General features: G+C 36.9%; 47 protein-coding genes (2 of these 47 running past the window's edge). 10 read left to right on the forward strand and 37 right to left on the reverse strand.

Annotated elements, in window-relative coordinates; translation table 11 throughout:
* Positions 1-637, forward strand: partial view of an MFS transporter gene (locus B0A64_RS03525; protein WP_089478163.1) — the 3' portion only. The gene continues 539 nt to the left of window position 1, outside the view; the window shows 637 of its 1,176 coding nt (coding positions 540-1,176); its start codon lies beyond the left edge, outside the window; it ends in the stop codon at positions 635-637.
* A 73-nt stretch (positions 638-710) separates the two neighbouring features.
* Complete coding sequence (locus tag B0A64_RS03530) at positions 711-1,682, forward strand: hydrogen peroxide-inducible genes activator (protein WP_089478164.1); 972 nt, start codon at positions 711-713, stop codon at positions 1,680-1,682.
* 53 nt (positions 1,683-1,735) lie between these two features.
* Here the strand turns inward: B0A64_RS03530 and B0A64_RS03535 are convergent, their stop codons facing one another.
* From B0A64_RS03535 to B0A64_RS03580, 11 genes are all read right to left on the reverse strand, one after another.
* Complete coding sequence (locus B0A64_RS03535; protein WP_244285340.1) at positions 1,736-2,524, reverse strand: alpha/beta hydrolase; 789 nt, start codon at positions 2,522-2,524, stop codon at positions 1,736-1,738.
* 40 nt (positions 2,525-2,564) lie between these two features.
* The gene (locus B0A64_RS03540) at positions 2,565-2,984 is read right to left on the reverse strand and encodes an OsmC family protein (RefSeq protein WP_089478166.1); all 420 of its coding nucleotides are present in this window, start codon (positions 2,982-2,984) and stop codon (positions 2,565-2,567) included.
* Positions 2,985-3,433: 449 nt separating this feature from the next.
* Positions 3,434-4,006 carry a GNAT family N-acetyltransferase gene (locus tag B0A64_RS03545; RefSeq protein WP_089478167.1) on the reverse strand — a complete coding sequence of 191 codons (573 nt, stop codon included), beginning with the start codon at positions 4,004-4,006 and terminating at the stop codon, positions 3,434-3,436.
* Positions 4,006-4,167, reverse strand: coding sequence for a hypothetical protein (locus tag B0A64_RS25075; protein WP_165769750.1), 162 nt, complete (start codon positions 4,165-4,167; stop codon positions 4,006-4,008). Before B0A64_RS25075 ends, B0A64_RS03545 begins: the two co-directional genes overlap by 1 nt.
* Positions 4,168-4,435: 268 nt before the next feature.
* Entirely contained in the window at positions 4,436-4,957 is a 522-nt protein-coding gene (locus B0A64_RS03550; protein ID WP_089478168.1) for a 4'-phosphopantetheinyl transferase family protein, read from the reverse strand.
* Complete coding sequence (locus B0A64_RS03555) at positions 4,954-5,208, reverse strand: acyl carrier protein (RefSeq protein WP_089478169.1); 255 nt, start codon at positions 5,206-5,208, stop codon at positions 4,954-4,956. The genes B0A64_RS03550 and B0A64_RS03555 overlap by 4 nt, the downstream gene beginning before the upstream one ends.
* Before the next feature lies 1 nt (position 5,209).
* Positions 5,210-6,484 carry a beta-ketoacyl-[acyl-carrier-protein] synthase family protein gene (locus B0A64_RS03560; protein WP_089478170.1) on the reverse strand — a complete coding sequence of 425 codons (1,275 nt, stop codon included), beginning with the start codon at positions 6,482-6,484 and terminating at the stop codon, positions 5,210-5,212.
* Positions 6,481-6,918 (reverse strand): 3-hydroxyacyl-ACP dehydratase FabZ family protein, encoded by a 438-nt coding sequence (locus B0A64_RS03565; protein WP_089478171.1) that lies wholly within the window; start codon positions 6,916-6,918, stop codon positions 6,481-6,483. Before B0A64_RS03565 ends, B0A64_RS03560 begins: the two co-directional genes overlap by 4 nt.
* An 18-nt stretch (positions 6,919-6,936) precedes the next feature.
* Positions 6,937-7,989 carry a type III polyketide synthase gene (locus tag B0A64_RS03570; RefSeq protein WP_089478172.1) on the reverse strand — a complete coding sequence of 351 codons (1,053 nt, stop codon included), beginning with the start codon at positions 7,987-7,989 and terminating at the stop codon, positions 6,937-6,939.
* Positions 7,986-8,699, reverse strand: a complete 714-nt coding sequence (locus B0A64_RS03575; protein WP_089478173.1) for a methyltransferase domain-containing protein — start codon at positions 8,697-8,699, stop codon at positions 7,986-7,988. Before B0A64_RS03575 ends, B0A64_RS03570 begins: the two co-directional genes overlap by 4 nt.
* On the reverse strand, positions 8,700-9,827 hold the full coding sequence (locus tag B0A64_RS03580; protein WP_089478174.1) for an NAD(P)/FAD-dependent oxidoreductase: 1,128 nt from the start codon (positions 9,825-9,827) through the stop codon (positions 8,700-8,702).
* A gap of 424 nt (positions 9,828-10,251) precedes the next feature.
* Here B0A64_RS03580 and B0A64_RS03585 point away from each other — a divergent pair, with 424 nt between their 5' ends.
* The 4 genes from B0A64_RS03585 to B0A64_RS03600 all read left to right on the forward strand — a co-directional run bounded on the left by B0A64_RS03585 (position 10,252) and on the right by B0A64_RS03600 (position 15,166).
* A complete protein-coding gene (locus B0A64_RS03585) occupies positions 10,252-10,656 on the forward strand; it encodes a hypothetical protein (RefSeq protein WP_089478175.1) in 405 nt (134 codons plus the stop codon).
* A gap of 100 nt (positions 10,657-10,756) precedes the next feature.
* Complete coding sequence (locus tag B0A64_RS03590; RefSeq protein ID WP_089478176.1) at positions 10,757-12,412, forward strand: peptidase domain-containing ABC transporter; 1,656 nt, start codon at positions 10,757-10,759, stop codon at positions 12,410-12,412.
* A gap of 2 nt (positions 12,413-12,414) precedes the next feature.
* Entirely contained in the window at positions 12,415-13,767 is a 1,353-nt protein-coding gene (locus B0A64_RS03595) for an HlyD family secretion protein (protein ID WP_089478177.1), read from the forward strand.
* Between the two features lies 1 nt (position 13,768).
* Positions 13,769-15,166, forward strand: a complete 1,398-nt coding sequence (locus tag B0A64_RS03600; RefSeq protein ID WP_089478272.1) for a TolC family protein — start codon at positions 13,769-13,771, stop codon at positions 15,164-15,166.
* A 179-nt stretch (positions 15,167-15,345) separates the two neighbouring features.
* Here the strand turns inward: B0A64_RS03600 and B0A64_RS03605 are convergent, their stop codons facing one another.
* Entirely contained in the window at positions 15,346-16,269 is a 924-nt protein-coding gene (locus B0A64_RS03605; protein ID WP_089478178.1) for a phytanoyl-CoA dioxygenase family protein, read from the reverse strand.
* 220 nt (positions 16,270-16,489) lie between these two features.
* Between B0A64_RS03605 and B0A64_RS03610 the strand changes: the two genes are divergently transcribed.
* Complete coding sequence (locus B0A64_RS03610; protein ID WP_089478179.1) at positions 16,490-17,245, forward strand: class I SAM-dependent methyltransferase; 756 nt, start codon at positions 16,490-16,492, stop codon at positions 17,243-17,245.
* Here B0A64_RS03610 and B0A64_RS03615 read toward each other — a convergent pair.
* The 17 genes from B0A64_RS03615 to B0A64_RS03695 all read right to left on the reverse strand — a co-directional run bounded on the left by B0A64_RS03615 (position 17,230) and on the right by B0A64_RS03695 (position 40,446).
* Positions 17,230-17,988 carry a 4'-phosphopantetheinyl transferase family protein gene (locus B0A64_RS03615; RefSeq protein ID WP_089478180.1) on the reverse strand — a complete coding sequence of 253 codons (759 nt, stop codon included), beginning with the start codon at positions 17,986-17,988 and terminating at the stop codon, positions 17,230-17,232. The genes B0A64_RS03610 and B0A64_RS03615 overlap by 16 nt on opposite strands.
* Positions 17,988-19,163, reverse strand: a complete 1,176-nt coding sequence (locus B0A64_RS03620) for a glycosyltransferase family protein (protein ID WP_089478181.1) — start codon at positions 19,161-19,163, stop codon at positions 17,988-17,990. The genes B0A64_RS03615 and B0A64_RS03620 overlap by 1 nt, the downstream gene beginning before the upstream one ends.
* Positions 19,153-20,226 (reverse strand): glycosyltransferase family 4 protein, encoded by a 1,074-nt coding sequence (locus tag B0A64_RS03625; protein ID WP_089478182.1) that lies wholly within the window; start codon positions 20,224-20,226, stop codon positions 19,153-19,155. Before B0A64_RS03625 ends, B0A64_RS03620 begins: the two co-directional genes overlap by 11 nt.
* Positions 20,227-20,244: 18 nt before the next feature.
* Complete coding sequence (locus B0A64_RS03630; protein WP_089478183.1) at positions 20,245-20,865, reverse strand: MBL fold metallo-hydrolase; 621 nt, start codon at positions 20,863-20,865, stop codon at positions 20,245-20,247.
* A gap of 7 nt (positions 20,866-20,872) precedes the next feature.
* Positions 20,873-27,841, reverse strand: coding sequence for a type I polyketide synthase (locus B0A64_RS03635; protein ID WP_089478184.1), 6,969 nt, complete (start codon positions 27,839-27,841; stop codon positions 20,873-20,875).
* The gene (locus B0A64_RS03640; RefSeq protein ID WP_089478185.1) at positions 27,828-28,979 is read right to left on the reverse strand and encodes a glycosyltransferase family 4 protein; all 1,152 of its coding nucleotides are present in this window, start codon (positions 28,977-28,979) and stop codon (positions 27,828-27,830) included. The genes B0A64_RS03635 and B0A64_RS03640 overlap by 14 nt, the downstream gene beginning before the upstream one ends.
* Positions 28,967-29,878 carry a glucosamine inositolphosphorylceramide transferase family protein gene (locus tag B0A64_RS03645; RefSeq protein WP_089478186.1) on the reverse strand — a complete coding sequence of 304 codons (912 nt, stop codon included), beginning with the start codon at positions 29,876-29,878 and terminating at the stop codon, positions 28,967-28,969. Before B0A64_RS03645 ends, B0A64_RS03640 begins: the two co-directional genes overlap by 13 nt.
* A gap of 11 nt (positions 29,879-29,889) precedes the next feature.
* Positions 29,890-30,603 carry a glycosyltransferase domain-containing protein gene (locus B0A64_RS03650; protein ID WP_089478187.1) on the reverse strand — a complete coding sequence of 238 codons (714 nt, stop codon included), beginning with the start codon at positions 30,601-30,603 and terminating at the stop codon, positions 29,890-29,892.
* Positions 30,581-31,372 (reverse strand): ChbG/HpnK family deacetylase, encoded by a 792-nt coding sequence (locus B0A64_RS03655; RefSeq protein WP_089478188.1) that lies wholly within the window; start codon positions 31,370-31,372, stop codon positions 30,581-30,583. The genes B0A64_RS03650 and B0A64_RS03655 overlap by 23 nt, the downstream gene beginning before the upstream one ends.
* Entirely contained in the window at positions 31,369-31,686 is a 318-nt protein-coding gene (locus B0A64_RS03660; RefSeq protein WP_089478189.1) for a hypothetical protein, read from the reverse strand. The genes B0A64_RS03655 and B0A64_RS03660 overlap by 4 nt, the downstream gene beginning before the upstream one ends.
* An 11-nt stretch (positions 31,687-31,697) precedes the next feature.
* On the reverse strand, positions 31,698-34,307 hold the full coding sequence (locus B0A64_RS03665) for an acyltransferase domain-containing protein (protein WP_089478190.1): 2,610 nt from the start codon (positions 34,305-34,307) through the stop codon (positions 31,698-31,700).
* Between the two features lie 22 nt (positions 34,308-34,329).
* Positions 34,330-34,635: a hypothetical protein gene (locus B0A64_RS03670; RefSeq protein WP_123875872.1), complete on the reverse strand. Its 306-nt coding sequence runs from the start codon at positions 34,633-34,635 to the stop codon at positions 34,330-34,332.
* A 23-nt stretch (positions 34,636-34,658) separates the two neighbouring features.
* On the reverse strand, positions 34,659-35,327 hold the full coding sequence (locus B0A64_RS03675; protein WP_089478192.1) for a class I SAM-dependent methyltransferase: 669 nt from the start codon (positions 35,325-35,327) through the stop codon (positions 34,659-34,661).
* Positions 35,328-35,338: 11 nt separating this feature from the next.
* Positions 35,339-36,481: a citrate/2-methylcitrate synthase gene (locus B0A64_RS03680; protein ID WP_089478193.1), complete on the reverse strand. Its 1,143-nt coding sequence runs from the start codon at positions 36,479-36,481 to the stop codon at positions 35,339-35,341.
* A 67-nt stretch (positions 36,482-36,548) separates the two neighbouring features.
* Positions 36,549-37,517, reverse strand: a complete 969-nt coding sequence (locus B0A64_RS03685; RefSeq protein ID WP_165769751.1) for a TauD/TfdA family dioxygenase — start codon at positions 37,515-37,517, stop codon at positions 36,549-36,551.
* A gap of 73 nt (positions 37,518-37,590) precedes the next feature.
* On the reverse strand, positions 37,591-37,875 hold the full coding sequence (locus B0A64_RS03690; RefSeq protein ID WP_089478195.1) for a hypothetical protein: 285 nt from the start codon (positions 37,873-37,875) through the stop codon (positions 37,591-37,593).
* A 1,455-nt stretch (positions 37,876-39,330) separates the two neighbouring features.
* Positions 39,331-40,446, reverse strand: a complete 1,116-nt coding sequence (locus B0A64_RS03695; protein ID WP_089478196.1) for a PepSY-associated TM helix domain-containing protein — start codon at positions 40,444-40,446, stop codon at positions 39,331-39,333.
* Positions 40,447-40,901: 455 nt separating this feature from the next.
* Between B0A64_RS03695 and B0A64_RS03700 the strand changes: the two genes are divergently transcribed.
* Positions 40,902-43,301, forward strand: coding sequence for a TonB-dependent receptor (locus tag B0A64_RS03700; protein WP_089478197.1), 2,400 nt, complete (start codon positions 40,902-40,904; stop codon positions 43,299-43,301).
* A 444-nt stretch (positions 43,302-43,745) separates the two neighbouring features.
* Here B0A64_RS03700 and B0A64_RS03705 read toward each other — a convergent pair whose 3' ends face one another.
* The 8 genes from B0A64_RS03705 to B0A64_RS03740 form a co-directional block, all read right to left on the reverse strand.
* Positions 43,746-45,134 (reverse strand): AMP-binding protein, encoded by a 1,389-nt coding sequence (locus tag B0A64_RS03705; protein WP_089478198.1) that lies wholly within the window; start codon positions 45,132-45,134, stop codon positions 43,746-43,748.
* A 194-nt stretch (positions 45,135-45,328) separates the two neighbouring features.
* Positions 45,329-45,571, reverse strand: a complete 243-nt coding sequence (locus B0A64_RS03710; protein WP_089478199.1) for an acyl carrier protein — start codon at positions 45,569-45,571, stop codon at positions 45,329-45,331.
* Between the two features lie 151 nt (positions 45,572-45,722).
* Positions 45,723-47,129 carry an MATE family efflux transporter gene (locus B0A64_RS03715; RefSeq protein ID WP_089478200.1) on the reverse strand — a complete coding sequence of 469 codons (1,407 nt, stop codon included), beginning with the start codon at positions 47,127-47,129 and terminating at the stop codon, positions 45,723-45,725.
* Complete coding sequence (locus B0A64_RS03720; RefSeq protein ID WP_089478201.1) at positions 47,126-48,961, reverse strand: IucA/IucC family protein; 1,836 nt, start codon at positions 48,959-48,961, stop codon at positions 47,126-47,128. The genes B0A64_RS03715 and B0A64_RS03720 overlap by 4 nt, the downstream gene beginning before the upstream one ends.
* A 237-nt stretch (positions 48,962-49,198) precedes the next feature.
* Positions 49,199-50,539 (reverse strand): lysine N(6)-hydroxylase/L-ornithine N(5)-oxygenase family protein, encoded by a 1,341-nt coding sequence (locus B0A64_RS03725; protein ID WP_089478202.1) that lies wholly within the window; start codon positions 50,537-50,539, stop codon positions 49,199-49,201.
* 17 nt (positions 50,540-50,556) lie between these two features.
* Complete coding sequence (locus B0A64_RS03730) at positions 50,557-52,998, reverse strand: GNAT family N-acetyltransferase (protein ID WP_089478273.1); 2,442 nt, start codon at positions 52,996-52,998, stop codon at positions 50,557-50,559.
* Positions 52,976-54,496, reverse strand: coding sequence for a pyridoxal phosphate-dependent decarboxylase family protein (locus B0A64_RS03735; protein ID WP_089478203.1), 1,521 nt, complete (start codon positions 54,494-54,496; stop codon positions 52,976-52,978). Before B0A64_RS03735 ends, B0A64_RS03730 begins: the two co-directional genes overlap by 23 nt.
* 30 nt (positions 54,497-54,526) lie before the next feature.
* The gene (locus tag B0A64_RS03740; protein ID WP_089478204.1) at positions 54,527-55,159 is read right to left on the reverse strand and encodes a nitroreductase family protein; all 633 of its coding nucleotides are present in this window, start codon (positions 55,157-55,159) and stop codon (positions 54,527-54,529) included.
* Between the two features lie 269 nt (positions 55,160-55,428).
* On the opposite strand from B0A64_RS03740, the gene B0A64_RS03745 reads away from it, so the two are divergent.
* Together B0A64_RS03745 and tssD are read left to right on the forward strand one after the other, a co-directional pair.
* On the forward strand, positions 55,429-56,544 hold the full coding sequence (locus B0A64_RS03745) for a Fe(II)-2OG oxygenase family protein (RefSeq protein WP_089478274.1): 1,116 nt from the start codon (positions 55,429-55,431) through the stop codon (positions 56,542-56,544).
* 238 nt (positions 56,545-56,782) lie between these two features.
* On the forward strand, positions 56,783-57,671 hold the 5' portion of the coding sequence (tssD, locus tag B0A64_RS03750) for a type VI secretion system tube protein TssD (protein WP_123875873.1). 683 nt of this gene lie beyond the right edge of the window; the window shows 889 of its 1,572 coding nt (coding positions 1-889); its start codon is at positions 56,783-56,785; the stop codon falls past the right edge of the window.

Raw genomic sequence — 57,671 nt, forward strand, 5'->3', positions numbered from 1 at the left:
TTTGGCAATGATCGTAATATTACCAGTTGCAAGCTGGATTTCGACTATCAAACTACCAGCAATTCCGGTTGACCCGGCACATATACGAACACCGTTTTATAAAGTACTGGGAACAATTGCGAAACAAGGGCTAACATTAGCTTTTTCTTCTATAGCATTTGGATGTATTGCTTCGTTTATCGCTTTGTTTTTTACAGAGAAAAACTGGGGAGATGCGTCTTTGGCATTTATGATTTTTGGAATATCTTATATCCTTACAAGGGTGTTTTTTGCTTCTTTTCCCGATAAATATGGTGGTTATAAAATCGCTGTGATTTCATTACTAATAGAGATAGCAGGACAGTTTCTTATTTATACTTCCTTTAGTAAGGAAATGGCTTTATTAGGTTGTGGGTTAACCGGCATAGGTTTTTCACTTATTTTTCCGTCATTGGGAGTCTTGGCAATCAAAAAAGTGACGCCTCAAATGCGAGGAACTGCTTTGGGAGCTTATGCCGCTTTTTTTGATCTTTCGCTTGGTTTAGCAGGACCTTTGGCTGGATTAATTGCGGGTTGGTTTAGTTATCAGGACATTTATTTATTTGGGAGCATTAGCTGTTTATTGGCTTTATTGACCCTGCTATTTAAACGAGATTAAGCCGTAAAATAATTTGATTATGTTATAACTAAAATAAGTTTCTTGTCTATCTTTATAAAATAATTTTATAATTATGACAATACAACAATTAAAATATATTGTAGCATTAGACGAAGAACGCCATTTTGCCAGAGCCGCAGACGTTTGCATGGTTACACAACCCGGACTTACGATCCAGCTAAAAAATCTGGAAGAAGAGATAGGAATCAAAATTTTTGATCGAAATAAAGTTCCGTTAACACCCACAAAATTGGGTATCGAGATTATAAACAAAGCCAGGAAAATCTTGCGTGAAGCCGATGAAATTCGGGATTTTGTAGTCAACGAAAAAAACCTGTTAGAAGGAGAATTAAAACTGGGAATTATCTCAACGTTATCGCCTTATCTTATTCCGTTGTTTATTAAAGCAATGAAAGAAGTGGCCCCAAAAGTTCATTTTATTATCCGGGAAGCCAATACCGGACAATTGATGAATGATGTAGAAACCGGAGCACTGGATGTTGCTATTATGGCAACGCCTACAGGCAACGCAAATCTAATAGAACATCCTATTTTTAAAGAGCCTTTTGTGGCGTATCTGAATCAATTGCATCCAATGGCAAATGATGCGTTTTATGAACTGCAACCCGGAGATAAAACGGAGTTATTGTTGCTGCATCACGAATTTTGTTATAATGCTCAGCTTTTGGATATTTGCGGTTTAAAGTCGGCGGATAAAATCAAAGAACAATTTACGTATGATATCAGTTCGATCGAAACCCTCAAGAATTTGGTTCGCGCACAATTAGGCTTTGCCATTATACCGGAACTTTCTATAATGAACGAAAAAGATTTAGGACTTTTTAAACCGTTTAAAGAGCCAAAACCCGTTAGAGAAATCAGCCTTGTGGTTTCTGATTCATTTTCAAAAAAATTATTACTGGAAAAAATGAACGAAGCCATCTGGAACTGCCTTCCTGAGTCGCTCAAAAAAGACTTTGCATACCGCAAAATCCGATGGAACGATTCGCCTTATTTTTTCAAATCAGTAAGTAAGTTTATGTAATACAAAAAAGCCTGACGGTTAAGTCAGGCTTTTTTATGATCTATGTTTTGTAATTATTTAGATGCTTCAATAATCACTTTTGAAACTGCTTCAGGCTGTGACATAAATACAACATGACTTCCTTTTATTTCTGTAATTTTTGCTTTAGAACGTTTGTACATGGCGCGTTCAATTTCAGGTGCTATACTTTTGTCTTCTGTAGCAACGATTCCGTATGATGGTTTGTCTCTCCATGCTGCTTTTGTAACCGGTGTTCCAAATCCTTTTGCATAAAATGCACCTTGAGAAGCATACATAAAATCAGCTTGTTCTTTGCTTAAATCTGCGGCAAAGCCAGCATGAAATTTTGCTTTGTCATAATAAACAATTCCTTTATCATCTGGTGCTGTTACACCATTTTCAGGAGCTGGTGGAGCAGTTTGTAACCATTGTACAGTTGTTTCGCCATTATCAGGCTGAAAAGCAGCGATATAAACTAATGCCGCAACTTTATGATGATTTCCGGCTTCTGTAATTACAGTTCCACCCCAGGAGTGTCCTACCAAAATCGTTGGACCGTCTTGTTTGTCTAATGCCAGATTTGTTGCTCTGACATCGTCTTCAAGAGAGCTCAAAGGATTTTGAACGACCGTAACATTGTATCCTTTTTTGCTCAAAATATCATAAAGAGCTCTGTATCCTGAACCGTCTGCAAAGGCACCGTGTACCAATACGACATTTTTAATTTTTGGTGCAGTAGCTTTTTGGGCGTTTGCAGTAGTAGTTGCGAATAAGAAACTAAAAATTAGTGCTGCGAACATGAAATAACGATTCAATTGTTCTTTTAAAAATGTTGTTTTCATTTGATTAATTTTTTAATAGTGGTGATGTTATAAGGTTTAATTATGCGATTAATGTTACTGATAATGTAATTTCGGTATTCAATAATTTTGAAATTGGACAGATCTCTTTTGCTTTTTGTGCTGCTTTCTGAAAATCTTCTTCTGAAATTCCGGGAACTTTTCCGTTAAGGATTAATTGAATTAAAGTAATTGTTCCGTCTTCAAAAGAAACTTTAGCTTCTGTATTTAAATCTTCCGGAACGAATCCCGCTTCAGAAAGTAAAAAACTTAGCTGCATTGTAAAACAGCCTGAATGTGCTGCTGCGATTAATTCTTCAGGATTTGTTCCTACACCTTCCTCAAAACGGGTTTTAAAAGATAGTTGGGCATTGTCTAGTGTAGTACTTTGTGTACTGATAGTTCCTTTTCCTTCCATTCCTGTACCTTTCCAATTTGCGTTTGCTCTTCTTGTAAATTTCATGATCTTAATTTTTTAATAGTTATTTATTTTAGGACTCAAATTATTTGTTCTTATTTGATGAGACAAATTTATGGCAACACTTCTTATTAATCAAATTAATAATTTTTAGTGCTTATAAAAATAATTTATAACTATGTAATGATTAAGTTTATTATGAAATCAAATTGTTGAGACAAAGCCTGATCGCATTGCTTTTTTTGGAGAAAGATTATAGTGCAGATTATAAGCTGTAATTGTAAAATTATTTTTGCAAACCACTAGGTGATCTGGAAAATTCAGCAATATATATTTTCCAGATTGATATATTGTACCAGAAAGTTAGGTTAGATAGTACTTTAAAACCGTTTAATTAGGTTTTTTATTTCAATCTGGTTTATTAGGTATACTTAATTGTTATTTGAAGTTTTTAGTTTAATTATAAAAACTACAAGATTCAATAAAAAAAGCTCTTAATTGTTAACTTCATTTAAAGTATTCATTAGAGGTCTAAGATCATAATACATTTGTCTGGTATCTTTTCCTTTATCAGTTTCAGACAGAAACTCAAAACCTATTTTTTTATAAAAGCCAAGCGATTCATCATAGGCATCTACCGTCAATAATTGACATGCACATTTGCTATTTTGCTCTAGTGCTAAATCAATAACGAAGTTTACAAGAGCTTTACCAATCCCTTTTCTTTCTTTTTTTGTAGTCTCACAAACTGCTAGTCGGCCTATTTTTATAGCTGGAAATTGTCTCAAGTGTCGTTTAGGATGACTAATAATTTCTTTTATCCATCTCTTAAATGCTGTTTTAGACGCAAAATTATTTTCTTGAACAGCTAATGCATCATTATAAATACTTAAATAGGCAATAGTTTTATTATTGCTTTCAAGTATATAAGTAGTAGCTAATAAATCTTTTTTATATGGAATTGCTTTATCATTTAAGAAACTATTCAAATCACTGTCTCCACATTCAAAAGGTTTAATATTTGTTGTAGAATGCAATTCGAAAAACGAAAATCCTGTAAAAGGCATTAATTAACTTTTAGTAGTTCCTTTAATTTGTCCGCATCAGATCGAATTGCGGTCAAAGAATCTACACTAACTTTTTTATCTCTATTTAAATCAATCGTTTTATAAAAGCTAATTGCTTCTTTACCTTTTAAAACTGGAGTATTTTTAATTGGCTTTGCCATGATTCGTCTGTTATATGTAAAAATTATCTAGTAAGATTTAAAACTTAAAAGTCTAGATATTGTTAGTTTGTTTTGTATTAAAGCAATTTTTTTTAAGAAGATTGTTTTTAATTTGTTTCAAAAATACGAACAAAACACATTAAATCAATGCTTTAAATTCAAAAAAAATAAAAATGTTTACATCTATTAATGAAAGTCAAGAATTAAAAAGTAAATAATTTAGATAAAAAATCTATCTATTGTATTTAATTTGACTCTTCATGACAAATTAGAATTCGGTTTCAGATAGTACCTTAATAGTAACTACTTTTTCAAAACGTCCGTGGTGACTAACAGAAACATCTTTTGCTATTTTTAAGGTAGAATTAGACAAGTAGGGAATACCATTTGGATCTTTAAAAATATCTTTTTTTTCAATTTCAATCACATCATCGAGCTGATTAAAACACACAACAGCGATGGTATGAATATGTTCCGGAGTAATAACGCTTTTTGTATGATAAACATTCTCACCACAAATAACGTGACCTGTACTCCAAGTATCCTTTTTTGAGATTATGGTACACGTTAGTTTTTTAGGGATATATTCCCTTATTTTAGTTTGTCGGTTATGGATTTTATAGGCGGCTTCTTTCATACTCCAAAGCAGCCACACCATAGTTTCGGTATCTGATGTTTCCGATATTAATAATTGTTCAGAAAGCGTAAAGAGCTTTTGGAGAAAACCTTTACGCCGCCAGTTGCTTTCGTTGCGGGATTGCAGGATATCGATGACATCATTGCCAATCATTTTGCTGCGAGCTTGGTTTCTATGATTTCTACCGCAGTCTTTACATCCAGCATTCGTTCCATATCTGTATTGTCAATTACAATATCAAATGCCTCTTCTATATCAAGTACAATATCTACCAAATTAGCCGAATTAATACTTAGATCGTTTATAAAATCGGTGTTTTCGGTTAGGTTATCATACGCTTCGGTATTGGTTGTATAAGGCTTTATGATTACTTTTAGCTGGGCAATAAGTTCGTCTTTGTTCATATTAGTTTTCGAATTTTTTAAAAATTATACAGGCATTTACATCACCAAAACCAAAACTTGCTTTGGCAATTATTGTGAGATTTGTATGGATTGTTTTAAGCGGAACTTTTGCGGGATCAATAAGTGCAGTAATTTCCGGATGCAGATCTTCGCAATTGCTATTGCCAAACAAAAAACCTTCATGAAGTTGCAAGACCGCAGCGACACTTTCGATGCTTCCGGCAGCGCTAAGGCAATGTCCGGTCATACTTTTTAGAGAATTAATATACGGGAAATTATTTCCGCTTCTGTTCAGTGCTTTTGTCCAGTTTTCAATTTCCAGGCTGTCTTTTGTAGTTGCGGTAAGATGACCGTTTATGGCATCGATATCAGCTGCTGAAATTCCGGCACTTTTTATTGCAGTAGTAATGCATCGTTGTACAGCATCACTGTTTGGGGCAGTCATGCTTCCGGTTCCGCGTTGTCCGCCAGAATTTACAGCACCGCCCAATATTTCGGCATAAATTGTAGCACCTCGTTCCAGAGCACTCTCAAGTTCTTCGACCACCAAAGCTCCGGCACCGCTACCGGGGACAAAACCTGCTGCGGTTGCACTCATGGGGCGTGAACCTTGCTCTGGAGTATCATTATATTTTGCACTGCAAACACGAAGTGCATCAAAACCCGCCCAGATATAAGGGCCGCTATCTCCGGTACTTCCGGCAAGAATACGTTTTGCCTGTCCGGATTGTATGCGGTCATACGCCATAATAATAGCTTCGGTTCCGGTCGCGCAGGCAGATGAATTTGTCGTAACCTGATTTCCTAAACCCAATTTACCCCCCAGGTAGGCACTAATACCGCTGTTCATGGTTTGTGCCACAACGGTGCTGCCTAATCTTCGCACTTGCAATTCGTCTATTTTATAAATGCTTTCGCGAAATTTATCGATTCCGGAAGTACCGGATCCAAAAATGGTTCCGCTGTCCCAATCCGGTTCGTGGTTTATTTCTATCGCTAATCCGGCATTTTTCCAGGCTTCGATTCCGGCGATTACGCCATACAAAATTCCTGTACTGTTAAACCCGCGAAGCTCAAGCTCAGTGAAATACTGCGATTTTAATTCGTCAGATATTTGTGGCTGACCGGCAATCTGACACGAAAACTGTAACTTTTCCAGCTCAGCATCATGACGAATTCCCGAAATGCCGTTTTTTAGCGAATGCTTAAACGCAGGAATTCCAACCCCATTAGGAGCCGCTACGCCAAGACCTGTTATTACAACTCTCTTTTTCATAATTTTGTTGTGATCATGCCGGCTACAATGCCTTTGCAGACTTCTTTTCCAGCTTCATTTTTCATAACAACATCGCATTTAAGCTTGCCAAACCTGAAAAATATTTTTTGAGAAGTTACTGTAACTTTTTCATTAGGATAAACAGGTTTTAAAAATTGCATATCGGCAGATGTAAAAGCCACGACAGTATCTTTTTTCAAATTATCGTTGAGCAAATAAATACCAAGACAAACCATGCCAATCTGCGCCATAGTTTCGGTCAAAATAACACCCGGGGTAACAGGATTATTCTTAAAATGACCTTTATAAAAAGCAAGATCTTCATTGTAGGTATAAGTTCCGCTAATACCATTTTCATCAGCATGCAACAACTCGTCTACAAATAAAAAAGGCTTGCTGTAGGGTAACTGTGCAATAATGTCGTTTAATTCCATTGTTTTTTTATCTGATAATTACCATTGCAATAAAACCCGTTGTGCCGAAAAGCCCGGACCAAAACTTAGCATTAATCCTTTTTCTCCAGCTGTTGGATTTTGATCCATAATACGTTCTAAAACATATAATACAGTTGCACTCGACATGTTGCCGTATTGTTTAAGTACTGCTTTTGTATCATCTATATTTTTACCTAATCCTGAAAAAAGTGACTCGACTGTAGTAATGATTTTTTTTCCACCGGGATGAAATATCATGTAATCAATTGCTGCGATTTCGAGCTTATTTTTTTGAAGGAACGGATGTATAATATCTCCAAAATGAGAAGCAATCGTATCCGGAACTTCAATGTCTAATACCATTTGCAAACCGCTATTGGTGAGTTTAAACCCCATCATGTGCTCAGCATCATAAAAATGATACATTTCTTCGGCTATGATTTCAGGGCCATAATCTTCATCATAAGAGGATAAAAGACAGCAAGCGGCTCCATCGCCAAAAATTGCTGCACTGACTATATTGGGCATCGAAAAATCATCTAGCTGAAATGTTGCTGTAGGCGATTCTACCGCTATCACAGCAGCACGTTTGCCGGGATTTGCTTTCAGGAAATTTTTGGCATATATAATACCCGATATTCCGGCAGCACAGCCCATTTCGGTTACGGGCAAGCGAACGATATCCTGCCTTAATTTCATTTTATTAATAAGATATGCATCGAGCGACGGAATCATAATACCGGTACAACTTACCGTAATAATGTAATCGAGCGTTTGTGGTTCCCAACCTGCTTTAAGCAATGCTTTTTCTAACACTTGTTCGCCCAGAATAATTACTTCACGGCTGTAGATATCGTTTTTTTCTTCAAAGGATGTAGCTGTAAAAACTTCTGAGGGATCCATTATAGAGTACCGTTTATCAACAGCAGCACCTTCAAAAATCTTTTTTACTTTTTTTATAAAACGCTCGTCCTGTCCCTGTAGCCATCCGTCTAACATTGGGAGAATATCTGCCGTAGTGCGCGAATATTTGGGGAGTTGCTTAGCAACAGTTATTATTTTTACACTCATTTTTTAGCAATTATCCATTGGTAACGAAAAGCCCATTTCCAGTTTATGGTATAGTTTTTTAAATTCAGTTTTTTAGAGAAATCCTCTAATTCTTTTTTCTTAAATCCTCTTAAAATAGATACAAGTCCATCTTCACGCGTCATTTTGCTCAAATTAAAAACAACACAGACCATTTCGAAAAGGCGATAAGCTATTTTATTGCGATGCAAATCATTAATTATAATCCCCGTATGCGCATTGTTATTAAAGATAGTAATTATATTTAATACTTGTTCGTTGGTAAAATGATGTAATGTAAGCGTACACAAAACAATATCGTATGGCATGGCAGCGAAATCAGGACTAAAAATATCGATACATTGATAGTCAATATTCGAAAAGTCTTTCGATAATGTTTTGGCATAATTGATCGTAAAAGCATTTGCATCTATACCAATAAGTTTAAAATTCAGTTTATTTTCCAGACCGTATTTTGCCAGCATACGCAACATATCGCCGTTGCCACAGCCAATATCTGCAATTACGATTGTTTTTGTAAGATCAGATTTTTTTAATAATATTTTTAACCCGTGCAGCGTAAGTTTGTTACCACCCAGTAGCTTATTGATACTGGCAATTTTGTCCAGAGCATCCTGTAATTCTTTTCCTTCCAGAAAAAAATCATCCATAATCTCCGTTTCCTGTGTTCTGTATTTAGTGGTTATTGCCATTTAGTTGATAACGATTGTTTTACCGTGCGTTTGTTTAATTATTTTAGGGAGCAAAGCAGGTAATGCAACCGTAATGGCAACCAAGCCGGAAGTGATGGTTTTATTTTTTAAGATTTTTGCCAAAATTCTCCCCATACGTAAGCGTTTACCAAAATTCTTTTTCCATTGTTGTGCATAGTTTTTTTCCAGTGCTTCGCGGGATACTATTTTGCCCGAGTAGTAATCGAGTACCAACTCTGAAGCTATTTTTGCACTATGTATCGCCATTGCCATTCCGTTACCACACAAAGGGTGAATAAGTCCTGCTGTGTCACCAATCATTAGAATATGGTTTTCTACGGGCTTTTTTTTATCAAAAGAAACCTGGCTTATCGTGAGCGGATTATCAAAAAGTGGCGTGCTGTTCTCGAAAATAGTTTTGAGATGTTGGTTTTTGTAAAGCACATTACGCTGGTATTCTTCAATGTTTTTATAAGGCTTGAAAGTAGCATAATCTGCCAGATAACAAATGTTTATAATATTGTTTTCGACTTTAGAAATGCCGCAATAACCACCTTTAAAATTATGAAGTGCCACAAGATCATCATCAAATGTGCCATTATAATGCCCTTTGACAGCTAACCACGGTGATTTTTTAGAAAAAAAACTCCGCGATAAAACCTGATCGATATTAGAGCGTTTACCAAAAGCGCCCAACACTATTTTGGCAGATAAAAACTCGTTTGGGGTTGTTATTGTAAAAGTATCATCACTAAAAAAAACATCAGTTACAGTTTCATTAATGACGATACAACCGTTTGTTAATGCTTTTTGGTATAAAAAATGATCCAGTTTGTACCTGCTTATCCCAAAACCCCCTAACGGTAGATTTGCCAGAGCCGTTTTGCCCTTGTTTGTCGAAAATTCAAATTTGGATATATGGGTAGGATGTAAGCCTGAAATATCAATGTCCAGCCATTTAAGATAAGGCAGGATCTCGTTCGAAACATATTCGCCACAGACTTTATGTCGGGGAAAGCTTGATTTTTCGATTAATGTTACCGTTAATCCTTTCTGAGATAAGTGTATAGCACCCGTTAATCCAGCCAGACCACCGCCAATAATAACTACATCTGAGTTTGTTTTCATACTAAGCAATTTAGCTATTATATCTCAAATATTTATTGTGTTTTATATTAAAATTGCTTCAAATTTTTAACAATAAAACTGTTCGGTTTAAGAATGTTCAGCACAAAGATCAAAAACTTATTAAATCTTTAATTACATAATTTTATTTCTTTCTTATACAATTACAGTACAATTTTGTTGCGGTTTTTATAAGAATAAGAATTAAAATTAAAATTCTTTAAAATAACAAGCAAAAAAAAGATTGAATTTTGAGAATTCCAACATTAGAATTTAATTTCAAATTGGGGCAAATTCTAATGTTATTCTAATGTAGCGCTAAAAATTTAGTTTTAAATTGCGCAAATTATAAAACGGTAAAAATAGTTTTGGTCAAAACAGGATTTTTAGTGCTTTTATAGTTACTGTAACCAATTGTTTTTTAGTGATGCTGAACAAAATTAAAAATAGTTTTTTATGCAAATGCCTTCAGGTGTTACTAATTGGCTACTTTTTATTGAGCAGTATTAATATCTCCGGCACGATAGGCCGAATCCTGAATAATCGTACAGAAGTACATTCTGTAAAAGGAATGGCTTGCGATTTCCTGAAAAAAATATTCAAGTGCGACGCAATTCCGGAAGAACTTGATGACTACAAAACAAAAGACAGTAAAACGACAAAACTGGCAAAAGGAACTCCCTTACTGGATTATTTAGTACCACTGGATGCATCAGTTCCGGGATTGTATTTTGAACTCGAAACTAAAAGTAAAAACTACATCAGTAACCCAATCTTCTTTTTTGGGTTTCATGGCAAAATTCATTTGCGACCTCCTCAATTTATAGTATAAATACTTATTTTTTTGTGGATTAGAAGAAATTCTATTCTGCCGGATAGGGCTTTGCCGTATCTAAAATCTATTTATTCATCTTGTATTTATATATAAATTCATGACACCATTAAAACGCTTTTTTAATTTACTTGCGCTGGATAAGCGCGATGTATATCAAATTATATTTTATGCCGCTTTTGCCGGCCTTGTCAATCTTTCTCTCCCATTGGGAATTCAGGCGATTATTAATTTTATCCAGAGCGGGCAGCTTAGTGTTTCCTGGATTGTTCTGGTTTTTCTGGTTACTGTAGGAGTTGGTTTTGGCGGAGTTCTCACTATTTTGCAATTAAGAATTGTAGAAAACCTTCAGCAACGAATTTTTGTTCGTTCCTCATTTGAGTTTGCATACAGAATGCCGCTGATCAAGTTCAAAGAACTATACTCTGAATATGCTCCTGAAAAAGCCAACCGTTTTTTTGATACACTTATGGTTCAAAAAGGGACGGCAAAACTTCTGTTAGACTTTTGCGCTGCTTTTTTGCAGGTTGGTCTCGGGATTATACTATTGGTTTTATACCATTCGTTTTTTACTGTAATTGGTCTTTTGTTTATCGTTATTTTATATGTCATTTTTAAATTTTCGTACAAAGACGGTCTCGAAACAAGCCTTAACGAATCAAAGTTTAAATATAAAGTTGCAGCATGGATTCAGGAAATTGCCCGCAATCGCGAAAGTTTCCGCAAAAAAGGAAGCTTTGAATATGCATTAGACCGAAACGATGGTTATGTAAGCGAATATGTCAATTATCGGGAGAAACATTTTCTGGTAATGAAAAAGCAATACATACAACTTACTATTTTCAAAGTGCTGGTTACAGCTGCCTTATTGTCGATTGGTGGTTTTCTGGTAATTCATCATCAAATGAATATCGGGCAGTTTGTAGCAGCCGAAATCGTGATTGTATTGCTTATAAATTCTGTCGAAAAAATAATCTTCGGGCTTGAATCTTTTTATGATGTTCTTACCTCTGTCGAAAAAATTGGTCAGATTACTGATCTGGAAATTTCATGTGTTCCTAAAACATCTGAGATAACAGAGACAGGTATTAATATCGAAACAGAAAGCATCGCTTACAATTATCCGGGGTATAATAAAAAGTCGCTTAAAAATATCAATCTGAAAATCGCTCAGGGCGAAAAAATATTGGTAAGAGGAACAAATGGTGCCGGAAAAAGTACCCTATTGCGTTTGCTGTCCGGTTTGCTTGAGCCTGAGAGTGGCGCCATGTATGTAACCGACAATTATATGAACCGTCTTGACGAGGATGCCTACAGAGCTCAAGGAGGTACTTTCCTGCAAGGTGATACCCTTTTTGCCGGAACAATTAGAGAAAATGTTCTTTTTGGAAACAGTGCCATAAACAGCGATGATCTCAAATGGGCTCTTGATAATGTTTGTCTAACGCCTTATATCAAAACATTCCCTAACGGACTTGAAAATCAGGTTCATCCCGGTGGCAGTGAACTATCTGCATCCGATGTACAGAAAATTTTGCTTGCCCGAAGCATCGTTCACAAACCTAATATATTGTTTCTTGAAGATCCTGTTGATAAAATGGATGAACTGACTTCTGGTAAAATAGTCGATTTTTTACTCTCTGAACAAAATAACTGGACGGTGGTTGTAACTTCTAAAAGTGACATCTGGAAAAGCAAATGCGACCGTATGATAACGATCGATGACGGAAAAATTATTAACGACATAAAGCTTTAATCATGCTCAATATATCCAAAGATAACAACATACTTATAACTCCGGGAAAATATGCTTCGATAACGAGTGTTGCCCGAAGACCACACTATAAAATTCTAAATAAGATAATTGTTGGTTTTTTAGTGTTTGCTATTGCATGCCTTTTTCTTCCGTGGACTCAAAATATTTCCGGAAGTGGTTCTGTGACTACTTTAAAACCCGACCAAAGACCACAAACGGTTCATAATGCCATTGCAGGAAGGATCGAAAAATGGTTTGTAAAAGAAGGTGATTATGTAAAAAAAGGAGATACGATTCTTTTTATTTCCGAAATAAAAGAAGATTATTTTGATCCCAATCTGGTTAAAAATACCAAAGAGCAGGTCGATGCAAAAAAAATGGCATTAGAATCCTATGGCGATAAAGTGAGTTCTCTTGATACTCAGGCACAATCTCTGGGTACAGAGCGACAATTGAAACTGCAACAGGCTCAAAATAAAATAAGACAGGCCCATCTAAAAATTAAGAGCGACAGCATGGATCTCGTTGCAGTAAGAACGCAGCTTAGAATTGCGCAAACACAATTTGCCCGTTCGACTACGCTCAACAAAGAGGGTTTGAAACCTCTGACAGATGTAGAGCAAAAAAGGCTAAAACTACAAGAATCCGAAGCTTATATTATTACGCAGGAAAACAAACTTTTGAGCAGTAAAAATGAACTCATCAATGCCAAAGTAGAGATAAATCGTATTACAGCAGAGTATGCTGAGAAAATTTCTAAATCCAGAAGCGATAAATTTACTGCCTTAAGCACGCAATATGATACAGAAGCACAGGTCAATAAACTGCAAAATCAGTATGTAAATTACAGCATCAGGAACGGTTTGTATTATATTACAGCTCCTCAAAGCGGTTATGTAAACCGTGCTTTACTGGCAGGTCTTGGCGAAACAATCAAAGAGGGAACTCCGGTAATAAGCATTATGCCATCGAGTTATGATATTGCAGTAGAAACTTATGTAAATCCTATCGATTTGCCTTTGGTACATCGTGGTGCCAAAGTGCGTGTTTGGTTTGACGGATGGCCAAGAATTGTGTTTTCTGGCTGGCCGGGATTATCCTACGGAACTTTTGGCGGAAGGGTAGTAGCAATCGAAAATTTTATAAGTGCCAATGGAAAATACAGAGTGCTTATCGCGCCGGATGGCAAAGATCATAAATGGCCTAAAGAACTTAGTATTGGTGCCGGTGCACAAAGTATTGCCTTGCTGGAAACGGTTTCTGTAGGGTATGAAATATGGCGTAACTTAAACGGTTTTCCTCCCAATTATTATAAATCAGATGAAAAGGAAGCTAAAGGAAAGGAGAAAAAATAAAATGAGAAATAGTATAAAATTATTTTCTTTTTTATTTCTATTCGGCTTTTTTAGTGTTTACAGTCAGGATTTTAATAAAGAAGAACTAAGTTATAGTGAGTTTTTGGGTTATGTAAAAAAATACCATCCGCTGGTTAAACAAGCCAATCTTGAAGTCAGTACGGCACAGGCTAAACTGATGGTGGCACGCGGAGGATTTGATCCAAAAATTGAGGTAGATTACAATAAAAAAGAGTTTAAAGGCACAGAGTATTATTCGCTGCTTAACAGTAGTTTTAAAATTCCGACCTGGTATGGTGTCGAGATAAAAGCGGGTTTTGATGCGACCGAGGGACAATATTATAACCCTCAAAATCGTACGCCGGATGCCGGATTAACGTCTCTTGGTATTAGTGTTGCTTTAGGACAAGGGATGTTTATAAACCAGCGTATGGCTGATGTAAGAGAAGGAAAATTGCAGCTAAAACTAAGTGATGCACAACGTAAACTAAGAGCAATCGAGGTTTTGTATAAAGCAAGCGAAGCTTATTTTGAGTGGAGAAAAAGTTTTAACGAAGCCGAATTGTACAAGCGTTATTTAGGGTTTGCGAGTACCCGTTTTAAAGGAGTTAAAAAACTAATCGAAGTTGGTGACTCTCCCGCTATCGATAGTGTCGAAGCCAGAATAACGGTACGCAACAGGGAATTGAATGTCGAAAACGGAAACCTGAAACTGACAAAGGCAAAACTGAATCTGTCTAATTATTTATGGATCGAAAACGTACCGGTAGAAGTAGATGATACCGTAAAACCGGAGCTAAATTTAATGGATACTCTCGAAGAAACTCTCAAAACATCTGCTATGATGGTCAGTGTCGAAACTCTCGAGGCACATCCTAAAATACAGGCTTTAGAAACAAAACTGTCTATGCTGGAAATCAACAGGCAGCTTAAAGCAAATTTATTGCTGCCAAAGGTAAATGTGGGGTACAATTATATTTCTGAACCTGTTTATTTTGATTCTTTTAATACGGATGATTATAAGTTTAATATCGATTTTAGTATTCCGATTTTTTTGAGAAAAGAACGCGGAAATTTAAAGGTGGCAAAACTTAAAATTCAGGATTTAAAATTTGATATCGATCAGCAAAGACTGGAACTTAAAAACAAAATAAAAGCACAACAAACAGAAATTGCCTCATTGAAAAGGCAAAAAAATGTAATAGACAATCTGGTCAAGGATTATCTTACCATGTTGAGTTCTGAAGAGAAGTTGTTTTCGTTTGGCGAAAGCTCTATATTTTTAATGAACTCGAGAGAGAATAATCTGGTGAGTGCCAAACTATCTCAAATTAGTATCGAGAATCAGTTTTATGTTTCAAACGCCGAATTGTATAAAATACTGGCAAATCCGGATTGATTGTAGTACTCAAAAACGGCATAATTTTTTTATTTAGACATAGAAACATAGATTTTTTTAGCTAAAAGGAATGCCAAAAGAAATACATTTCTTTCACATAACCAGGCTATGTGCATTTTAAACAAGTGAAACGCCTTTTTTAAAGATCCAAAAGCTATGTTTCTATGTGTTAAAATTAATTACACCCATTCTCCTGATGATTCATAATCATCGGGCAAATAGGTAAGATATTGTACCATTCTGGGGTTTGTACCTTTGTTGGGTGTTGCACAATGTGGTAATTTATTATTCCAGATGATAAAATCGCCTGCATTACCTGTTATTGCTTCTCCTTTTAGTGTTTCAATAACTTTATCTCTTGGGTTTTCGTGAGGTTCAAGGTTATCAAGCCATTGTTCTATGGTATTATGAAATCCCGGAACACAATGAAAAGCACCATCAGCAGCACCACAATCGGTTAGGTAAAGTAATCCCTGAAGACCAAACGGAATTGGTTGCTTGAGACTGGTATCCCAATGTAGCGGACTTCCCAGAAAAGTAAACGTAGCATTCTCAGGAGGATTAAAACTTACTTTGTCGATCGTTTTGTATATTTTGGTTGTATTGTAAAGTTGCTCGTATGCTTTTTTTATTTTTGGAGAAAATCGGTTGTTATTCAAGGTGTCGTGATCAGAGAAATTAAGCATTAAGCCTTTCTGATCCTCATGTTTGTTGTACCAGGTTTCTTTTTTGTTGGGATCCATTTCCAGGTATTCCCAGATTGCCTGCTGCGTAGCTTCGCACTCTTGTTTCGTAAGGGCATTTTTTACAATAATATATCCATTTTTATCCCAAAATTCAAGATCTTCTTTTGTGAGTACATTTTCTGCAAAATCTTCTGTTTCTGTTACCTTATTTCGCTGTCTTTTTGTAATCCAGATTTTAAAGTTTTCGAAGTCAGGTTTTTCAAAATATAAATACTGTAACGTATCTTCGAGGCTAATACCCAATTGGTATAAGGTTTTGGTTTCGTTGTCCCAATCATTTGTATGGTCAGCACTGGTACTTCCGGAAGGATTTACTGTACGTTTCCATAAGTTTTCAAGAATGTAATTTGTTGCCATAGTATACTTTGGGGTTATTTATAGAGTAATAAATCGTAGAAATACAACTCAAAAATACGCATTTATAGTTCATGTATTAAGGTATAAATACCTGTTTTTATGTGCTAAAAAGAATTGTGGAAAACAGGTTTATTTATTTTGTTTTATAGCATGAAAAACTAATATTTTTCTTATTTTCGTTAGGTAATAATCCTTGTATTTATTTGAAAAACAAACCAATATGCTGTCAGAACGAACATTGCCTTTTAGAAAAAAAGTTAAATTTAATTTTCTTAAGTATTTCCTGAAAGGAAAAAATGTAGAATGCTCTATTTGCGAGCAAAAATACATGACTTTTCTTCCGTTTGGAGTAAAGCACAAACGGTCAAATGCGCTTTGTCTGAATTGTTTCTCTCTGGAACGTCACAGGCTTGTTTGGCTGTTTATAAAAAATAAAACAACTTTATTAAATTCGAAGTCAAGAGTAAAATTATTTCATGTGGCACCGGAATCTGCTTTTTTTAAACATTTTAGAAAAAACAAAATGATCGATTATTATCCGGTAGATCTTTTTGAGGAGGGTTATTCCTATCCAAAAGGAACGATCAATATGGATATTACGGCTATAAATTATGACAATGAATCTTTTGATGTGGTGATTTGCAATCATGTATTAGAGCATATTCCTGACGACAAAAAGGCTTTGAGTGAGCTTTACAGAATTCTTAAAAAAGACGGTTGGGCCATATTGCTCGTACCTATAGAAAAAGACCTGGAACATACTTTTGAAGATCCATCGATAACAGACTCAAAGGGCAGGGAAGAGGCTTATGGACAAAGTGATCACGTGCGACAATATGGTAGGGATTATGCATCCAGACTTGAAAATTCAGGATTTAAGGTTACCGTAAATAAATTTAACGATACTTTTTCGAGAGATGAAAAATTCAGGTACGGCTTGCCTAAAGACACAGATATTTATTATTGCACGAAATAAATAACAGCCAGATAAAAATGTTCTGCAATACGAATGCTGAAACCGGAATGGGCTAAAAGGCAAAACGGATTCATAAATCCTATTTCATCTACAGATAAATTGCTCAGGTCCGGTATTTCTTTGAGCTGCATGATCGAATTTCCTTTTGCTTTAATGTATGCTTCTTTTATGGTCCAGTATTTATAAAAGAGGTAATAAACTTCATCGTCTTTTTTTGAAGTTATAAGGGCTGATTCTGTTGGCAAGAAGAAACTTGTGGCAATATTGTGAACCTGTTTATGGTTTGGCGAGACATTTTCGATATCGATACCAATTTCATTTTTTGTGCCAATGATACAGGCAAAATATCCGTTGGAATGGGATAGATTGAACGTAATCTTTTTTTTATTTTGATGTTCAGCCAGATGTGGTTTGCCATTTATGCCGTATACAAATTCTATATCGGCAGCAGGAATTTTTGTGTAAAGCGAAAGCAGATAGCGAAGTAATGATCGCGAATAAATGAAATTCCGGCGCTGTTTTTCGAACTTAAATTTTTGAGCTCTTTCTTTTTCCTCACTATTTAGATAATCGATAAATTGATCTTCTGGTTCCTCTGGTTTTGCTATCCATAAATGCAGGTAATCGTCTGTATTTAAATTGCTGTTTTTGGGGTCAACCCAAAAGTCCTCAAGATTTGCCGTATTTTCTAAAATAGCGGGAATTTTATAATAGCTGATATTTTTGGAGGAAGAAAAAAACATTAGGACACTTTCGTTAGTATTTCTTCAGCAAATATATGATTTAATAATAGTCTTGTATTCTCGGCACCATCCATATCTATTGTAACTTGCCGGGGACGAAACTCAAAAGTTTTTCTGATTTCGGCAGCTAGTATTTCCGGCGTAATCGCATTGGCATAAAGTGTTCTCACGAGGGATCGTTTTTCCAGTTGTTTTGCCCTGATAATCTGCTCGCTGTTTTGTTCGTTTTCGTAGGGTATAAGCAAAGCAGGAATACCATTGCATAAAAGTTCAATGGCTGTGTTGTAACCGCATTGGCTTATCGAGACTTCTGCCAGAGCCATTTCCTGGGTAAGATTGCTTACTTGTTTTATTAGGGTAATACCGGGAATCTGGTTTACAATGTCTTCAAGCAATTTAAATTCGAGAGTATCAAACAAAGGACCTGCAATAATCCTGAGTGTTTTTTGATCTCCAAAACCAAAATCTTTATAAGCATTGATAAGATCATAGATCAACTGATTACTGGCACCGCCACCACCAAAAGAAGCGATAACACCATTGCCTTGTTCTCGGGTTGTTTTAAGTTTTTTCTGCGAGGTTACATATCCCGTATAATGCACCGGAACTTCTATTTTGCCAATATGGTCAATTGTGTCTTCGAGTTTACAAATTTGAGCATCGGCATGCAAAAATATTCCAGTATAATAACTGTTTACTATTGAAAAAGCAAAGTCTCTAAAAAGTTTTTTTCCGGCTGTAGACGGTTCTACAATATCCCGTAAACTGCAAAAAATAAGTGTTTTTTTATCTCCGTTTTTTGCCAGTTTAAGGATTGGCATAATCTCACCAATAAACTGCATGCGCCCAAACGGAAAGAGTTCTGTTATAATAATATCCGGCAAAGTAGCCTTGTAGATTGTTTTTATCATTGTGGTGCGTTCTGCCATAATGTTGCTTATGGGATCATTGCCTGTAGCATCGATAAGGGTTGTATTTTCGGCAAGACGTACAGCAGGTAATTGATAAAACAGAACTCCCGAAGGAATATGAACTCCTTCTGGATATTTGCCTCCCGAGATAAAGGTAATAGTATAATCTTCGCGCAGGGAATCTATAATAGCGAGTGATCGTACCAGATGCCCAATACCTACAGAGTGGTGGCAATACATTAGTAAGGAAGGTTTATGCTTCATTCTCTTTTAATTTAAGTTCCTGTTTGCCGGTTATTTTTAGAAACAATTCGTTGAATGTTTTTGCTTCATGTTCCGGAGTTTTTATACTAATGCGGGCATTTTTTCCTATCTCATCATCATTATACAAAAGCCTGTTGGTTAGGGCTAATTTCCATTCGTCGATATTGGTGCAGATAAAACCATTGTAATTATTGGTAATAACATCTTTGATTCCGCCAGCGTCAGAAGCCAGTACAACACGTTCGCATGCCATGGCTTCGAGCACCACATTGGGCATGCCGTCATAGAGCGAAGGATGCAATATAATATCACACATAGAATAGGCTGCTCTTAAGGTATCAGGATCATTAATGTAGGGAATAGGAATTATCCAATCCGGGATTGTATTTTTTACATCGTCCCTAATTTCTCCTACCATAATGGTTTGTGCCGGAGCAAGTGTTTTTTCTAATTCCTGAAAAAGGCTAAGCCCACGCGAATTTTTAAACTCACCAAATATTCCAACTACAGGGCGGTGGTCCAATTGCCATTCTTGTTTTAAAATTTTGGCAGCTTCAGGATCCGGATAAAATATATTTTTGTTGACACTATTTGCTATAAAATGGGCTTCACGATTGTACCAGGCTTTTACTTTTTGTTTCATTTCGTTTGATACGCAGGTTACAGCATTGGCAAATTGCATCACAAATGAAAGTTTTGGCGCATTAAGCACCGAAAAAAAATCCCTGTTAATATCATTGCCCCGAAGACAGGCTACAACTTTGGTCTCGCAAAATCTGGCTGCTGCAACGGCACAATAAGCGGCTGAACTTCCATAATACCCCACAACGAGATCAGGAGCAAAGGACTTTATTTCGGCTATTGCTTTTTCAGTAATTTCCATCATTTGTGTTCCTGTAAAAATGTCTTTTGTGTTTAAGAGGCTCGATTTGGTTTCGCTTAATCCTGTCGAAAAAACAGCGACTTCATTGCCCAGCAAAGTCATTTGTGCTGTAATACGATTTACAGAGGCAGATAATCCGCCTTTGCGTTCTGTGCTGGGAACGATATATAATAATTTCATTGCTGGTCGTGATTAAGTTTAAAAAACATTCAGATTAAATTTCTTTTCGTCTCCTACTGTCGAATATTTATAATGCCCCGGATATATGGTAAACGCATCCGGCAGGACATATAATTTTTGTTTGATACCACTTATCAAATCGTTGAAATATCCTTCGTAACTGTCTCCAATTTTTTTATTCATAAGGGTATCTCCAGTAAAAACGCCTTCATTAAATTTCAGACAAATACTGCCCGGTGTATGTCCCGGAATGTGTATAATCGTAAAAGCAACATTGCCCAGATAAAATATATCTCCGTCTTTGCAAAAAACATCTGCTGGTGGCAATGGTTCTGTTGTGTAACCGTAAGATGCGGCTTCTTCTACAAAGTTTTCTGCTACTGCAAGATCGTCATGATGCATGTATATTTTTGCATTAGTGATCGCTTTGACTTTTGCCAAATCAAACACATGATCAAAATGAGGATGTGTTACAAATATTGCCTCGATTTTTACGTTCTGCTTCATAAGGTTTTCGACTTGTGTAGCCGAACCCAAACCGGGATCGATTACAATGGCAGTATTTGTGTTGTTGTTGACAACTAAATAGGTGTTTTCAAAAAAAACTCCGGAAACATAGCGGTGTATTTCTAATTGCATTTGCGTTTTATATTATGCCTACAAAAGGGTTATATATTTCGTTTTGTTTTTTGTTTTTGGTATTTCTCCAAGGGCCTTCTCCTGCAATGAGTTCTACCATTTCTGATTGGTAATTGTTGATTTCATTGATGAAAAAATCGGTTCCTTTTTTTGCCGATATTTGTTTAATACCCTGTATGTTCAATAAATTTATGGCTTGTGATGATGCCATTCCAACCTCGCTCCACGGTCCCCAGTTTATGCTCATAACCTGTAGTTTAGGCCACTTGTTGCGCAGGTACCATGCAAAGCGGTTCAGAACTTCATTTGCAGCGGCATAATCTGTTTGTCCCTGATTACCAAAACGTCCGGATACAGAACTAAAGAATACCATGAGTTTCAGGGTGTCAAAATTTAGATATTTATTTAAAATAAAAGCACTGTCGGCCTTGGTATCAAACACATTATCAAACGAAGTAATACTTTTATTGATGATCGATCTGTCGTCGATTATACCTGCACCGTGCAAGACGGCATCAATACGACCGTAATCGCTATAAATTTCTTTGATGAGTGCACCAAATTCGGCTTCGTTTCTTACATCTGCTGATTTGTAGCTTACTTCGACCCCTTTTGCTTTAAAATCGGCAAAATCGTTATCGGGTTTTTCTGAACGTCCTACCAGTATAAATTTCATTCCGGGTTGTGCTATCGATTTGCATATTTCGGCAGTTATCCCTTTGGCTCCGCCAGTAGCGATTACGACCCAGTTTTTGTCTATCTTTAGATCAGGAAATTTTGTGACTTGCGATTTAACTTTAGTTTCTATGGCTTTGTATACAATGCGTTCTCCTTCCGGATACCCTATTTCGGCATTGTTTTCAGGTTGGTTTAATTCGCGCAATATCCTGTTGGTTATTTCATTTACAGAAAGTGACGAGTCAAAATCAACAGTACAGGCAGCGACCTCATCCCATTCTTTTTTTAAGGCATTCAATAATCCTATATTACCACCTCCCGGCGGAAGTCCCGGTCCAATTCGTTCGTTCCTGCCATAAGAACCGCCAAACATCGATCCGGCAAGTATAGCCTGCACCGGAAAGGTGTCTTTGACTTCCAGATGTTTTGTAATGGTAATGATGGTCTGGAACAAACTTTTTGATTGTATTTGAGTCAGTAAACGCCAGTCTGTAATGTGTTCCGGCATTAAGGATTTGGCTATAGCCGATAAATGAATAATACTGATACGCTCATCAGAAGTACGGATCGCATCGCTTACAGCTTTTTCTATTTTAAGAGAAGAACTTAGGGTTTCATAATCTAATACAACAGGTTTTCCGCCCAGATCCGTGATTCTTTGTGCCAGAGTTGAAGCAATGCCAAACTCATCTGCCATAATCAGATACAATCCGTTTAAACGAATTTCTTCGGTTAGAAAAGGCAATTCCCGATGTTCCGCTTTCATTAAAAATCGGGGACAATCAGATTCTACAGAGACTTCATACGAAAGTGTTTTTTGTTCTACAGGCTCTGTATTAGTATCAATTTGTGGTTCGTCTTCGATACTTACAGCGCATATAATATCCAGCAGCATATCGATTGTTTTAGTACGCATTAGTTTTGGCATATCGCCATGAAGTTGTTCGCTCCATTGTAGCGGTAATGCTTTTAGAACGTTATCCAGCATTTCGACCCTTTTGATAGAATCGATACCCAATTCGCTCTCAAGATCTAGCTGAGGTTCAAAAACTTCTTTTGGATAACCTGTTCGTTCTACCAGAAAATCTAAAATTATCTGAGTCAGAAACGAACGGTTTATTTTTTGAGAGTGAACACTTACCGTTTCTTTTTCTTCTTTTTCAGGCGCAACAATTGTATTGGTTTCAGGAACATTTTCAATTTCAGTTTGATATTGTTTTTGCTCCGGTATTGCCTGTAGATTATAATTTAATTGCTGTGGGGTTGGAGTAGTGGCATTGTTTCCCAGAAATTGCGCCAATACTCTTTCCTGAGTAGTAAGAAAATCGCGCATCGTGGCTTGATAGGCTTCAAATCCTGCAACCAGCGAACTATCATTTGTAATGGTTTTATGCGTTGCCATGTTTTGATTTGGAGGTGTGTTTTGGTTTATTCGGGCTCTTTCTTCCAAATTAATCGCAGGAAGCCTGGCAATGTTTATTTTATCTTCGGTAACAGAACGAACGCCTGATCCGGTAACATAATAAGCCGTTGCGGGAATGGGTTTGCTTTTTAGATTTTTAAGGATATCGTCTATGTTTTCCTGCGAAGCGGTTCTGTTTTCGAATAATGCCGGGAGGTTGATAGAATAGCCTAACGAATACATTTTGCCTATCAGGGTCAATAATCCTTTTAATCCTTCGGTTTGGCTATCGGCAGATAGCGCCAGATGTTCTTTTTCTTCGAGGATCTGACCAATTAAGCCTTTCATAATATTTTTAGGACCAACTTCTACAAAGATGCGGGTTCCGTTTTCGTACATGTTTAGTATTTGCTGCGAAAAATGAACGGGACTTAACAGGTGTTTTTTCAATACATCCTTAATCCCAGCATCAGTTTCAGGATAAGGCAATGCAGAGGTATTCGAAAACACAGCAAATGCGGCTGGGTTTGTCTGTATCTTTTGTATGGTTTCATTAAAAGGAATTTGTACTGCGTTGTAAAGTGGCGAATGAAACGGACCACTTACTTCTAAGGGAATAGCTTTTATTCCGTTTTGTGCAAATTGTTTCAGCATGTCTTCAATTGCCGTTTTCCTGCCTGAAATAATGGTTTGTTTTGGGGCATTATAATTGGCAATTACAACCTCATCCTGCAATATTGCTTTTACTGTTTCGGGAGTTTCGAACACTACCGCCATTGTACCTTCTTTACTGGTTACATTCGCCATTAATCTGCCTCTGGTTTCTGCGAGTTCAAAAAAAGTAGTGCGGTCAATTATTCCCGAGGCATGCAGGGCAGTAAGTTCTCCAAAGCTATGTCCAGCTACAGAATCGGGAACAAGTTGCAATGCCTTAAAAATATCCAGAAAACCAGCAGATACAGCACCTATCGCTATTTGAGCGTGATGGGTATGGGTAAGTTCTTTTCTTTGAATCTCTTCGTCTTCCTGCGTGTAGGTTGCTGCGGGATAGATTATTTTATCTAAAAAGAGATTTGTTTTATCGATAAAAAGTTGAGCAGCCTCTTCGATGGCGCTTCTCATTTGCGGAAAATACAAAGCAATTTCTCTCGCCATATTTAGGTATTGTGCACCTTGCCCGGGAAATACAAACGAAACAGGGCTTACGGCTGGTGTTAGTTCCAGGTTTATTACAGCAGGCAAAGCAGCAGTATTACCGTTGATTTTTTCGATTACGGTTTGGATTCTATTTTTTAAGTCCTGCAAGTCAGTAGCCACAATGCTTAAACGAACAGGTGCATTTTGATTCTTTTTAGCTTTTAAAGCAAATGCCGGAGCGATTTGCAATAAATTCTGTACGCTTATATCCTGAAGAGATTTTAGTACATTATCGAGATCGAGTTTAAGCTCTTGGGCGGTTTGTGCATTGAATACAAATAACTCGCAAGGCCATTTGTCAGCGCCATTGGCTTGTTTATAGGTAGTGTTTTGATATTCTTCGAGTACAACATGCGAGTTTGTCCCGCCAAAACCAAATGCACTCACGCCAAGTCTGCGTACATTTTCTTTAGGCGTAAACCAAGGTCTTCCTTCATTAAGGATAAAGGCTGGCGAGTTTGGCTTTAAGGCACTTATAGGTGCAGTTTTGATAGGATGCGGCGGCAGGGTTTTATGATACAACGATAGTGTTCCTTTTATCACGCCCAAAATACCGGCACAGGTTTTTGTATGTCCCAATATACTTTTTAGAGACCCTATAGCACAACTGTGTGTTGCTGCACCGGCTTTGTCCAGTATCGCTGTTATTGTGTCCAGTTCTACCTGATCGCCTACGGTGGTTCCGGTTGCATGGGCTTCGTAATACCCCAGAGTCGCGGGCGAAATATTGGCTTTGTGATAAGCACGGTTAAAAGCCTGTTCTTGTCCTCCGGATCTTGGTGCTGTAAGTCCCAACGCTTTTCCGTCGCTGGAGCTTCCGGTTCCTTTGATCACGCTGTAAATTCTGTCACCGTCTCTTTTGGCATCTTCGAGCCTTTTAAGCACCACTACAGATACGCCTTCGCTTAACACAATACCATTGGCAGTGGCATCAAAAGGCATTGATTCGCCTGTTGGTGACAGGGCGTGCGTTTTGCTAAAAGCCATATACGAATAAGCAGATTGTGCTATATCTACGCCTCCTGCAATTACCATATTGCTGTCGCCAAACTCTAACTCTTTTACCGCAAGGTCAAGTGCTGCAAGCGATGAGGCACAGGCAGCATCTACAGAGAAATTGGCACCACCCAGATTAAAACGATTGGCAACCCGTCCTGCGAGAACATTGGTTAGAATTCCCGGAAAACTTTCCTCATTCCATTCCGGCAGTCTGTCAAGATCCTTCTCGTCAATAGTATTTATATATTGCGGCAATGAGGATCTAAATTCGTATAAACCTTTTAGTTTCGAACTTCCGTCACTGCCAATAATTACAGAGGTATGTTTATTGTCAAAACCAGAATCTCCAAAACCGCAATCGTCAATCGCTTTTTGTACAGCTTCGAGCAACAGGAGCTGACCCGGGCTTATGTATTTTAGAGATTGCGGAGGGATCCCAAAACGCAAAGGGTCAAAAAGTACCTCGTCGATAAAGGCACCCCATTTTGAGACCATTTTATCCTTGGCTTTTATGTTGGTATCATAATACATACGCCAGTCCAATACATCGTTTGGAATTTCTTTTATCTGACTTACTTTCTTTACTATGTTTTCCCAGAATACAGCATGTTCTTGTGCTCCGGGAACTAATACAGACATGCCAATAATCGCAATATCCGAAGGTTGTTTTTGAGGTTGTACGGTTTCTTTGATTGCGTTTGAGGCAGTATTCAGGAGAAAGACACTTTGCTCTATGATTTTAGTATGAAGTTCTTTTATCGTGATAATTTCGGTATTTATTTCTGCAGCTTTACCGGTCATGTATAAACCTTCCTGAGTTTGCATTTTTTTGGTAGCTGCAATAAGTTCTCCTGATGGGTTTAGGGTTAAACCTTTGGAGGCTATACGGAGTCTGCCTAATAAGGACTTTTCGAGAATTTTGCTCAATTCTTCGGGTTTGGTATTGTTCTTAATGCCGTTGTTTCTTAACCCGTTAAATTCGTTTACATAAGGAGTATGAACACAACGTATGGCATGTCCGGGACCTGTTTCGATAATATGGGTATCACTACAATCGATAACTTTTTGCTGAAATTCAGTTACGACAGCTCCTGTACTGCAAGCTTCCTGGGTAAACAAATAGGCTGTACCCATTAATACCCCAATATTGATTCCTTTTGCAGTAAGGGTACCGCTCATTGCACTGACCATTGCGGCAGATAGTGCATCGTGAATACCTCCTGCAAATAATATATTTGCAGGATTAGAGGTGTCATTGGGTTCTGCCAGTAAAGTTTCGATGGCACTTTCCCACAACGAAAAACTACTCAAAGGCCCTATGTGACCGCCACATTCGCGACCTTCTAAAACAAATCGTTTGGCTCCGCGACGGTAAAATATTTGCAAAAGTTTTGGTACCGGCGCATGGATATAGGTTTTAATACCCAGGTTTTCATAAGGCAAGGTTTGCTCGTAACTCCCGCCTGCGATCAATACAAAAGAGGGTTTATGTGCCGCAATTACTTCAAATTGCTCTTGCATAAGATCCTGATCGATGAAACCCAGAACACCGGCTCCCCAGGATTTATTACCCAAAAGATTTTTAGTTTCCTGTAATAATTCGTTCGCTTGTGGTCCTTTCATCATTGCTATGGCAGCAAGTGGTAAAGCTCCGTTTGTGGCAACGGCATCTATAAATTCCGGTACATCGCTTACTCGTGTCATTGGACCTTGTACGATAGGATAAGCTGTCCCGTGATCGACTGCGAGCAAAGAGTTTTGTTGTAAGGGCTGTAAATCTTGTGCTGCAAGAAGACATTCTAAACTTTTTGCAAGCAGTTCGCGAATAAAGATTCCCGTTTTTTTATATTTTTTATGGTAAAAATCAGCCATTCCTACAGCCTGACCAACAGGCCAGAGACTATTTTCAGGACTGCCCCAATATATGATTTCTTGGTTACTGGATGTTTCTTTGGTTTGAGATAATGATTTGTAGTGTTGCAGTTGTTTAAATGTCGGATGTCCTGCCACTCTTATATTTTTGTTACCCATGTTTAGCACAAGGGTTTGTTCTGCACTTATATTTTTTAGTATTTCTTTTTGTTCGAATGATAACGGAGATTCGTGCAGCAGCAAAAGCTGATCGTCAAGAACTACTCCGGCAGCTCCAGCGGCACGACAAGCTGCTGCTGTATGAATACCAATACCTCCTTGTATGTAGAATTGTTTGGTTGTTTTTTTTATTACTTTTTGGCTTAATATAAAAGCGGAATCATTGCCTGTGCAACCGCCGCTTTCATTGCCTTTTGCAACAAGGGCATCAAAATACTTTTCATGTTTAGCATATTCATCCAGAGAAGTACCATCCAGAATTTCTGCCCATAAAGTAGCGTGGTTTTGCGTCCAGTTGTTGATTGTTTTGGTTGCATCATCCTTATTAAATAAACCGGATAATAACAGGATATGCGGGAATTCTTTAAGCTGATTTTCCAGACTTTGATACACAGACAATTGATGTGTCGCAAAACGCAGTCCAAATGAAGTATTTGTACCAACCTGTTTTAAAAATTGGGTAAGGTTTTCTACTGTCTGTACGATTGCATGGTCCGGACAAAATTCCATATCCAATAGCGCAATGCCATTATTCCGGATCGTAGCGATAGGAATTTCTATATTCGAAAGATATAGCGGTGTGATGGTTATTACTTTAAAGTGGTTCATAAGCAGGTATTTTATTTTGATTCAGAACTTTATTATGAATTACAATCCAGGCTTCTTTTTCTATTTCGGGTGTTAAGGTTGCGGCCAATTGCAGGGCACCATCCGAGAGTTTTTTGGCAAGAGCCTCATCGTTAAGGATCGCCTCAATACTTTGCGCAATGGCTTTTGTATCTCCCACAGGTACTACAAGTGCATGAACCCCATTGGCAATATAATCTTCGACTCCGCAAAAAGCGGTTGTAACAATTGGTACGCCCAGCGAAGCGGCTTCTAATAAGCTGTTGGGGAAACCTTCGGTCAAGGATGTCATTACAAACACATTTAATTCAGGGAGTATTTCTAAAACTTTATCAGGAGCTACAAAACCCGTAAGTTCAACGTTGTCCTTGATTTGCAATTGTTCTAGAATTGTGTTGTACTGTTCTTTGTCATTTGCATCCGGAAAGTTGCCAATCAGTTTTAGTTTTTTGTCTTTTTTACTTTCAAGAGCAGCAAAGGCATGCAATAAATCCGGAATACCTTTGGCAGGTCTAAAACTTCCTGAATTTCCTATGAGTCCTTTTTGACAGGTCGAAATATTCCAGCGTTGTCCCTGATTGACCGGAATCGAATTTTTTATTAAAGTAACTTCTCCTGTATAACCGTTTTGTGTTAGCATAGTAGCCAGATGGCGGTTTACGGTTGTAAGGCTCGTAATTTTTTTGAGTACGAGCCTGCAAAGTCTTTGCCTATTTGGAGCAGACCAGATATAGGCATCGCTCCCCCGAATACTTACCAGTAAAGGTCTTCCGGATTGTTCTGCAACATGAAGGCAAGGGTAGGCGAGTGAAAAAAAGTAGGCATGAAACAAATCAAATTGCTCTTTTGCCTGTAGCTGTTGCAAAAATCTACTTAAATCCTGTCCGTTGTTGTTGACTAAAGAACTCTGTATAGGAATCCAATGTACGATGACTCCGTTTTGTATTGTTTTTGTAATGATGTTTTGTTGCGGGCTATTTTCTACAGGCACTACAACATGTATATTGTAACCCTCCTGCGCTAAAAAAGTAACCACACGATGTGCAGATTTTGCCAACCCGCCAAGTTGCGGAAGGAAGTTCCCTGATACAAAACATATTTTTTTAGTTACAGCGCCCATTCAGATTTAGTATTAGAGTTGTTCGATTTGTTTGGCATTAAAAAACTAATATCGGCACCGTCAACACAGGTAACCCAACTTCCGTCAGGTAATTGGTGCGGATCGATATGGTGCATAGCGGCAGAATTCCACCCTTTTCGGCTGGCTTTTAGTATAGGACTTTCGGTAATTTCATGCTCTTTATAAACCGTTGTACTAAGTACCTCAATTTCAAAAGCCCTTACTTTATTGCCATATATAGGCACGCCATCCTGAGCAAAGCGCAGTAAACGCCCGTTGTGGTACAAAGGTCTTCCTGCGGGTCTGGTGTTTACAAGGCTTTTAGGGATTAAGGGACATTGCGGGTGCAGTTGCCATTTTCCGTCAGGTGAGTTGGCAAAAAAAAGGTGTAATTCATCGGTTCCTTTAAGCGCAAACATCCACCATTTATCCTGGTGATAAAAGATAGACGGATCTGCATAATCGCCTTCGATGATTGTTTTTGTAAGTTTCCATTCGTGCGGAAAATCCAGGGCTTCATACAAGCGTATACCACCACCTTGTCGACTTTCCGGAATCATGTATATTTTATCGTTATATTTTAGTATCGAGGGATAAGAGAGGTGAAAATTTTCTCTGAGCACTATTTTATCATACGTCCAGTTGAGCAGGTCTTTGCTGTGTGCCATGCCTATTTCTCCCAGATTGTTTGTAGTATTGAGGACTTCAAAAAAGAGATACCATTGCTCTTTATGGTGTATCATAAACGGATCGGCAACAAAAGATGCCGGAACATCAGTCACGCTGTTTCCGGTTAAAACGGGATGAAATACACTATCAGGTTCAGACACGCTAATGGGATCTTTGCAGAAACAAATAGCGATTGACCAATTGTACCGAACCAATTTATTGTTGCCCATAATCTTGTGATTTAATATATTTCTAATGATTTATGTCGCACAAAACCTATGTTCTGAAACATGACACAGTGATAGTCTAATTGTACTTTTGGATATTCGGTTTGAAAAAGTTGTTTAAAAATTCCCTGATCAGATCTTTCGGCTTGTTTTACAGGCTGAAGTTTAACGGCTTCTCCAAAAAAGTGGCGGCAATAAGTTGTTCTGCCAATAAAGGCACCGCTGTTTAAATAACGGTAAGCAGAGTTTTTTCCTTCGGCACATTTGTCTTCAAACTTTTTAAATTCTGCCAGATTAGGCCAGTTCAGTAAATCGGCAGAGAATACCAGATCACAATCAAAATGCTCCAGAAACTGATCGATGATTAGCTGCGGATTATCGATTAATATAGCATCTCTGGAATCTACGCCCATGATATATTCGGTTTTTATGTTCTGCAAGGCTTCATTGGTGAGCATAGGTTTATGAATGCTGTTGACCCAATTTTCGATTCCGTCGCCCAGAATAACGCAGTCCAGCCCCAGATGGGCAATACTTTTTTCGAATACCCCCATTGCTTCATGACCGTTATTCCAGGTAATGATCGTCAGGTTGGCGGGAGTTATTATTTTTTTTTGCTGCGAACCAAAAAAGTGGTCTCTGATAGGTTGCCAATAGGGTTTATGATCGTGTGGACCTTGTGCATGAACGATCGACGGACGGGTATTAAAATCTAGATTTTTCAGCATATTCTTTCGTATTAAAGGGTACTCTGTCTAACAATTGGATATTGTGCTTGTTGAGGTATTCTTTTATCAAAGGGTCACATAAAACAGCCAATTCAGCTTCTCTTTCTTTTACATAAAGAGATTGTTTTGCGAGTTGCTCATCTGCAAAAGCAGGATGACACATAAATTCTACAATTCCTTTGTTGCCTATTTGTCTAAAAGCGCCCAGAACATGCGCGATAAAACTTTGTGGAGTTACATTCATGCCGCACCACGATTCATAACAGATATCAGTACTCTGAAGTTTTAAGTGATTATAACGCTGCAACATATTTTTTGACAAGGGTCTTACAGGAAGATCATATTTTTTTGCAAGTTCAATATAAACCTCAAAAACAGCCGGAAAACGATGTACATTATGATGGGTATCGAGATAGGTGGGTACAATATCTAATCGAAGCAATTGCTCAATTTGTTCCTGCCATTCCTGATACAATTCTGTCTGATCAACCTCTTTTAGCTGGCGCCAGTTGTACGGAAATATTCCTTGGTCTGTAACTAGTGATTTTACAGTTTCCGGTCGACAAAAAGGCGTACCATTGGTTATTTGCAAATGCAACCCAATGCGCCCTTCTATCAGGAGTGCTTTTTCTTTTATTCTTTCGAGATCTCCGCAGGCTACCATTACAGAGGTACAGCTTACAGCACCTTCGAGCATCGATTTCAGGATGCCATCTGTAACACCTTCAGAAAATCCAAAATCATCTGCTGTAATGATTAATTGTTTCATCGGTTTTCGAAGATATTTTTAGGCTCATTTTTTGTTTCCCTGATATTGGTGTCGATAAAATCAATAATCTCTTTTATAGAGATATCACTTATATATTCATCATTTTTGATCACGAGATTGTCGTATGGCAAATGTTTAGAAACTCTCATATCAATCGACGAAAGCACGTGCATAATATCTATTGAGGTTAAACCAAGAGAATCGATAAGCAACGTACTATCAGTAATTTCTATCTCCGGCAATTCGTAATCCTTTACTAATGCTTCTATTACTTCGTAAACTATTTGTCTGTAATTTTCAGTAGGGTTTTCCATGGTTTTGTTTCTTAAGTGATTAAATATTTGTTTTGTATGTTATGGATGAGGTACTCATTTCGATTTTCATTCGGGCTTATCGACAGCCATTTTTTATAAGCGGTTGTATCGAGTGCAATAGCCGCGAGGGCACGACCCCAAATGCCCCCGGCTTCTGCTAAAAATTCCGGCGTAAGCAGCGTTTCTGTTTGTTCCGGTTGTAACGTATTCATTAAAATAGCAGGGATTAAAGGGTGTTGGTATAACATCATTTTAAAACCTTCTAATTGTGCCAATAGTTTATTATCGTTATCGTAATAACTAAATGTTGCCTCGACTACAGTTTGTAGTCTGCATAAGGTAACATCACATTTTAATGTATTTCCTTCGGATGGAAATGATGCAAATTGTTTGTAACTCTTCATGCTAAAGGGAAAAACAGCAAAGTCTTTGACCTCATGACTCATTAGCCAATAGGCGGCTAATTGTCCTGAACAGTCCAGTAATGTTGCCGGAATCTGAAATACCGGATCTGCGATTGTCGCAAAAGCATTTTTCAGGACAGGCATTCGCAGGGTAGCTGTTAGTTCGTTTGAGTTTAGGTTTACTATTTTTTCTATACCGGTAAAATACGGGCCATGAAAAAGATCTTCATTATAAAAATCTATAGCAGGCTTTAACAAAGGATTCGTTTCAATGTACTTTATTGGCTGATAAGACTGTTCGTTACTATAACAATCAGAGAGTCGAACAGTTGCCTCAAATGCTTTTTTCCTGGTACCCGTATTTTTGTTTAATTCATAAAGTATAACTACTATTTTGTCAGTGCTGTGTGCACTAGCCTCGATCCCCAGATCAAGAATTCCGTTTTCGAGTGCCAGCCATGAATATCCGGAAGCATTTTCGATGTGGGTTACTTTGTATCGTGATTCCGAAAAAAGCAAAGCAGCTTCGGCGACAATTTCGAGACTTACCGTAAACGCAATTACAGCAAGTTTGCCTCCTAAAGCATGATCGTTAAAAAACGGATAGTTGTGCAGATCGTATTGTTTTTCGAAATACATTTTGCCATCAGCATTGCTCTTGTATTCTGACAAGAGTGGAAAATGTGCTGCTGTAAATTCTGCACTGCGTTCTGTTGGCGTATTTTGTCTCTTCTTGATTTCCTGCCTGAACAGGTTCCAGGATTGTTCTTGTACGTGCAAAAAATGCTGCATAAGTTCCTGATGTTTTTTAAAAATCAAGGCAGTTTCATCGTCATGTGTTGCGGTTTGCATGATGGCAGTTGGCAACGGCTCAAGAGTATTGGATTGCGTGTTGTTTGAGTTAAAAAAATCAATATCAGTATCAATTCCGTTGATCCAGAGCAAGGCGCACAATTCGCTTAGAGTGGCTGCATTATTTTTTTCCGGAAGATTGGTATGAGTGATTACAACAGGTTTGTTTTTCAGGGTATCCTTGACAAAATTGGTTAGTTTATTGTTTGGACCTACTTCGATAAAAATAGTATAACCCTGATTGTAAAGAGTGTCAATTGTATCTTCAAATTTTACGGTTCCTACCCATTGTTCTATGGCTTTATCGACAATCATTTTGCGATCTTGCAAAAAAGGCATTCCATCGACACAACTGTATAGCGGGATAGAAGCTTTGGTTAGTACAAGGTTTGCATAAATATTTCGAACGGCTTGTGCCTGTGTTTTATAAAGCGGTGTATGGTATGCATGATCTGTATAGAGTTGAAACGCCATTGCTCTTTCTTCAAAAAGCCTGTTTTTTACTTCTTCTAATTTGTTTTTAAGGACATAAATGACCAATTGATTCGGACAATTTTTCATGGCAAGATATACCTGCTCTTTGTAACTGTTTAATAAAGCATTAAGTTTTTCAGTGGTATAATTATTAATTGCCAGATATTGTCCCTGATCCTGATGGTTGGTGAGTACAGGAACATTTATGATATTTTTTATGGTGTTCAGAATTTCGTCGTCATTATTAAACTGTACAATTCCTGAGGCTATTATGGCGGCATTTTCGCCATTGCTGTGTCCAACCATTCCATCACACGGAACGTTTAGTTTGCGCAATATGTCATAATAGGCAAGGGAAGTAATAATACCAAGACTGCCTTTGTGCATTAAGGGCGCATCTTTTTTTGAGAACCTGACAGTCATGGTTTCTTCTAAAAGTGTTGCAGGTTCCTGAACCGGAAGGTCTAAGATTATTTTTGCCATTGACAACCATTTTCCGGCTGCCGGAAATTGTTCTTCGAGTCCGGCTAACATTGCAGGATGTTCTGACCCAAACCCCGGGAATAAAAAAGCAATTTTTGCGGGAGTGTCCTTAATTGATGCCTGATATATTTTCTGGCTTGGCAGGGATTTAATTATTTGACCTGCATTGATTTTGTCGAGAATGTTATTAATCTTTGCCCAAACTTCTTTCTCGTTATAGGCAATTATAAGCAGTCCGCCACTTGGCAAAGGATCGTTTTGGAGTACTTGTAGGTGTAACGCAAATAAATTTTGCAAAGCATTGATTTTTTCAATAACAGCAAGCAAGGTTTCTTGTAAGGACTTTGTGTCCTTGTACCTAAATAAAAATAAGGTTGGTTTGCTTTCTTTTATTGCAATGTTTTGCATCGTTTTTTATTATTTTAAAGAATTATAGATCATTTTGTTTTTCTTTCAGGCCTTTTATGTAGGCATCAATAACTCCCATGCCGTCAACAATGGGCAAAACATCGATATTATGATTGTCTGTCAGGTTATATTCTCTAAGTCCTCTTGCTAACTCTGCATGGCTATCAGAATTTAAAACCCAGACGGTACCTCCCGAAACTAACCCGTAGCATGCTTCTATTTTTCCGGATTGCAATGCTTGTGTAAGTCCTTCCCTGATTTGTAAAAGCTTTTCGAGTTCAACGTTTTTTAGCATTGATGGTCCTTTTGTTATTACTAAATATCTCATTTTTTAGGTGTTAAGTAGGTTTGTTATTCGGGTTTTGTTATCAGTACTTCATAACCCAGTGAAGCCAGTCCTGAAGCATCTGATGAAACCGTAGAACAGCTTGCAAGACCTGCAAGCTCAAGAAAATGTTGTACTTCCTGAACGGTATATTTTTCTGAAACTACCGTTGGCGGATAATTGGCTTTTTTGCGTAAAGCATTAAACTCAGCCAAAACAGTTTCAGATACATCACGTTTCATGTCATGAATCAGGCAAATTCCGTTAGGTTTTAAAACCCTGTATTTTTCCTGCAATGCTTTTACCGGATCTACAAGATGGTGCAGGGTAGCACGGCTTATTACGACATCAAAACTCTCACTTTCGAAATCCAGATAATGGGCATCTCCTTCTTTTACAATAATCTTTTCGAACAGGCCTTTGTTTAAAAATTTCTCATTGGCTTCGATAACATTATCTTCATAATAATCGATACCTGTAAACGTATAATTTTCAAATCCGGGTGTTTCATAAAGACGTTCCAGCAATACACCGGTTCCTGTGCCAACATCCAGTAAGCGTTGCTCTCCGGTAGATGAAGGAGCCAGTTTTTTGCATCTTTTCAAGAACATATCGTCCCAGGGTTTTAAGAAGGTTGCCGTATAGGCTTCATATTCAAGTGCCGGCATTATATTACGGATATTATTTTCTTTCATTGTTTTGTGTTTTAGTCAAGTGACAGTTCATTTATTTGATTGTTTGCGAGAAAATCTCTTGCATCAGCGCTCTTGGCACCAAAAGGAGGTTTTTGTCTTTTTTCGTCAGCGTGAGCAATCATTGCTATGCTTCTGGCAAAAAGACCAATTGCCGGAACAAGTGACTGGTCTGTAACACCAAGATCGCTTAGAATTGCTGCGGTAATAAAGTCGATATTCGGGTTTAAACCGGAACGTTCTTTTATGATATGGGTTATTTGCTTGTATAAAATTAGGTTTGGTGTATTTTTATCTAAATCTTCCCATATTGATTCAAGGCATTCAGGTCTTGGATCTTTCCTGAAAAGCGGATGTCCAAATCCGGGAATTATCTTTTTATGGGCCAGTAAGTCTTCTATTGTTTGTGTTATCTCTTGTTCCTTTTTAGTGGGTAGTTTTGATAACAGCTTAAATGCAGCTTCTGATGCGCCAATATGGTGTGGTCCAGCAGCAATAAAACCGGACATGATAATCATATTTGCCGAAGCGCCTGTACCGGCAGTTACCCGTGGTGCTAAAACACTTGGTGTGAGATAACCAAAACCGGCATGCCATGAAATTAATAATGCTTCGAATATTCTGATTTCGGCGTCAGTTGCTTGTTTTTTTGAAAAAAGCGTTTGAAATGCTACAGCAATAAACGAATCTGAAAATGATGCCGAAACTGGTTTTATTTCTTGCCTTACATTTTGTTTTCCATCTGCTGCAATTCTAAGCAGTAATGGCAAAATGCTAATTAAGAATAATCCTTTGGCAGTCTCCTGCAAAGAACATTCCTCCGGAAGTTGGCTTGTACGGTATGTTTTTAGAAACTCGTCATCAAAGTCAAAAAGTAGTCCTGCAAGAACTCCCTTTATGGAACTTTGTGTGGCGTAAGCAATTTTTTGTATGTGTTCGAATACCGGATGTTCAGGTGCTATAGAATTATAAGAAGCCAGTAAAAAAGCTTCAATCGCTTTGTTTTGGGGAACGGAAGGAAATGTTCCTGTCAAAATATGAAAAACAGCTTCTGGAAATTTTCTTTCGGCAATAATCGTATTTAGATCTGTACCTCTTACGGATAAGCATTCAGGATCAAAACCCGGACCATCTATTTTTGTACCTTGGTATTTCATATTTCAATAAAAATAAAAGTTTGACTCCGTTCCTGTTTTAAAAAAAATAAAGAATTTGGGCTTGCCACTAAAGTTGGACTTTAAGTTCCGGATTTCCCATTCGTACCAATATTTTTCGTTCTAAATCGGTCGTTTTTTTTCGACCATGCATAACTGCCGAGTTGTCTATCATGATTACATCTCCTTTTTGCCAGTTGACTTTTACGGTAATTTCTTCTGCTGCGGTAACCACTTTTTCAATATAAGAATAAGGAATTGGAGTGCCATCAGCCAAGCGAATTACCATAGGGCAAAATTTTGCATCGTCGCCAAGATGTTGTTTTACTTCGCCCTGATTAAATGAAATTTCGGCAAAATAGATGTAGAGCATATTATTGATAAAAATTGACTCACCTGTTTCGTCATTGTATGTAATAGGATCACACGTATATTCTATTTGCACGGCAAGATCATCCTGAAGGGAAACTGTTAAACCTTTGGCTTCACAAAATTCTTCCAGCTCAGTATAACTGTCCGTCATAAAAGCTTTTTGCCAATCGCCATCAGGTAAGTAGCGTATATATTTGATCTGGTTCGATAAAAAAAACTCTTTTGTATCCTGATCCAGGGCGCTAAAAAGTTTTGCTCCGTCGCATAAAGTAGTCTGTCCGCCGTCTTTTGGCGGTATAAGACAATAAAAATAAAGTAGTTCCGGCGGATCCTGCATATAATACATTTCTCCGTGTAGCGGAATCGTAAAGTTCTGAATGCTTCCGGTTGCAGTCATCAACGTTTTATCGTTGTTTATTTGTTCTCTGTCAATACTTTTCCATCGCGATCCACCTCCCTGATAATCAGAGAAATCTTTTATAAACTGATTGCTGAAGGTCGTAAAGCCATCGACATCAAAGTTAAATCCTCTGAATAATAAGGCTTTGTGCTTTTTGTAGAGGGAAAATATTTCGTCCTGGTCTAAATCGTATGGAATGTTTTTATCCAAACGTTCGATTAACAATCCAACTGAATTGTCAAGTTTGCTAATTGTTATATTTGACAAAATGATAGGTTTTTAGGTTAAGTTTAAAATGAAAGCAACCTTGATTAGAGGTTGCCTTCAATTCAAGATTGTTTTACTTTTTTGCAGTAAATGCATTTAAGAAATCATGTGCGTCTGCAATGGGGATAATTTCTGTAAAACTTGCTTTAAAAAGAGGATTGCTCCTTACGATTGAGGCAAGTTCAACAGTGTCTTTTGCGTTGATTACAACGATTGATCCTCCTGAAATAACGGCATACGCTTTTTCGATTGGGCTTTTAGGATCGTCTACAAGTGCTTTTACTTGTGCTCCTGAATCTGCTGTGGCATTTAAGCCATGACCTTGGCCGTTTGGCCTGCTAATAACTAAAAATTTCATATTTAATGGTTTTAAGATTACATGTTGATTGAAATACTCTTTAATTGTAAATAGGTGTCGAATTAATAATTTTATTAGTCTCTTTTAACCCGCTGGGTGCAATTCTTTTTAATACATAGAAACATAAACTCTGGTATCTCAAAAAAGGCATTTGACTTGATTAAAATGCACAGAGTTTTGCTATGTGAAAGAAAGGTGTTACTTTTTTGTATTCTTTTTTAGGTATAAAATCTATGTTTCTATGTGTTGAAATAAAATTTTCATGGCTCGAATCAAGCGAACAGACGAAGTAATTACTTTCAACGGGTTATTAAGTGTTTGATCTTTAATACAGTAGTAAAAATATATATAACCATACTATTTGTAAGATTAAATTGTCATGAAACAGGTTTTTAGTGTCATGAAAAGGTCGTTTTGCTAATTGCTAATTATTAATTATTAATTATTAATTATTAATTGTGAATTGTGAATTGTGGAATGTTGAATGTAGATTTTAGATTGTAGATTTTAGATTGTAGATTTTAGATTGTAGATTGTGGATTGTAGATTGTGGAATGTAGAATGTGGATTGTAGATTGTGGAATGTAGATTGTGGAATGTAGATTGTGGAATGTAGAATGTGGAATGTAGATTTTAGATTGTAGATTGTAGATTGTAGATTGTAGATTGTAGATTGTGGAATGTAGAATTTGATTTTTGGATCGTAAGAGCATGACAAAGCAGCACAATTCTTATTATTAAGAATGTGGCTCGTAAAAAATAGAGAGGAGAGAGTCTCTTATTTTGGTGTAATTTGATTTTTAGGATAACAGAATTACACCTTGTGGTAAAGTGGAATAAAGAAAATAGATATCAAAATATCTTGCTCAGGTAATTTTAGTAATTATTAGTTGTGCCGTTAGGCACATAATATTGGTAGAAAAACAGGCATTGAAATAAATTTAGCGTGCCGTAGGTACGCAATAGTTATCATTTTGTTGCGTACCTACGGCACGCCAACGTATTTCTAATCTACAATGATTACCAATATTTAGTGCCTAACGGCACATTTTAAGTATTGATTCGCATTAATACTTAAATTAAGATTTCGTTCCTTTTTTCTTTTTGCCTAACCAAATTAATAAACTCGTAAAAAATAGAGAGGAGAGAGTCTCTTATTTTAGTGCAATTTGATTTTTAGGATGACGCAATTATACCTTGTAGTAAAGTGGAATAAAGAAAATAGATATCAAAATATCTTGCTCAGGTAATTTTAGTAATTATTAGTTGTGCCGTTAGGCACATAATATTGGTAGAAAAACAGGCATTAAAATAAATTTAGCGTGCCGTAGGTACGCAATAGTTATCATTTTGTTGCGTACCTACGGCACGCCAACGTATTTCTAATCTACAATGATTACCAATATTTAGTGCCTAACGGCACATTTTAAGTATTGATTCGCATTAATACTTAAATTAAGATTTCGTTCCTTTTTTCTTTTTGCCTAACCAAATTAATAATCCTGAAATGGGTAATGTTATCGCAAAAAGACAAACCAAAAATGCAATAATTTTGGTTGGAAGACCATAAATGCTACCGGTATGAATAGGGTAGTTAAGACGCTTTATTTTGTCTCCGTTCGAGAAAGATCCGTAGGGTCTTGCCTCAATTTCCCGGGCTGTATATTTGTCAAAATAGGCAGCACTGGATTGATTTGGAATCGTTTTTTCGGAATATTCTTTTAAGACCAAAATACTGTTGATGGTATCAGCAGGCATTCGGATTTGAATGTTTCCTCTATAGGCAAAGGTACTGTCAGTTTTATCATAAATGCTTTGATAAAAGGCAGTATTATTGAGTTTAGGATCTATTTTAGTTGGATTTTCTACCTTTGCAGATCGTTTTTTTGTGGTTCCGTCAGCCAGGAAATAAACGCCATTTTGAAACCAGGTAAAAGCAAATGATAATCCCGTAAGGGAGATTACCAATAAAAATAAAAAACTGTAAAAACCAAAAGTCGAATGAAAATCCCAATTGACTCTTTTGAACGAAGCACTCCATTTTACGGTTATTCTTTGTTTTAGGTTTTTAATCTTTTTTGGCCACCATAAAATGATTCCGGAAATAAGCATAAAAGCAAAAATCAAACAAGAAGTTCCCATGATAATTTCGCCAAATTCGCCCAGTAATAATTGTCGGTGAATGGATAAAACAAAAACAAAAAACCTGCTTTCCTGCGGTGTTGTTGCCAGAATTTTTCCGGTATAGGGATCAATAGAAAAAAATTGAACCTTTTTATCAGTATCCTTCGCAATAATCTGCATGGAGCGCGAAGGGTCATTGAAGGTATAAATGCGGTTTATTTTTTTTATTGCATATTGTTTTTGTAGTATATCTGTGCAATAATCAATCGTTTTTTTAGTCTTTCCTATAGTAGCAACGTTATAATATTCAGGATTTATGGCTTTGTCAATTTCTTTTTCAAAAACTAAAATACTTCCGGTTAATGCAGCAATAAAAACAATTAAACCAGAGCCAAGTCCTAACCACAAGTGTAATAAGCCAATATTTTTTTTAAATGTTTTCTTCATAAATAAACTACTTTTTAGAGCTGTAAATTCAATTCCTGACTACAGATCCCGCAAATTGACTGGATTACTATTATACTAGGGGTGCTAAAATTCAGCCACAAATTTATGCTTATTTAGACTAAGTATACAATGTCTTTTAAAAAAAAAGAACAATTAAAAAAAACGTAAAAAAAGTAGTACCATAAAGTACTTTCGGGATTTATAAAGAACTATTTTACGTATTAATTTTTAAGCAAAAGTGTGTTTAAAAAAAACTTCTTAAAAAAATAAGATTACATTTAACAGCATCTCAGCAGCAGAAAAATAGGCTGATTAGGTGTAAAATAGTGAGTATCGAAATAACAATTCTATAGAATAAATAGAAATATTACTTGTTAAACGATTATTAATTTTTACTTTTGCGCTGTTTTTATTGATTCTAAATAAAAACAAATACTAACCAAATTTAAAAATTAATGAAATATCTTAGTCTAAGAACATCAAAGTTTTTATTTATCATTAGCTGTTTATTTTCAGTCTTTATATCATTTGCACAAAATAGCGGAAAAATAACCGGAATTATTACTACTTCTGACGGAAAATCATCTTCCGGAGTAACAATTATTCTTAAAAATACAAAATACAAAACCAGTACCAATAGCAACGGAAGTTTTAAATTTAATAAAGTTGCCGAAAATATTTATACCCTGGAAGCTTCCTTATCAGGTTATGAAACTATCGAGCAGCAAATTACGATTGTCAATAATGAAACTGCAACGGTTAATCTTCAATTGAAATTTACAGGCAAAACGGATACTAATCTGGCAGAAGAAACTTCAGAAAAAAGTGGTGCTGAGCTTAATGAGATTATTGTTTCGGCAAGCAGAAAGGTAGAAACACTATCAAAAACACCATCATCTGTAACGGTAATCAATGCAAAAGACATCGACGATTTATCGATCGTGAGTCCAAACATTGCAAATATAGTGGCTTATGCAGTTCCTGGTTTAGGATCTGCGACAAACAATACCGGAAATTACGGGCAAACACTTCGCGGAAGAAATCCTCTGGTTCTTATAGACGGAATTCCGCAATCGACACCGCTAAAATCTGCCGGAAGAGAATTGCGTTCTATAGATCCGTCAGTAATCGAACGAATTGAGGTTATCAAAGGGGCAACGGCTATTTATGGTAATGGTGCTGATGGCGGATTGATTAATTATATTACGAAATCCGGTAAAACTCAAAAGAAATTTGCAGGATATAGTGAGGCAGGAACTAGCGGAAATATTAAAGGTGATAGTACGATAGGATATCGATTGAACCAACAGTTTTATGGTAAAATCAATAAATTCAATTACATAGTGGCGGGTACTTACGAAAAAACAGGTGTTTTTCGTGATGGCGAAGGCGAAGTGATTTCTCCTGAATATGGATTGGGTGAAACGAAAACATATAATATTTTTACGAAACTGGGGTACGATTTGACAGATAAACAAAGAATTGAAGTGATGTATAATTATTTTAGTTCGAATCAGGATTCTGATTTTATACTTAAAAATGGTGTCTATGGCGTGAGTCCTGCAATTGGTGTTTTAGGCAACAGACCCGGAGTTGACGAAGGAACGCGTTATAATCACAATGCGAACCTGCAATATGTAAACAAACAAATTTTTGGCAATACGTCGTTGACTGCTAACATCTATTTTCAGGATTTTTTGACTATATTTTCTAATTCTACCTTTTTCTACGGAAGCGGACAGTCTCAAACAGCATCGGCCAAAAAAGGTTTAAGAGTATATTTGAATTCTCCGTTTACAGTTTCTTCAAACTTTACGGGTGATGTTACGTATGGTTTTGATTTGCTGAACGATAAAACCAATCAAAAATTGGTTGATGGCCGTGTCTGGGTTCCAAATATCAATATGGTCAATCTGGCTCCTTATGCACAATTATCGACACAACTTTTTAGCGACTGGACGGTAAAAGTAGGTTTACGTGCAGAGAATATCAAAATAAATATTGATGATTATAATACGCTGGCAACGGGAGCAAACGGGGCGGGAAGTATTGCTGTAAAAGGCGGTGATCTTACCTATGATGCTTTTGTTTTTAACACAGGTATTCGATATTCGAAATTTAAATTTTTTAACCCTTTTGTGAGTTTCTCTCAGTCTTTCTCTGTATTTGATCTTGGTCGCGTGCTTACTAATGCAAAAGAAGATGCGATATCAAAATTGCAAACTAAACCTATTATCGTTAATAATTATGAAGGAGGTTTTAGCAGTCAGTTAGGGAAATTAAATTTAAGTGCGGCTTATTATTTTAGTACGTCTAAATTGGGTACGAATCTGGTTCAGGTAGATGGTTATTTAGTAGCAGAACGTTTACCGGAACGTGTTTGGGGTTATGAAGTTCAGGCAGATTACCAAATTATCAAACAAATAACGGTAGGAGGAAACTACGCCTATGTACAAGGTAGGGGCGATAAAGATTCTGATGGACATTTTTATGGCGATACTGATATTTACTTAAAATCAAACCGAATTCCTCCGGTTAAAGTAACAGGTTATGCAAAATATGGTGACAAGAGGTTAAACGTAGAGTTGTACTGGATGCTGGTTGGCGATCGTAATCTTTTTCAGCCCAATGCCAAAGGCGCTTATGCTATTGGCGAAGGTCCGATAAAATCTTTTAATTTATGGAACCTGGCTACAGCTTATAAAGTTACGGACAGTATCAGGGTAAAACTTGGAATCGAAAATTTATTAAACAAGGATTATTATACGACCACGTCTCAGTTTTATGGTACAAATGCCAATTATACCAGAGGAAACGGTGCAAGATTCAACCTGGCGCTTGGTTATAGTTTTTAGAGTTTAGTATACAGTTTTCAGTCGCAGTCGCAGTACTCAAACTGTAAACTGAGACTGAGAACTGAGACTGAGACTGAGACTGAGAACTGAGACTGAGAACTGATACTGAGAACTGATACTGAGAACTGATACTGAGAACTGAGACTGAGAACTGAGACTGAGAACTGAGACTGAGAACTGAAACTGAGACTGAGACTGAGAACTGATAAGATTTTTTGTTTTTTTATTTGAGAGGTTTCTGGCGATTTTTTGTCAGGAACCTTTTTTTATTTAAAAAGTCTCTAAAAAAAATCTCGCAAAGACGCAAAGTCGCCAAGTTTATGTAATTCCTTTGCGACTTCGCGTCTTTGCGAGAAATTCATTAGATAAGCATTAAAAACATTTTCATTAATTTAAATAAATTATGTTCGGACTAACAAGAAAACTGAAAACCGCGACTGAATACTAAACTAAACTCTCCATTTCCAGCCATTCCTTCAGCAGCGGATAATTTACTTTTCCGTTTGGCGTAAGCGGTACATCCTCGATAGGCATTACTTTTAGAGAATTGGCATGAAGATTCAGTTTTGCTTTTAGAACCTTTAAAATTAACTCTTTATTCAAATTCTGATCCGTATACATAACGGCCAAATGTTTGTCGTTTATTCCTAAACAAATAAACGTTTGTCCGCCCAAAGCATCTTTCAAAAGAAGCTCAGTTTCGTCGAGATTCAGCCGTACTCCAAATAATTTTACAATTCGTTTTATTCTGCCTACAATATAGTAGTAACCTTCGTCATCTTTTCTGGCTTTATCGCCTGTATAAAGTTTTTCCTGTTGTTCAAAAAACTGAAGATCGGATCTGACATTGGCATAACCTCCAAAAACATTTGGACCGGTATAAATAAGTTCCGACGTTTCATTGTCGATTTCAAATTGTCCGTTTTTGACGGGTAAACCAATCGAAGTTCCTTTTCGTAAAAGATCTTTAGGTGGTAAAAAAGCCATTCGCCCACAGGCTTCGGTCTGACCGTATTGGGCAAAGAATTGTTTGTCGAATTTCTCACTAAAATCAGCTATGGCTTCGATCAGTTTATGATTTAACATTCCGCCAGTATGCGTAAGATATCTTAGAGAAGGATGATCTTTTTTGAAAAAACCAATGCTGTACAACATCTCATAAAAATAAGGAACTCCACCTAATGTCGAGTAGCCATATTTTTTAAAATCTGCCCAGAATTCTTTCTGAAAAGCATCTTTGTCCGTGCATACAATCTGATTTGCTTTGATACAATTTGTTGTAAAAATCGATAAACCGTACACAAAATTTACAGGCACGTTTAGGGGTACAACATCAGTGGTTCGGATGGGCATATATTCCATAATCGACTTTGCGTTTTGTACCAGGTTTTCATCAGAAAGGCGCACGAATTTTGGAGAACCTGTTGTTCCGGACGTACTCAGCAATAGCTTTGTCTTGGCATGTATGGGATAAATTAAATTTACATTTCGTTTAAACAGTACTATTGAGTCAGAAGCATTTACTGCCACGTAGCCTTCTATGGCACTACGAGAAGGATCATAAATATAATAAGGGGTATATTTTTGCTCTAGATTTTCCTTAAAATCCTCCAATAATCCCATTCCTAATAAGGCAATTGTGTATCTGCTTTGATAAAAGTTTAGCAATGTTTCTATTGCCGGCAACTGATTATCATTATATATAAAAACGACAGAACGCAGATTTTCAATTTCTAAAGACTGATGCATATCTGCAATCGACTTTGAAATTCCTGTGCGCGAATCTGTAAAGATCAGTTTTTCGTTTTTTCGGATTAAATCGTATAGTTCCATAAGTTTAGGTCTATTTTAATCGGTTAAGTTTATATTTAACACATAGAAACATAGAAAATTTATATGCAATAAAAGAGTACAAAAAGAAACTAGTTTCTCACACATAGCTATGTGTATTTAAACAAGTGAAACGCCTATTTTTAAGTTTACAAAAGCTATGTCTCTATGTGTTTAAAAATGCCTAACGGTTTGTTCTAATTAATTTCGAATCCGTATTTTTTAAGGATATCTTTTATTTTAGTTACACTTCCCATTTCAAGAATATCTTCCATTTCGATAGAGATTTTATAAGTGCTTTCCAGTTCTTCTACCAAAACCAAATGACTCATAGAATCCCATTCGGCGATTGCCTGATATTCTAATTCATCGTTTACAGCTTCAACAGGAATTTCGAAAGCTCTTGCAAATACGCCATGTAATTGTTCTATTGTACTCATTTTTATAGTGTTAAAATTAAATTGATTTTTTTATGTGTTGATTTTTTTCACGCAGATTTAGCAGATTACAGCAGATGGACACAGATTTTTTTAAAAATTAAATCAGCCATGATTAGTTTAAATCTTTTTAAAATCTGCGTGAAACAAAATTTTAAACTTTGGTATGTTTCCATTTTCCTTTTTTAAAGACAATTATACAGGCTACTGCCAATACAATTTCAGACAAGAGAATGGCTGTAAAAACACCATTTGATCCCAGTTCAAAAGATATCCCTAAGGCATAGGCGAGAGGAATCTGAACGATGTAAAACATCAAAATATAAAGCCAGGTTACGACTTTTACTTCTCCCGCTGCATTAAGTGCTCTCGAAATTACCATGGTATATCCCAGAAGGATGTATGCCATAGATATAAAATGAATGTATCTGGTACTAAAGGAGATAACCTCTGGAATGTCTGTAAAGATCTTGACAACAGGAACGGCAAGAAAAATCCAGGAAATTCCAATTAATACCAGAAATCCCATGTTTAACATTCCGGCTCTCCATACTGATTTCTCGGCTCTTTCGGGTTGTTTTGCGCCAAGATTTTGTCCGGTTAATATTCCCGCTGCATTGCCAAGACCCCAAGCCGGCATTGTGGCAATAGAGGTTACCCGTTGTGCAAGAATATATCCCGCCAGTGCATTAGGACCAAAATGGGACATAATTTTGATCATGAATACCCAGCTTGATGCCGGAATAATAAATTGAACGGTACCGCCAAAAGCTAGTTTTACAACTCTTTTAAAAATGGACAGATTAAATAATAATTGCGCGAATCCAATTTTCAGGACGGTTTTTCCTCTTACAAGAAACCATGCCTGATATAATACACCAATAACTCTGGCAATTAAGGTTGCTAGCCCTACACCAAGTAAACCGTAAGCGGGAATTGGTCCCCAGCCAAAAATGAATATGGGACACAATATAATGTTTAGGGCATTCGAAAGCCAAAGGATTCGCATGGCGGTAGACGCATCTCCGGCGCCACGAAAGATTCCGTTTATGACGATTCTTAGAATCAGGAATCCGCTGGATGCAAACATAACGATTCCGTAAGACGTTCCTTCCTGAACCATAGCACTCGAAAGTCCCATGGCGCTCATAATATCAGTTGTCCAGATTGCACAAACGACACTTATAAGTATTGCAATTGGTGTTGTTACATAGATAACCTGCATGGCAGTCTGACCGGCTGCCTTGAACTTTTTCTCGCCAATTCGTCTGGAAATCATTGCCGATGCTGCGATACCAAGACCTATTGAAACGGAATAACAAAAGGTAATAAATGTAGTGGTTGCTCCTGCAATAGAAATAGCATTGGTTCCTAGCCGACTCACAAAGAAAAGGTTTGAACACACAAATAAAGATTCCATCAGCAACTCTGCAACCATGGGTACAGATAACAAAATGATTGTTTTGTTGATACTTCCGGAGGTAAAATTACTTTCGGTTCCTGCCAGAGAACGCCTTAGAAGCCCAAATAAAGAGCGTGTTTTTAGAATGGCTTCTTTCATGAGTTTTCTTTTTCGATTAACACTTCTTCATTGATCAATTGGTACAACGGATTTGGAATAAAACCGCTTTTTTTCATGTGCGGAAAACCAACAGTTTCTTCATATCCATTATACAAGCGGCGACTATTAAAAATAAGACGTTTGAATTCCGGAATGAACAAATTGTATTTGTCGAACATATCCTGTAACTCAGGATGTTCTTCCTGATATTCTAAGATAATATCATGAACGCAATTCCAAAATGAAGTCTCGGTATAATTTGCATTAGTAATTAATACATCGCTCAGGTATCTGAAAAAGGCATCAAAAACAGCAATAAGTATGGTTAATGGGGCATTTTCCGGATTTGGGGAAGCCACAAACATATTGTCGATAAATTCCTGCGGGAGTTTTTTCTTTCCTTCTTCATTAATCAAAATATCTCCCACAAAGTCCTGCAAAGCGATTCGTGTAGGTACATAATCCTTTAGAATAAGAATGACGTTTTGCCCATGCGGATCAATGCATAAAGAATGTTGGTAATAAATTTGTAGTACCGGTTTAAGATACGCCCGCATATAAGCTTTTAGCCATTGCTCTGTAGAAAGTCCCGATTTTTCGATAAGTTCTTCTGTAAGGCTTTTGCCATGGTCGTCTACATATAATAATGCCGCCATTGTCATTAAATTTTCTCCGTGTTTGAGCGAATTTATTGGACTCTCGCGCCACATTGCACCCAAATATTCATTGTATTGATAGGGAGGATTTTCGATTTTGCTATAACTTGGATGTGTATAGCTAACAGAAACCATTTCGCCCAAAAGAACAACTTCCATTTTTTGCAAATGAGCATCTTTTTTAAGGATATCTTTAAGATACCCGGTAAGACGTGGTGCAATCGATAATTGCCTTGGACACAAACCTCGAATATGACTTGTATTTAAGATCGACATTGCTGTTTTTACATAATGTTTATTGGGTTTGCTTTGATTAAAAAAGGTACGAATGCTTTGCTGGGGACTGTAAATATCCTCTGTTAATTCTAGCACGATAAGATTTTTAGCCGCAATATCATGCGCAAACTGCATGACTAGTTTATTTTGCCATTGCCATAAATGCACGGGAATAAAAATATAATCCTCAGGATTTACTTTCGACTGAATTAGTTTGTTTCTAAAAGTTTCCAGTTTTTCAGGACCAATTTCATTTTCATAAAATGTTTGTTGGCTCATATCCGTTTGCAGGCGTAAAGTTGCTCTGTTTTTATGAGCAGCAATCCAGACTAATCTTGTTTTTTGACCGGATTCGGGCGTATAATCTTCATAATCTTCGGAGTCAAAACCTATTCGGCCTTTGTTTACAATAACCCAGGGATGACCATCAAGACTATGTTCTATGGTTTGAAAATCGGCATCGGCTAATTTTGCAGCAGACAGGCGACGTCTCGAATGTATAAAAGCATCAGCATATAATGTATGCAACAACTCTTCGATATAATGGGCAAGTGTAAAAGAATTAATCCCGAAAGTTTCCTGAAGTTCGATGAAGAAATTTGGAACATCAACTTGATCCAGTTTTATTTCATTTTCTATTTTATGAATGCTTTCTTTGACAATATGCCAGTAATTCAGAAACCTTGGATATGCTGAAAAACTGTAGTAAATATTCTCTTTATCAGTGTCTAATATAAAATGGGTCAGACCATTTTCTTCGCGGTTAATGATTTGTGGTTTCGCTACATCTTCGCGCATTAATTCTGCGATACTTTTGGCAAGCAGGTTTCGGTTTACTTTATCCCAAGTTGCTGAGTTGAGATGCTGTGCGTCTTTGAATGTGTTTTCTGGGGTTGTCATTCTTGTAGAATTTATTAAAATCTAATTATTTTATTGCTCTTTTGGCCTGTTTGGATGCTTAATTTTTAACACATAGAAACATAGATTTTATGTATCAAAAAAGAATACAAAAAAGAAACTCATTTCTTCACACATAGCCAGGCTTTGTGAATTTTAAATAAGTGAAGCGTCTTTTTTTAAGTCCAAAACCTATGTTTCTATGTGTTCAATAATTTTTTATGAAGTAAAGACAACAGGTTACTCGTTTATTAATTCCAAAACATTTGCTTCAGAGAATTCGGGTGTAGTTTTTTGTACACCAAATTGTTGAAAAGCAATTCGTTTTTCGACTTTATAAACTTCACGATTTGCAAGCTGGTTAATAATGATAGAATTTCTGTACGCACCCATTCCCAAATCAGGAGTAGAAAGACCATGCGTATGAAGTTCTGCATTCTGAACAAAAATGTCCGTACCGTTTTTGTCGATCGTATAATTGCGATTTACATTGAACAAACCATTTTCCAGACGGCTAATTTTTGCTTCGATTCCGGATAAAATAGGAGGTTCTTTGTATTTGTAACCTGTTGCCAGAATAACATAATCACTTTGATCCTCAAAAGGTTGATCCAGTTCTGTATGAACAAAATCTAAAGCATAAGAACCCTTGGTAGTTTCATTTACGGCTGTAAGGCGCAAATTCGAACGTAACTCTACATTTAGCGGTTTATCTTCGAGACTCATCTCGTACAAACTATCGAAGATTTCGTTTATCAATTCCTGATCAATCCCTTTGTAAAGCCCGTGTTGTCTGGCTAAAAGTTGTTTTCGTTTTTGATCAGACAAACTATGAAAGTGATCCACATATTCAGGAGAAGTTAATTCAAGCGTTAGTTTAGATTTATTATCCAAAGGAAAAAAGTGCGACGAACGCGTAAACCATTTTAGTTGCAATCCGTTTTCTGTGTCGGGCAAAAGATCACGAAATACTTCGGCAGCACTTTGTCCGGAACCTATTATAGTTACAGCCGTATTTTTAGAAATACGGGATTTAAAATTCAAATAGTTAGAGGCATGAATGACATTAGGCAATTCTTCCTGATCTATAAATTCAGGAACATGTGGCGAAGTTCCTGTACCCAGAACAATTTTATTGGCATAATAAGTAGCTGTTATGCAAGTTTGGGTATTGATAACCATAATTTTGTAAACATCATCGACATACTCTATTGACACTACTTTGTGCGAGAATTTGCAATTAGGCAATTGATTCGCGACCCATTTGCAATATTCGTTGTATTCTCGCCTGTAGATAAAGAAGTTTTCGCGAATATAAAATTTATACAAACGTCCGCTTTCTTTACTATAATTAAGAAAGCTGTATTTATTTGCAGGATCTGCCATGGTGACCAAATCGCCTAAAAACGGAACCTGAAGCGTGGCGTTATTCAACATAAGTCCCGGATGCCAGTCAAAACTTTCAGACTGATCAAAAAACAGTGCCGAAAGTTCTTCAACGGGTTCTATAAGTGCGGCAAGTCCAAGATTAAAAGGACCAATCCCGATCCCGATTACGGAGTATATTTTTTCTGTACGCATTGTGGTATTTTTATAAATTAGATTTGAGGTGCTGAAACGGTATTGTTTTGAAAATCTTTGGCAGCAGGAAATTTTGCCCAATACCATTCTCTGTAACAAAAATTAAGGTTGGCTTTTTTATGTGGCATTTCGATTACTTTCTCGATTTTAAAACCTACATGTGCTTTATTCATCATAGAAGCAATAGAATCTACAGCTCCTTCGCCAACCATTTTGCCTACTTTTATTTCTCCTAATACAAAATCCATCATAGATTGTGTTGCGGGTGAACCGTATTTTAGTTTAGGCTCAATAGGAGCAATAAATTGATGTGTTCCGTAATCTGATGGCAGAACATCATAATATTCGCCAACAATATCACGACTTGCCCAATAAACTTCGATATTAAAAGTAGGAACGCCGTTTGCTTCTCCAATAAAACTGTGCGAATGATCGCCCGGAAGCAACATTCTGTAATAAGCTTCTAATTCGCGAATTGGCCAGTTCATTTGCCATATTTTTAAGGCATGATCGCGATGAAACCATTCATGAAGCATCTCAAGATCTTTGTCAATATCAACGGGACGCAGGGTTATGGTTACAGTATCTTTCTCAAAAAAGCGGCTGAAAACAGTTGTGTTTTCTTTAGGATTAATCAGTTTTTTAGAGAAAAAGTGTTTGTTTAGCGGGTTAGGATATTTTTTGTAAACCGCCGGATTAGTTCTTGGTGCACTGGCTTCATCCATATTGTTTAAACTCGTCAGGAGATTTCCTTTTATGACTAGTTTGACACTATTGGTAAAATGTGCTACAAGACCTGTAGTATCCAGTTCTTCTTCTTTTTTTAAGGCTTCGTAAATAAGATCAAGAAGCGTGCTTTCGTCTGCGAGTTTGTTTTTGCCCAAGATGTTTACTACTCCAAACAAGTGATTGACTAACAAATAATAACCCCAGAAATCAATAATTCTGCTTTCGGCAATAAAAGACCTGCTCTCTTTACCAAAATCCGGAATTAAACGTTCCAGTTCTGCTACTTTTCCCTGACGGAAAAAATAGCCCTGATTGTCTCTAAAATATAGTTTGGAAGGAAAAAGATTTTCATCAAATTCAACCAGCATATTTTGTTGATGAAACTCAGATCCAAATCCGTATTTATTAAAAATACCTACCAACGGTGTTATGGTAATATTCAGGTATTGTCTGAACCATGACAGGGCAGTATCTGTTGCAGTTGCATTTTGTTTTTTTGCAGCTTCATTAATCAGATTAAGTATCCTTGGTGATTCGCCCAAAATGCCGTCCTGACAAAGAGAAGCAACCATTGTTACATTTTTCTTTGCATTGGCGCCGTGAAAAGGATTTTGACGTATGCTGGTGCTAAAACCATCAATAATTTTATCCTGGTAAACTACAGCAATAAAAGCAGGATCTGTAAGGAGCTGTATTTGAGGATAATCTTTCTGAATTCCTTTGCCCCAATCTGTTTTCATCAATTGAGCTGCATCATAACCACGGTTTAATTCATGCAGGTAATTGACACGAAACGAATTGGTAATTTTAACATGCAAAGAGAACTTGTACATCCATTCACTTTCGGCATTATAAACCGTTCGAACAGATGATGTTGCAGTATAAGATGGTCCAAACTGACCCAGATTAAAAAGAATTTGCCTGTCTTGCATTTCTTTTACTTCCTTTTGATCCAATAAATAATTGGCTTCCCAGGGATGCGTTGGAACTACTTTGTACTGGGAATAAATTTCTAATAATTCTTTGGTGCGGGCATCTGCATATTTTGAGATTTCTTCTCTCAGATATTCCGTTATCAAATAATCTTCGGCGCTTTTTTCGATTACATTTTCAGGATGAACAAGAAAAAAGTGTAAACCAAATTTACCTCCGGTTTCAGGAGAATATTGTAGTAATTCGTCTTTGTTAAAACCTTCTCTGCTTTTGGGTAACGGATGTACGGTATGACCTAAAATAAGCGATTGTTCAGATTCTATAAAAGTTTGTTCCGGGCTATTGGCAGTATGATCACTATTGTTGTAGTGTTCGAGATACAAAGCCAGATTGTCGATGCTGTTTTGCATACGTTTTTGCGTAGGCAAAACATCTATTTCAGGATAATCTGTTTTAGAATAAGCGGCAACAAGCGCCGTAAATTCTATTGGATTGATCTCTCTAAATTCATCAGAAGTTACATTTCTGGACACAATAGGAAAACCAAAAGAGTGAACGCCACTTTGAGAAAAGTAGGTCAATGGTGCAAAAACTTCCTCGCCAATAGCTGTAAAATCAACTCTAAGAAAGGAGCTGTGGTCGATCGTCTGCATAAAATCAGCGAGCGTTTGATCGTATTTGGGAATACCTTCGTAACGGCTCCAATTACTAAATTCTCTGCAATAACAATTGAGCAGGGATTTAAAATTGACCTGTTCTGCGAGCTGGCGAAAATTAGTTAAGTCTGTGGTATTCATTTCCATTTTGTTTGATTAGGTTAAGTATATTTTTAATGTCATTTAGGGTCGTAAGCGGATTAAAAATGGTGAATTTGAGGTAGAATTCTCCGTTTACTTTGGTGCTGGCAACCAAAACTTCTCCACTAAAAAAGAGCTTTTCTTTGATGTATTGATTGACTTCGCAAGAGTTAGATTCCGCAGGTCCATCAAGGTATCTAAACACGAGAACTCCCATATCTGAATGGCATAAAAGCTCAAAGTTTTTGTCAGATTCAATGTATTCTGCTGTTTTTTGAGTCGTTTCTATGATAGTATCTGTAAACTGTCCCAGTTTTTCTTTGCCCATATAACGAAGCGTACACCAAAGTTTTAGCGCATCAAAACGACGTGTACTTTGTATAATCGATTTGTTGATTTGTGCGGGAAGTGCATCGTAATTTTGTTCTTTTGGATTCAGATAATCAGCGTGATGCTTGATAATATTGAGATGAAGTTTATTTTTTACAATAAAAGCACTACTGCTTATAGGCTGAAAAAAGGATTTATGATAATCGATAGTAACAGAGTCTGCCAATTCGATTCCGTTTAAAAGATAGCGGTGTTTTTCGCTCAAAAGCAATCCGCAACCGTAAGCAGCATCAACATGAAGCCATAAATTATGGAGCCCGGCAATAGCAGCAATCGCTTGTAACGGATCTACATTTCCAAAATCTGTAGTACCTGCAGTAGCAGTGATAGCGATTGGGATATTTCCTTTTTCTATTTCCTGTGCAATAGCTTTTTCCAGTTTCTCCGGATCCATGCGGTATCTGTGATCGACCCCTACATGTACGATGGCTTGCTCGCCAAGACCTAAAATCCATGCATTTTTATGGTTGCTAAAATGAGCTTTGTCGGATACAAAAACTCTAAATTTTGAAGCATCGGGAGGAAGCCCATCCAATTTAATATTCCATTTTTGATATTCTAAAGCATAATAATCCCTTGCCAACAGCAATCCCATCAAATTACTTTGAGAACCTCCCGCAGTAAAAATTCCGTCGCCTTTAGTGTAACCAATTTGCTCACTTGTCCAATCAATAAGTTTGCGTTCCATAAAAGTTCCTCCCGCACTCTGATCATACGTATCCTGTGATGAATTGATGGCACTTATCAAAACTTCGGCTGCTAATGCAGGTATTACAACAGGGCAGTTTAGGTGTGCGATATATTCAGGCAGGTGATAAGCGGTTGCATGTTTTACATAAAGTTCATCGACTTCGTTCAGTAAGCTTTCGTAATCCGGTAGGGGCGATGCAAAATCTACTGCTTCGACTTTTGTTCTCATTTCCTCCGGTCTGATTCCGCTAAAAGGTTTTCGATTGTTTTTCAGGAAATTAGAAACGCGTTCCTGTGCTAATTTGACTGCATTGGCGTATTCTGAACCGGAATTTTGGTGAAATAGGTCTTTGTAAAAATCCTGTTCCGGCAAAAGTCCTTTGTCAGACACTTCTTCATTGATTAGTGTGGTATTCATAAAAATAGTATTTAGGGGTTTAGTTATTCTTTACTTGAGGTAAATCACTTTTTTAGAGAGCGGCGTTCTTTTCTTTTTAGAAGGTTCGAGATCGTCGGGATAATAACCGAGATAGAGAAGTCCTAATGATTTTTCGTTTTCTGCCAGATCGAACTGAGCAACATAATCAATCGCAACTCCTTTGGTACTCCAGTAATTGCCAATATTGTAATCGGTGCAGGTCAGGGCGATATTTTGTACCGCAGATGCTACTGCAGCGATTTCTTCCCATTCGGGGAGATTAATTTTAGTGTTTTGCACCAGGATTATACCAATAAGACAAGCGGCATTTAGGGGGTAATTCCTGAGGTAATCGAGTTTTTCTTTTTGGGCGTCTGGGCTTAAATCGTTATAGAAATCCTTATAATAATGCGCCATATAATTGCCATATTCTTTTAGATATTTTCCGGTAAAAACAATAAAACGCCAGGGCTCTGTCATTTTATGATTGGGTGCCCAGGTTGCATTAATCAAAATTTCTTCGAGCAACTTATGAGGTATTTCTTTTTTAATAAAGGCATCTGCGTAGATACTTCGTCTGTTACGAATATTCCTGGATATTTTTTTTAGTTTATCAGAAGAATCTGATTGCTTGATTTTATTGGGCTTGTCTTTGATTTTCATTTTTTTTGAATTTTTTTTAAGAAAATTCTTTTTATTTAGATGAAATAAAAATATATTTGTAAGTAATTATTATTTAGAATAAATAAAAATAGCACAAAGCAAATGTATAAATTAATATTTATAAAAAAAATAAATCTTAAAAATTTTATACGAATGCACGTACATTACTACTTTGGTTTTATGCAGGTATGTTTTTTATTGTATTGATTAATAGTAATTTATTTTTAATGAACCCCTATCTTTTAATAACTAAAAAACGAATTTTAAAAATGAAATCACAATCAAGTATTGCAGAAGAAAGAGCTGTTGAAACCACTTTAAATTTTGATATTCCTACAAAGCCATTAATCGTAGTAGTAACGCCTCAGGAAAGGAATATTTTATCGAATGTTGGTAATCTTTTGGTAAAGGCTTTTGACCATTATGAAAATCCGGATTATATAGCAGCGCTGCATCTTCACGCTTTTCAATTGCTTCCGGAACGAATTAGCAGAGTCTTAAGTCAGTTTGGAGCTGATTTTTCGGCAAATCAATATGGAGCAATTGTTTTTCAGGGTCTGTTAGAAGTTGATCAGGATGATTTAGGACCAACACCTCCAAACTGGCAAGGAGCCGATTATGCAAAGTTGAATAAATACGGATTTATTTGTTCGCTGCTTCATGGCGCGGTTCCTTCAAAACCGGTACAATATTATGCACAAAGAAAGGGCGGAGGGCTATTGCACGCTGTAATTCCCGACGAAAACATGGCAGCAACACAAACCGGATCCGGATCAAAAACAGATTTGTATGTACATACCGAAGATGCTTTTTTATTAAATCAGGCTGATTTTCTGAGCTTTTTGTATTTAAGAAATGAAGAAAGAGTTCCGTCGACATTGTACTCGATTCGCTCGCATGGAGCTGTAAACCCTATTATGGAAAAATTATTTGCGCCTATTTATCAATGTCCAAAAGATGCAAATTACGATGATGAGCAAGCAGCTCCCGGACCTACGGCATCTGTTTTGTATGGTAACAGGGAACTTCCTTTTATCCGTTTTGATGCTGCCGAACAAATTTTTAATGAAAATGCAGGTCAGACACCCGAAGCTCTTTATAATCTGACCGAATTCTGGAATGAGGCCAAGGAACTTATAAACAGCGAATATGTACCAAATTCCGGAGATGTTATTTTTGTAAACAATCATTTATGTGCTCACGGACGCAGTGCCTTTGTTGCAGGACAACGCGAGGAAAATGGCAAAATTATAAAATGCGAACGCCGCCAGATGTTAAGGATGATGAGTAAAACGAGTCTGATTCATATGAGGTCTGTAACGCACACCGATAATCCATATTTTATTATGGAAGAGCATTTAGGGAACATTTTCGATTTGGAATAATTTTTTTGAATTGTACCCAAACAGTTCATTCTGCTTTTTTTTTTAGAGAAAAACTTCATCAGTTACAACTGATGGAGTTTTTTGTATTTCTGTCACACAGAGTTTTTTTAGTTAAACATCAGGCAAAAAAAACACCTAAAACCTGTCTTATTCTGATAGTTTAATGTCTTATAGTTCCTTTTTTCAGATATTCTTCAGTCTACATTTATTGGATTGTGATTTTCTAAAAAATAGAATTATGACGTCTGCTACATTATTTATGTTTGGAGAACAATGGGATTTACTATGGATCAATACCAATTATTTCAGGCATATAGCCTGGGATGGCTCTCCCACAAGCGAAATTATGGGTGGTTTGCTTAATTTTGGTTTTGTAACGCAGGAAAGAGACGAGGTTTTCCTGCACAATACCACCAAAGCTATTCAACATGAAACCGACCGAATGGAAAAAGGAGAAATTCATTTTTATAGCAACGGAGATAAAGATCTCCCAATTCGCAAATACAAGTTTAGCGATGCTTACATCATACATATTTGTGTAACATTCGAAACTTACGGACCACATAATATGCAAACTGCCATAACACTTTCGCCAGCAATTCAAAATTATGGCAATGGCGATGATTTCATAAAATATTGGCAAGTATCCAGAGTCGAAGCTCAACCGGTTTATTATAAACCTGAACCGGAGAAAAAAGAAACCCGGGTAAAAACAATCGAACTTAAAACGACTTTAGATTTAGGTTCTGCCAATGATACTTCAGGAGAAAGTCAGCAAGGAATGTTATATGGTAAAACATACGAATTTAAAGTCGTAGCTTTTACCCAGGAAACTCCAACCGATAAAACGGTAATAAAATGGAGCTACAAATACCATAGTTTGTCTGAGAATAAATGGATCGAAAGAGATCTATCTGTAACAGGCGATACGCTCAAGTTTACCCTGAACGAAAAAGACATGTGCGGACGTTTTGTGTATATTCGTGCTTATATAAAAGATCCCGAAAATGAAGGGGGACTAAAAGTTTGGAAACACAACAGGTTTAGATGGTTTGACAGGATGGTCTTTCAAGATGGATTAGTTGTTAGAAAAAATAATCCTTCAAAGATTAACCAACATGCAACTT

Source organism: Flavobacterium araucananum (assembly GCF_002222055.1).
GTDB lineage: Bacteria > Bacteroidota > Bacteroidia > Flavobacteriales > Flavobacteriaceae > Flavobacterium > Flavobacterium araucananum.

Excerpts from the sequence above, each read along its gene's own strand:
- B0A64_RS03690 (WP_089478195.1), bottom strand. The coding sequence starts at position 37,875 with ATGAAATTTTTAGTTATTAGCAGGCCAAACGGCCAAGGTCATGGCTTA.
- B0A64_RS03725 (WP_089478202.1), bottom strand. The coding sequence starts at position 50,539 with ATGCGTACAGAAAAAATATACTCCGTAATCGGGATCGGGATTGGTCCT.
- B0A64_RS03630 (WP_089478183.1), bottom strand. The coding sequence starts at position 20,865 with ATGCAATTAGAAATACACCGCTATGTTTCCGGAGTTTTTTTTGAAAAC.
- B0A64_RS03635 (WP_089478184.1), bottom strand. The coding sequence starts at position 27,841 with ATGAACCACTTTAAAGTAATAACCATCACACCGCTATATCTTTCGAAT.
- B0A64_RS03615 (WP_089478180.1), bottom strand. The coding sequence starts at position 17,988 with ATGTTTTTTTCTTCCTCCAAAAATATCAGCTATTATAAAATTCCCGCT.
- B0A64_RS03550 (WP_089478168.1), bottom strand. The coding sequence starts at position 4,957 with ATGATTGGCAATGATGTCATCGATATCCTGCAATCCCGCAACGAAAGC.
- B0A64_RS03620 (WP_089478181.1), bottom strand. The coding sequence starts at position 19,163 with ATGAAGCATAAACCTTCCTTACTAATGTATTGCCACCACTCTGTAGGT.
- B0A64_RS03730 (WP_089478273.1), bottom strand. The coding sequence starts at position 52,998 with ATGAATACCACAGACTTAACTAATTTTCGCCAGCTCGCAGAACAGGTC.
- B0A64_RS03575 (WP_089478173.1), bottom strand. The coding sequence starts at position 8,699 with ATGGCAATAACCACTAAATACAGAACACAGGAAACGGAGATTATGGAT.
- B0A64_RS03710 (WP_089478199.1), bottom strand. The coding sequence starts at position 45,571 with ATGAGTACAATAGAACAATTACATGGCGTATTTGCAAGAGCTTTCGAA.
- B0A64_RS03705 (WP_089478198.1), bottom strand. The coding sequence starts at position 45,134 with ATGGAACTATACGATTTAATCCGAAAAAACGAAAAACTGATCTTTACA.
- B0A64_RS03600 (WP_089478272.1), top strand. The coding sequence starts at position 13,769 with ATGAGAAATAGTATAAAATTATTTTCTTTTTTATTTCTATTCGGCTTT.
- B0A64_RS03720 (WP_089478201.1), bottom strand. The coding sequence starts at position 48,961 with ATGACAACCCCAGAAAACACATTCAAAGACGCACAGCATCTCAACTCA.
- B0A64_RS03585 (WP_089478175.1), top strand. The coding sequence starts at position 10,252 with ATGCTGAACAAAATTAAAAATAGTTTTTTATGCAAATGCCTTCAGGTG.
- B0A64_RS03660 (WP_089478189.1), bottom strand. The coding sequence starts at position 31,686 with ATGGAAAACCCTACTGAAAATTACAGACAAATAGTTTACGAAGTAATA.
- B0A64_RS03580 (WP_089478174.1), bottom strand. The coding sequence starts at position 9,827 with ATGAAAACAAACTCAGATGTAGTTATTATTGGCGGTGGTCTGGCTGGA.
- B0A64_RS03565 (WP_089478171.1), bottom strand. The coding sequence starts at position 6,918 with ATGGAATTAAACGACATTATTGCACAGTTACCCTACAGCAAGCCTTTT.
- B0A64_RS03650 (WP_089478187.1), bottom strand. The coding sequence starts at position 30,603 with ATGCTGAAAAATCTAGATTTTAATACCCGTCCGTCGATCGTTCATGCA.
- B0A64_RS03735 (WP_089478203.1), bottom strand. The coding sequence starts at position 54,496 with ATGAATACCACACTAATCAATGAAGAAGTGTCTGACAAAGGACTTTTG.
- B0A64_RS03655 (WP_089478188.1), bottom strand. The coding sequence starts at position 31,372 with ATGAAACAATTAATCATTACAGCAGATGATTTTGGATTTTCTGAAGGT.
- B0A64_RS03665 (WP_089478190.1), bottom strand. The coding sequence starts at position 34,307 with ATGCAAAACATTGCAATAAAAGAAAGCAAACCAACCTTATTTTTATTT.
- B0A64_RS03545 (WP_089478167.1), bottom strand. The coding sequence starts at position 4,006 with ATGCCTTTTACAGGATTTTCGTTTTTCGAATTGCATTCTACAACAAAT.
- B0A64_RS25075 (WP_165769750.1), bottom strand. The coding sequence starts at position 4,167 with ATGGCAAAGCCAATTAAAAATACTCCAGTTTTAAAAGGTAAAGAAGCA.
- B0A64_RS03530 (WP_089478164.1), top strand. The coding sequence starts at position 711 with ATGACAATACAACAATTAAAATATATTGTAGCATTAGACGAAGAACGC.
- B0A64_RS03590 (WP_089478176.1), top strand. The coding sequence starts at position 10,757 with ATGACACCATTAAAACGCTTTTTTAATTTACTTGCGCTGGATAAGCGC.
- B0A64_RS03675 (WP_089478192.1), bottom strand. The coding sequence starts at position 35,327 with ATGAAAGAAAATAATATCCGTAATATAATGCCGGCACTTGAATATGAA.
- B0A64_RS03745 (WP_089478274.1), top strand. The coding sequence starts at position 55,429 with ATGAAATCACAATCAAGTATTGCAGAAGAAAGAGCTGTTGAAACCACT.
- B0A64_RS03670 (WP_123875872.1), bottom strand. The coding sequence starts at position 34,635 with ATGAGATATTTAGTAATAACAAAAGGACCATCAATGCTAAAAAACGTT.
- B0A64_RS03625 (WP_089478182.1), bottom strand. The coding sequence starts at position 20,226 with ATGAAATTATTATATATCGTTCCCAGCACAGAACGCAAAGGCGGATTA.
- B0A64_RS03740 (WP_089478204.1), bottom strand. The coding sequence starts at position 55,159 with ATGAAAATCAAAGACAAGCCCAATAAAATCAAGCAATCAGATTCTTCT.
- B0A64_RS03540 (WP_089478166.1), bottom strand. The coding sequence starts at position 2,984 with ATGAAATTTACAAGAAGAGCAAACGCAAATTGGAAAGGTACAGGAATG.
- B0A64_RS03640 (WP_089478185.1), bottom strand. The coding sequence starts at position 28,979 with ATGGGCGCTGTAACTAAAAAAATATGTTTTGTATCAGGGAACTTCCTT.
- B0A64_RS03645 (WP_089478186.1), bottom strand. The coding sequence starts at position 29,878 with ATGGGCAACAATAAATTGGTTCGGTACAATTGGTCAATCGCTATTTGT.
- B0A64_RS03605 (WP_089478178.1), bottom strand. The coding sequence starts at position 16,269 with ATGGCAACAAATTACATTCTTGAAAACTTATGGAAACGTACAGTAAAT.
- B0A64_RS03700 (WP_089478197.1), top strand. The coding sequence starts at position 40,902 with ATGAAATATCTTAGTCTAAGAACATCAAAGTTTTTATTTATCATTAGC.
- B0A64_RS03555 (WP_089478169.1), bottom strand. The coding sequence starts at position 5,208 with ATGAACAAAGACGAACTTATTGCCCAGCTAAAAGTAATCATAAAGCCT.
- B0A64_RS03560 (WP_089478170.1), bottom strand. The coding sequence starts at position 6,484 with ATGAAAAAGAGAGTTGTAATAACAGGTCTTGGCGTAGCGGCTCCTAAT.
- B0A64_RS03680 (WP_089478193.1), bottom strand. The coding sequence starts at position 36,481 with ATGAAATACCAAGGTACAAAAATAGATGGTCCGGGTTTTGATCCTGAA.
- B0A64_RS03695 (WP_089478196.1), bottom strand. The coding sequence starts at position 40,446 with ATGAAGAAAACATTTAAAAAAAATATTGGCTTATTACACTTGTGGTTA.
- B0A64_RS03715 (WP_089478200.1), bottom strand. The coding sequence starts at position 47,129 with ATGAAAGAAGCCATTCTAAAAACACGCTCTTTATTTGGGCTTCTAAGG.
- B0A64_RS03535 (WP_244285340.1), bottom strand. The coding sequence starts at position 2,524 with ATGAAAACAACATTTTTAAAAGAACAATTGAATCGTTATTTCATGTTC.
- B0A64_RS03595 (WP_089478177.1), top strand. The coding sequence starts at position 12,415 with ATGCTCAATATATCCAAAGATAACAACATACTTATAACTCCGGGAAAA.
- B0A64_RS03570 (WP_089478172.1), bottom strand. The coding sequence starts at position 7,989 with ATGAGTGTAAAAATAATAACTGTTGCTAAGCAACTCCCCAAATATTCG.
- B0A64_RS03610 (WP_089478179.1), top strand. The coding sequence starts at position 16,490 with ATGCTGTCAGAACGAACATTGCCTTTTAGAAAAAAAGTTAAATTTAAT.